Raw genomic sequence first — 57,671 nt, 5'->3', positions numbered from 1 at the left:
ACGAGGGCGACCGGATGACCGTGACCCCGCCGAAGGGCGGCACGATCACCACGAAGGTGGTCGACGCCAACGGTCGTACCACCGAGTTCACCCAGTACGCCGGCGCGGGGAAGACCCAGCCGCAGACGACGACGTACACGTACGGGAAGTTCGACCAGCCCACGGAGGTCACCGACCCGGCGGGCAACACCTGGGGCTACACCTACGACAACCGTGGCCAGAAGACCGAGGTCGACGACCCCGACAAGGGGACGACGAAGCTCACCTACGACGCCGTCGGACAGACGGTCACGAGCAAGGACGCCAGGAACATCACCCTGACGACCGTCTACGACAAGCTCGGCCGCAGGACCGAGGTCAAGAAGGACTCCGCCACCCTCGCCAAGTGGACCTACGACACCCTCGCCAAGGGACAGCTCACCAGCAGCACCCGCTACGAGGGCACCGCCGCGTACACCACGGCGAACGGCGGATTCGACGACCGCTACCAGCCGACGTCCACCAGCCTGACCGTGCCGACCGGCGTGACCGGGCTCGACGGCACCTACACCTGGTCGTACGGCTACAGCGCCGAGACCGGCGCGCTGCAGTGGACGCTCAACCCGGCCGTCGGTGACATCCCCTCCGAGCGGGTCGTCACCAACTACAACAGCGACGACCAGCCGTACCGGACCACCCGCGCCGGCGCCCTGCTCGTCGCCAACGTCCAGTACGACGTGTACGGGCGGCCCGTCGGCACCGAGTTCGGCGACGCGCTCGACAAGAAGGTCTTCCGGACCCAGGCGTACGACGAACACACCGGGCGCCTGATCGAGCGGACCACCGACCGGTTCCTCGCCCCCCGTCGGGTGGACCGGTCCCTGTACGCCTACGACCCGGCGGGCAACGTCACCGGCGTCACCAGCACCACCGGCCAGGACGCCACCGCGTCCACCGACCGCCAGTGCTTCACCAACGACCCCCTCGGCCGGCTGACCGAGGCGTGGACGGCGAAGACCGACTGCGCCGCTGCGCCCTCGGCGGCCACGGTCGGCGGTCCGGACGCGTACTGGCTCGCCTACGGCTACGACAAGGTGGGCAACCGCACCGAGCAGAGCGACAAGCTCGGCGGAGTGACGACCGGCTACACGCACCCGGCCGCCAAGGCGGACCGGCCCCACGCCGTCCAGAGCGCCACCGTCACCGGCGGCGTCGACAACGGCCGGGTCAGCAGCTTCCAGTACGACGACTCCGGCAACATGACCAACCGCACCGTCGGCACCAAGGTGCAGGACCTGCTGTGGGACGCCGAGGGACACCTGGCCACCCTCACCGAAGGCGGCAGGACCACCGGGTACGTGTACGACGCCGACGGCGACCGCATCGTCACCAGGAACGCGGACGGCAGCACCGTGCTGTCCCTGCCGAACGGCGACGAACTCAAGCGCGCGGAGAACGGCACCAAGACCGCGACCCGCTACTACAGCCACGGCGGTGAGACGGTCGCGGTCCGCACGGGGGCGAACGTCTCCTACCTGGTCGGCGACCACCAGGGCACGGCCATGACCGCCATCGACGCGGTCACCCTGGGCGTCACCCACCGCAAGCAGCTCCCCTTCGGCGAACTGCGCACGGCCCAGTCGGGCGCCTTCGGCACCCGGGGCTTCGTGGGCGGCACCAACGACCCGACGGGCCTGACACACCTGGGAGCCCGCGAGTACGACCAGACCACGGGCCGCTTCCTCTCGGTCGACCCGGTCATCGACTTCGACGACCCGGCCCAGATGAACGCCTACGCCTACGGCCACAACAACCCGCTGACCAAGTCCGACCCGGACGGCCTGCGCCCCATCGGCCCGACGGACAGCCCCATCAGCGACTCGTTCTGGGCCAACGACCGCGGCATGACCGCCGGCTACACCTACAAGAGCGGCCAGTGGATCTGGAAGCAGTCCCCGAAGAAGGACGCGGAATCCCAGCGCCGCTACAGGGCCTACCGGGCGAACCCGTCGCACTACATGATCGACGACAGCCACGCCCGCGCCCGCGCGGCGGAGTCGAAGGCCCAGATCAGAAAGGCAGCGGCCGCGGCGAAGGCCAAGGCTGACGCCGAGCGCCGTAAGAAGGACGGTATCTGGGGCAAGATCTCCAGTGGCGTGGGGAACTTTTGGAGAGACCACAAGGAAACGATCGTTCACCAGGCCATCAGCATCGGAGTCGGTTTCGGAGCGGGTCTAGCCGCTGCAGCGATCTGCGCCGGAACAGCCGGGATCGGATGTGTTCTCATCGCGGGAGCAGCGGTGGGTGCTCTTGCCGGAACCCCGGCGCACCTTATGGCTGACAAAGCCATGGGGCACGAGACAACCAGCGGCGAGGCAGCCGGGTACCTTGTCATGTCGGCAGGTGGCGGCGGGTTCCAAGGCGTTTTCCGCCAGTTGGCGGGGTCGGGACCCGCGACTCTGGTGAGCAAGCTGGCCTGGAGGGGTGCCAGCGCTGCCGGCCGAGCGGTCGCCAGCGGTGCCAGGGTAGCTGCGCCCGTTGTCGCCAGCGGAGCCAGGGCAGCGGGCGCCGCTTCGCTCAACGGTATGCAGGCAACCGGAAGGGCGCAGGTACGCGCGTGGGGAATGTGGAACTGAACCGAGAAGTCTCCCTGACCGTCTGGCGGTCGCCGGCGACAAGGGAAGCGACGTACGCCAGTGGAAGCACGCCGATGGGGCGGGTCGAATTGACCCGTCGCCCCGGAGATCGAGCGCGCCTCGAAGCTGCGGCGGAATCCCGAGAGGATTGGGTTCTGTCCCTCCGGGGCGAGCCGAGACTGAAGCTTTACGGGCTTGCCGCCCCCGGGCATCTGTCCCGGAAGCTGCTTGCGCGGGGCATCAGTGGAAGCCTGGATGACGAGACGTTCCACGTAACGGCTTCGTCGGCGATTACTCGATCCAATCGCTCCGTCCGGATCGTGGGGACGGCCGTCGATGTCACCTTCAGGCTCAGTGGTCTGAGCATTCACCTGATACAGGGAGACGAATGCCATGGTGTGAGGCGCGCGGGAGTATGGAACATCTCTAAGCCTACGGACGTGGCGGCACTTGGTACGTGCCTCTTCGAGTGGGTGGAGATGGACCACTTCCTCCGCACACCTGGACTTCGGCTGCTATAGCGACTGCCCAGACGAGCAGCCCCCCGCCAGCATCTGGCGGGGGGCTGCTCGTGATGCTCCTAGATGTCCCGGAAGATCTCGATCTGCGCGCCGATCGAGTTCAGCCGCTCCGCCAGGTCCTCGTAGCCGCGGTTGATCACGTACACGTTGCGGAGGACCGACGTGCCCTCCGCCGCCATCATCGCCAGGAGGACGACCACCGCCGGGCGCAGGGCCGGGGGGCACATCATCTCGGCGGCGCGCCAGCGGGTCGGGCCCTCCACGAGGACGCGGTGGGGGTCGAGGAGCTGGAGGCGGCCGCCGAGGCGGTTGAGGTCCGTGAGGTAGATCGCGCGGTTGTCGTAGACCCAGTCGTGGATCAGCGTCTTGCCCTGGGCCGTCGCCGCGATGGCCGCGAAGAAGGGGACGTTGTCGATGTTCAGGCCGGGGAACGGCATCGGGTGGATCTTGTCGATCGGCGCCTCCAGCTTGGAGGGGCGGACCGTGAGGTCGATCAGGCGCGTGCGGCCGTTGTCCGCCGCGTACTCGGCCGAGCGGTCGTGGTCGAGGCCCATCTCCTCCAGGACCGCGAGCTCGATCTCCATGAACTCGATCGGCACCCGGCGGATCGTCAGCTCCGACTCGGTGACGACGGCGGCGGCGAGCAGGCTCATCGCCTCGACCGGGTCCTCCGAGGGGGAGTAGTCGACGTCGACGTCGATCTGCGGCACTCCGTGCACGGTGAGGGTGGTGGTGCCGATGCCGTCGACGCGTACGCCCAGCGCCTCCAGGAAGAAGCACAGGTCCTGGACCATGTAGTTGGAGGAGGCGTTGCGGATGACCGTCACGCCGTCGTGGCGGGCGGCGGCGAGGAGCGCGTTCTCGGTGACGGTGTCCCCGCGCTCGGTCAGCACGATCGGGCGGTCGGGGGCGACCGAGCGCTCGACCTGGGCGTGGTAGATGCCCTCGGTGGCCGTGACGTCGAGGCCGAAGCGGCGCAGCGCGATCATGTGGGGCTCGATCGTGCGCGTACCGAGGTCGCAACCGCCGGCGTACGGCAGCTTGAAGCGGTCCATGCGGTGCAGCAGCGGCCCGAGGAACATGATGATGGAGCGGGTGCGGATCGCGGCCTCGGCGTCGATCGAGTCCATGTCCAGCTCGGCCGGCGGCACGATCTCCAGGTCGACGCCGTCGTTGATCCAGCGGGTGCGCACCCCGATGGAGTTGAGCACCTCCAGGAGCCGGAACACCTCCTCGATGCGGGCGACCCGGCGCAGCACCGTGCGGCCCTTGTTGAGGAGGGAGGCGCAGAGCAGCGCGACGCAGGCGTTCTTGCTCGTCTTGACGTCGATCGAGCCGGAGAGCCGGCGGCGGCCGACGACCCGGAGGTGCATCGGTCCCGCGTATCCCAGGGACACGATCTCGCTGTCGAGGGCTTCGCCGATCCGGGCGATCATCTCAAGGCTGATGTTCTGGTTGCCGCGCTCGATCCGGTTGACGGCGCTCTGGCTCGTGGCCAGTGCTTCGGCGAGCTGCGTCTGCGTCCAGCCGCGGTGCTGCCGGGCGTCACGGATGAGCTTGCCGATGCGTACGAGGTAGTCGTCTGCCATGGCGTCACGTTATCTCAGATATGAGATGACACTCGCCGTTGGGGTAGGCCATCAGGGTGAGAGGTCGTGTGCGGTCGGGTGATGCGGTTCGTACAGGGGGAGTTCGGTGCCGCTCGGCAGCCGGACGGCGGCCAGCAGCCCCCACCCCTGGTCGGTGATGGCGCGTGAGATCTCGGCGCCCCGGTCCTCCAGCTCCGTCAGGGTCCGGGTGAGGTCCTCGCACATGAGGTAGACCTCGTGTTTCGGCTCGTCCTGTGTCGGGTGCACCGCGACCTCGGCGGGCGGCAGCTTGAAGACGAGCCAGCCGCGCCCGGCGTCCACATAGGGAAAGCCGAAGACGTCCTTGAGGAAGGCCCGGTCGGCCTCCGCGTCCCGGGTGTAGAGGATCACGTGCGCGCCAGTGAACATGATCCGATCGTCGGCCCCCCTCCCGGCCCCGGCAATCCACCGGCGTCCGTACGGGTGCCCGCCCGCCCAGCCGTAGATCCAGGCCCAGGGGTCCGCTCCCCGCGTCCGCCCGCCCGGCCATGCGCCTCCCCGCGTCCGCCCGCCCAGCCGTACGCCTCCCCGCGTCCGCCCGCCCGGTCATACGCCCGAGGGTCCGCTCCCGCGTCCGCCCGCCCGGGGCCGGGTGCCCGCACCCCTCCCCGAGTCGCGCCTTTTGTCGTGCCTCGCGGCTTTTCCCGGGCGGCTCGGGGCATCCGGGCATGACCCGGCGGCGGGGATGCACTAGAGTTATCTCGACATCGAGATAACTGCTTACGGCGCACCGTGGCCGCCCACCCGGTAAGGGTTACCTAACTAAGCCTTACCTTAGCGGATCGGCGAGGAGTCGTGGCGGCAGCATGGCGGTAATACGCGCACATTGATGAAGGAGACTGTCGTGTCGGCGAACAGCTTCGACGCCCGCAGCACGCTGCGCGTGGGCGACGAGTCGTACGAGATCTTCAAGCTGGACAAGGTCGAGGGCTCCGCGCGCCTCCCTTACAGCCTGAAGGTTCTCCTGGAGAACCTGCTCCGCACCGAGGACGGCGCGAACATCACCGCCGACCACATCCGGGCCCTCGGCGGCTGGGACTCGCAGGCCCAGCCGAGCCAGGAGATCCAGTTCACGCCGGCGCGCGTGATCATGCAGGACTTCACCGGTGTCCCCTGTGTCGTCGACCTCGCCACCATGCGCGAGGCCGTCGCGGCGCTCGGCGGCGACCCGGCGAAGATCAACCCGCTCTCCCCGGCCGAGATGGTCATCGACCACTCCGTCATCGCCGACAAGTTCGGCACGAACTCCGCCTTCGCGGAGAACGTCGAGCTGGAGTACGGCCGCAACAAGGAGCGCTACCAGTTCCTGCGCTGGGGCCAGACCGCCTTCGACGACTTCAAGGTCGTCCCGCCGGGCACCGGCATCGTCCACCAGGTGAACATCGAGCACCTGGCCCGTACGGTCATGGTCCGCAACGGTCAGGCGTACCCCGACACCCTCGTCGGCACCGACTCGCACACCACCATGGTCAACGGCCTCGGTGTGCTGGGCTGGGGCGTCGGCGGCATCGAGGCCGAGGCCGCGATGCTCGGCCAGCCGGTCTCCATGCTCATCCCGCGCGTCGTCGGCTTCAAGCTGACCGGCGAGCTGCCGGCCGGCACCACCGCCACCGACCTGGTCCTCACGATCACCGAGATGCTGCGCAAGCACGGCGTCGTCGGCAAGTTCGTCGAGTTCTACGGCGAGGGCGTCGCCGCGACCTCCCTCGCGAACCGCGCCACCATCGGCAACATGTCGCCGGAGTTCGGCTCCACCGCCGCGGTCTTCCCGATCGACGGCGAGACCCTGAACTACCTCAAGCTGACCGGCCGCTCCGCGCAGCAGGTCGCGCTCGTCGAGGCGTACGCCAAGGAGCAGGGCCTCTGGCTCGACCCGGCCGCCGAGCCCGACTTCTCCGAGAAGCTGGAGCTCGACCTCTCCACGGTCGTCCCCTCCATCGCCGGCCCGAAGCGCCCGCAGGACCGCATCGTCCTCGCGAACGCCGCCGCGCAGTTCGCCCAGGACGTGCGCAACTACGTCTCCACCGCCGACGAGGCGGGCCAGGAGTCCTTCCCGGCCTCCGACTCCCCGGCCGTCGGCAACGGCGTCCCGTCGAACCCGGTCGAGGTGACCGCCCCCGACGGCTCCACCTACACGATCGACCACGGCGCCGTCACCGTCGCCGCGATCACCTCCTGCACCAACACGTCGAACCCGTACGTGATGGTCGCCGCCGCGCTCGTCGCGAAGAAGGCCGTCGAGAAGGGCCTGACCCGCAAGCCGTGGGTCAAGACCACCCTCGCCCCGGGCTCGAAGGTCGTCACCGACTACTTCGACAAGGCGGGTCTCACCCCGTACCTCGACAAGGTCGGCTTCAACCTCGTCGGCTACGGCTGCACCACCTGCATCGGCAACTCCGGCCCGCTGCCGGAGGAGGTCTCCAAGGCCGTCAACGAGCACGACCTCGCCGTCACCTCGGTGCTCTCGGGCAACCGCAACTTCGAGGGTCGCATCAACCCCGACGTCAAGATGAACTACCTGGCCTCCCCGCCGCTGGTCGTCGCGTACGCCCTCGCGGGTTCCATGAAGGTGGACATCACCAAGGACGCGCTCGGCGTCGACCAGGACGGCAAGCCCGTCTACCTGGCGGACGTGTGGCCGACCGAGGCCGAGGTCAACGACGTCGTGGCGAACGCCATCGGCGAGGACATGTTCAACAAGTCCTACCAGGACGTCTTCGCGGGCGACGCCCAGTGGCAGGCGCTGTCGATCCCGACCGGCAACACCTTCGAGTGGGACACCGAGTCCACCTACGTCCGCAAGCCCCCGTACTTCGAGGGCATGACGATGGAGACCACCCCGGTCACCGACATCGTCGGCGCCCGCGTCCTGGCCAAGCTGGGCGACTCGGTCACCACCGACCACATCTCCCCGGCCGGTGCGATCAAGGCCGACACCCCGGCCGGCAAGTACCTCACCGAGCACGGTGTGGAGCGTCGTGACTTCAACTCCTACGGCTCGCGCCGAGGCAACCACGAGGTCATGATCCGCGGCACCTTCGCCAACATCCGCCTGCGCAACCAGATCGCGCCGGGCACCGAGGGCGGCTTCACCCGCGACTTCACCGTCGAGGGCGCGCCGGTGTCGTTCATCTACGACGCCTCGCAGAACTACCAGGCCGCCGGCACCCCGCTGGTCATCCTGGGCGGCAAGGAGTACGGCTCCGGCTCGTCCCGCGACTGGGCCGCCAAGGGCACCGCGCTCCTCGGCGTCAAGGCCGTCATCACCGAGTCGTACGAGCGCATCCACCGCTCGAACCTCATCGGCATGGGCGTCCTCCCGCTCCAGTTCCCGGCCGGCCAGAACGCCGACTCGCTCGGCCTGACCGGCGAGGAGACCTTCTCCATCGCGGGTGTCACCGAGCTGAACGAGGGCACCACCCCGGCCACGGTGAAGGTCACCACCGACACCGGCGTCGAGTTCGACGCGGTCGTCCGCATCGACACCCCCGGCGAGGCGGACTACTACCGCAACGGCGGCATCATGCAGTACGTGCTCCGCAACCTGATCCGTGGCTGACCCGATCTGATCGGGTAGTACGGAAGCGGCACGGAAAGGGCCCCGCTCCTCGGAAGAGGAGCGGGGCCCTTTCGTTCGTCACACGTTCGGATCCGGAGGATCAGAACATCAGACGGAAGCCGTTCCAGCCGTTCGTGCCGATCTTGACCTTGGTGTGGAACGGCGAGGACGCGTTGCCGGTGCCCTTGTACAGCCACAGGGCGCCCGCACCGTCGCGGGCCACCAGGTCCGCGATGCCGTCGAAGTTCATGTCGCCGATGGACAGCAGCGAGTTGAAGCCGTTCCAGCCGCCGCCGACACGCGCACGGGCGGAGTAGGGCGCCTTGTAGTTGCCGGTGCCCTTGTAGAGCCACAGCACACCCGAACCGTCACGCGCGACGATGTCGGCCTTGCCGTCACCCGTCAGGTCACCCTTGCCGGTGATCTGGGTGTAGGCACCCCAGCCGCCACCGACCCGGACGCGCGGGGCGATGCCGCCGTTGTTGTAGCCGAGGTACAGCCACAGCACGCCGGCGTTGTCCCGGGCGAGCAGGTCGTCCGCAGCCGCGCCACCCGCGTTGGAGGGGGAGAAGACGCGGTTGTAGATGCCCCAGCCGCCGCCGAGGTCGCGCCCGTCCTGGCTCCAGGGGCCGTAGTACAGACGGTTGTTCTCGACGAACCAGACGCCGTTCGACTCGCCGTCGTTGTCGACGTCCGTCTGGGTGACGAACTTCTTGTACTGGAAGCCGTAGCCCGTCTTCTCGGAGGCCGTGAGGCCACCGTTGCCGGTGAGGCCGTAGCCGTAGATGTCACCGGCGCTGTTCACGCCGTACAGGGCGTTGACCGGGGTGACCGCGGCCGTCGCGGTCGCGCCGAGGGTGGTGGCGCGAGGCGCCGCCTGGGTGGTGCCGACGGCCTTGGCGGACGCGTCCGGCGTCTCCGCCGCGACCGCGGCCGTCGTGGTGCCCACGAGGGCCGCCGTTATCGCGGCCACGGTGATACGGGACAGGACGCCCGTGCGGTTCAGGCCAGAAGAGTTGGCCACAAAGTACTCCAGATGCGAGATGAAACAAGGCAGGTTCCGCCGTTCGTCGCTGCGTGAGGACGGAGACGGCGGACCTCTATGATCCCGGATCGTCCTTACAGGACCTTCACCGGGCGGGGGGTCTGTGACACAACTGTTTCGATCCCGGTCGTATGACCCTTTTGTCGTCCCGCGTCCGGGTCATACCGGCGAGTCCCCTTCGGCACCCCTCAGTACGGGTAGATCTGAGGTGGTGTCAAGGGTATTGACGGACGAGTGGTTGGACGAAACGCCGCAGATCCGGCGTGCTTATCCCGGAGGTCTCAACTCGGGAAAGATGGCCGTCAAAACCTGCTTTCGATCTTGCTCAGGCGAAGGGAAGTGGACTATACCTGTCGGCGTCCAGCCAGTCGTTTTCATCACGCGACGGCCCGACGCCTGCACGACCCGGCTGCAAATGACCGCGGTGGCGGGGCCCTTCGCCTGTGGCGAGCGAGTACGGGCGACCGGTACACCGCCTGAGTCCTGAATGAAGGCGAGGACTTGAGCATGGGATCCACCTCCGCACAGACCAATGAGGGCCTTGGCCGTCGCGACCTGATCAAGCGTTCTGCCGCTATCGGTCTGATCTCCGTACCGACGATGGGCTTCCTCTCCGCCTGTGCGAGCAGTGACAGCGGTGGCAACGGAAAGGTCGAGAAGGGCACGAAGTCCGATAAGAACCCGCTCGCGGTGAACGAGTCGGCACCGCTCGATTTCGTCCTCTTCGACGGCGGATTCGGACAGCAGTACGCCAAGGACGCGGTCAAGATCTACGAGACCAATTACCCCAAGGCGAAGGTCAAGTTCACCCCCACCCAGAAGATCACCACCACGCTGCAGCCGCGATTCAACGGCGGCAACCCGCCGGACCTCATCGACAACTCGGGCGCCGAGCAGATGGACATGGGTGTCCTCGTCGGCCAGAAGCAGCTCGCCGACCTCACCCCGCTCCTGGACGCGCCGTCCATCGACGACCCGGCCAAGAAGGTCCGCGACACCCTGCGGCCCGGCATCGTCGAGATGGGCCAGTTCGACGGCCAGCCGTGCTGGATCCTGAACTACGCCTACACGGTCTACGGCGTCTGGTACTCGCAGAAGCTCCTCGACTCGCTCGACGCGAAGTACCCCGAGACCTGGGACGAGATGCTGGCCGTCTGCGAGAAGGCCAAGAAGAAGGGCATCGCCGGCTGGACGTACGCGGGCAAGCACCCGTACTACGTGCCGTTCTCGCTCTACCCGATGATCGGCAAGGTCGGCGGCCGCGAGGTCCTGGACGCCATCGACAACCTGGAGCCGAAGGCCTGGGAGCACCCCGCGGTCAAGGCGTGTTTCGAGGCGTACTACGAGCTCGTCCGGAAGGGGTACATCCTCAAGGGCACCCCCGGCCTCGACCACATCCAGTCGCAGACCGCCTGGACCGAGGGCAAGGCGCTGTTCATCCCGAACGGCTCCTGGGTCGAGAACGAGGCCGCGAAGACCATGCCGGCCGACTTCGGCCTCGCGGTCTCCGGGCCGACCGGCCTCGACGCCTCGGACAAGATGCCGTTCGGCACGATCTGGGCCGCGGGCGGCGAGCCCTTCATCGTCCCGGCCAAGGCGGCGAACCCCGCGGGCGGCATGGAGCAGCTGCGCATCATGCTCAGCGAGGCCTCCTCCAAGAACTTCACCCAGTCGGTGAAGTCCCTGACGGCCCTCAACGGCGGCACCGACGGCATCGAGCTCTCCCCGGGCCTGAAGTCCGGCGTCGCGGCGCTGGAGAAGGCCGGACAGAACGTCGTCAACCCGCGCCTTCAGGACTGGTACGTCGCCCTCCAGAAGGAGAAGATCGGTGTCGCCGGTATCGGTGAGCTGATGGCTGGCCGCGCGACCCCGGCCGAGACGATCAAGAAGATCCAGAAGTACGCCGACGAGGCGGCCAAGGACTCCTCGATCAAGCACTACAAGCACCAGTGAGCAGTGCCGGGGCCCCTTCCCGCCGACCGGGAGCGGGCCCCGGGCCCTTCGCGCGTCACAGCAGCGACGCGCCTCCGCGGGAAGATCGGGGTCGGTAGGAATGCAACACGGCAAGTACCGTTTCATCGTGGGGTTCCTGGCGGCCCCCCTCGCGCTCTACGCGCTCTTCGTCATCTGGCCCTTCATCCAGTCCATCTACTACTCGTTCACGGACTGGACCGGACTCAGTCCCGAATTCGGGATGGTCGGATTCGACAACTACAGCAGAATGCTGGACGACGAGGTCTTCTGGAAGTCGGTCCAGCACAGCCTGACCTTCGCGGTGGTACTGCCACTGGTGACCGTGGGACTCGCGCTGTTCTTCGCCTTCATGCTCAATGTCGGCGGTCGGCGCCGTAAGGGCGCGGCCATCGCGGGTGTGCGCGGATCGTCTTTCTACAAGATTGTCTATTTCTTCCCGCAGGTGCTGTCGATCGCGATCGTGGCGCTGCTCTTCCAGTTCGCGTACAACCCGAACAGCGGAGCGATCAATTCCGTTTTGAAGGGGGTCGGTCTCGGCAGCGTCCAGCCCGACTGGCTCGGCGACCCGGACCTCGCCCTCATCTGTGTGATGGTGGTACTCGTCTGGTCCACCGTCGGATTCTTCGTCGTCCTCTTCTCGGCCGGCATGGCGTCCATTCCGAGGGACTTCTACGAGGCGGCGCTGCTCGACGGCGCGAACCGGTTCACCACGTTCTTCAAGATCACCCTGCCGCTGCTCTGGGACACCGTGCAGTCGGGCTGGATCTACATGGGCATCCTCGCGCTCGGCGCGGAGTCCTTCGCCGTCGTCCAGATCATGACCGTCGGCCCCAACGGCGGCGGGCCCGACTACTCGACCATCGTCCTTCCGCTGTACGTGTACCAGAAGGCGTTCCGGGACGGTCAGGCCGCCTACGCCACGACCATCGGTGTCGCGCTCCTCCTCGTCACGCTGGCCTTCGCGGCCGTCGTGATGAAGGTGGGCCGGCGCGAGCGGCTGGAGTTCTGATGAAGACGACCGACACTGCCACCGTCGAGACCCCCGGCTCGCCGGGCGGCCCCGGGCCCACGGTCACCAAGGCGACCATCGCCCCGTCCCGCAAGGAGCCGAAGAAGGAGGGCGCGACCCTCAACGTCTTCTCGCACGGCGTCCTGATCATCTGGGCGATCATGGTCGTCACGCCGCTGCTCTGGGCGGTCATGACCTCGTTCAAGACCGACCGGGCGATCTTCACCTCCCCGTGGTCGCTGCCCGACAAGCTGCACTTCGAGAACTGGTCGCGCGCCTGGACCGAGGCGCACATGAGCGACTACTTCCTGAACACGATCCTGGTGGTCGGCGGCTCGCTCTTCGGCACCCTGCTGTTCGGCTCGATGGCGGCCTACGTCCTGGCCCGCTTCGACTTCCCGGGCAACCGGTTCATCTACTTCCTCTTCATCGGAGGGATGAGCTTCCCGATCATCCTGGCGCTCGTGCCGCTGTTCTACGTCATGCAGAACATGGCCCTGCTCAACACGCTGCACGGCCTGATCCTCGTGTACATCGCGTACTCGCTGCCGTTCACCGTCTTCTTCCTCACCGCCTTCTTCCGCACCCTGCCGAGCTCGGTGGCGGAAGCGGCCTTCGTCGACGGCGCCTCGCACACCCGGACCTTCTTCCAGGTGATGCTGCCGATGGCGAAGCCGGGCCTCATCAGCGTCGGCATCTTCAACTTCCTCGGCCAGTGGAACCAGTACCTGCTGCCGACCGTGCTCAACACCGAGCCGGAGAAGAAGGTGCTCTCGCAGGGTCTCGTCCAGCTCGCCGTCAGCCAGGGCTACAAGGGCGACTGGTCGGGGCTCTTCGCCGGCCTCGTGATGGCGATGCTCCCGGTCCTCGCCGCGTACATCATCTTCCAGCGGCAGGTGGTGGCCGGTCTGACCGCCGGCGCCGTGAAGTGACCCCCGGGCCCGCCCGGCCCCTCCCGCATCCCCCGAAGGCCCCCGGCGCACCGCGCGCCGGGGGCCTTCCGCGGTCCCCGACCCCCGGCGCCGAAGGCCGTTCCGTGCCCTCCGGCGCCGGGTGCCGGGGCCCGGCGGCACCGTGTGACACCCACCTCCGCCTCTCAAGGTCTTGACGGGGAGCAAGCCGAAAGCGTCCCCTTAGAGTTCACATGTTGGAGAAAACGGTGGGAGTGAGTGAGTCGATGGAGACTCCGGGGTCGCAGACGTCTCTGCACAGGGCCAATCTCGAACGGGTCGTCCGGGCGGTGCGCATGGCCGGCTCGCTCACCCAGGCGGAGATCGCCCGGGCGACGGGCCTCTCCGCCGCGACGGTCTCCAACATCGTCCGGGAGCTGAAGGACGGCGGCACCGTCGACGTCACGCCCACCTCGGCGGGCGGCCGCAGGGCCCGCAGCGTCTCGCTCTCCGGTGACGCCGGGATCGTGATCGGCGTGGACTTCGGCCACACCCACCTCCGGGTCGCCGTCGGCAACCTCGCCCACCAGGTGCTCGCCGAGGAGGCCGAGCCGCTCGACGTGGACGCCTCCGCCGCCGAGGGCTTCGACCGGGCGGAACAGCTGGTCAAGCGGCTGATCCTGGCCACCGGGATCGGCCCGGACAAGGTGATCGGCGTCGGGCTGGGCGTCCCCGGCCCCATCGACGTCTCCTCCGGGACCCTCGGTTCGACCTCGATCCTGCCGGGCTGGAGCGGGATCAACCCGGCCGAGGAGCTCTCCGGCCGCCTCGGCGTCCCCGTGCACGTCGACAACGACGCCAACCTCGGCGCGCTCGGCGAGCTGGTCTGGGGGAGCGGGCGGGGCGTCAAGGACCTGGCGTACATCAAGGTGGCCAGCGGCGTCGGCGCCGGACTGGTCATCGACGGGCGGGTCTACCGGGGCCCCGGCGGCACCGCGGGCGAGATCGGGCACATCACGCTCGACGAGTCGGGCCCCGTCTGCCGCTGCGGCAACCGGGGCTGCCTGGAGACCTTCACCGCGGCCCGCTACGTCCTGCCGCTGCTCCAGCCGAGCCACGGGCCCGATCTGACCATGGAACGGGTCGTCCAGCTGGCCCGGGAGGGCGACCCCGGCTGCCGCCGGGTGATCGCCGACGTCGGCCGCCACATCGGCAGCGGAATCGCCAACCTCTGCAACCTCCTGAACCCCAGCCGGGTGGTGCTCGGCGGCGACCTCGCGGAGGCCGGTGAGCTGGTCCTGGCGCCCATCAGGGACTCCGTCTCGCGGTACGCGATCCCCAGTGCCGCCCGGCAGCTCTCGCTGGCCCAGGGGGCCCTGGGAGGCCGCGCGGAGGTGCTCGGCGCCCTCGCCCTGGTGCTGAGCGAGATGGGCGATTCGACCCTGTTGGAGAGTGCGCTGCCGACGGCCGCGCCCGCCTCCCGGCTTGCCTTCACTTAGATAACGAACACCACCGTTGTCATCTCGTTAAGAATTTACTTCTTGACGGCAACGTTGCGGCCGAGTTGACTTCGTGCCACCTCGGCCGCAACGTCGCGGCCTCGTCAGGGAGGCAACCCCAAATGAACGCAGTGACGCGTCGTGCCGTCATAGCCACGGCCGCGGTGTCGATGGCCCTCTCGCTCGCCGCCTGTGGCCAGGCCGGTGGCGACGACAGCGGAGACAAGGGCAGCTCGACCAAGATCGGCCTGCTCCTTCCGGAGAACAAGACCTCGCGCTACGAGGCCCTGGACAAGCCCCAGTTCGAGAAGGCCGTCAAGGCCGCCTGCGGCGACTGCGAGGTCGTGTACAACAACGCGGTCTCCGACGTCGTCAAGCAGAAGCAGCAGTTCGACCAGCTGATCGCCGACGGCATCAAGGTCATCGCCCTCGACCCGGTCGACGCCACCAAGGCCGAGGCCTGGGTCAAGGACGCCAAGGCCAAGGGCGTCAAGGTCGTCGCGTACGACCGTGCCGTCGCCGGCGCCGACGCCTACGTCAGCCACGACAACAACAAGGTCGGCGAGCTCCAGGGCCAGGCCCTCCTCGCCGCCCTCGGCGGCAAGGCCGCCACCGCCAACGTCGTGATGATCAACGGCGACGAGAAGGACCCGAACGCCGGGCTGTTCAAGAAGGGCGCGCACACCGCCCTCGACGGCAAGGTCGGCAAGATCGCCTACGAGGCCTCCGGCGAGTGGGACCCGAAGGTCGCGGGCGAGAAGATGTCCGCCGCGATCTCCTCGGTCGGCAAGGACAAGATCAACGCGGTCTACTCCGCCAACGACGGCATGGCCGGCGGCATCATCACCTCCCTCGAGAACGCCGGCATCAAGAACATCCCGGTGGGCGGCCAGGACGCCGAGGTCGCGGGCATCCAGCGGATCATCGCCGGTACGCAGACCTTCACCATCTACAAGTCGCCGCTGCAGCTGGCCCCCGAGGCCGCCAAGTTCGCGGTGAACCTGCTCCAGGGCAAGGAGCTCGGCGCCCAGGGCGCGACCGACGGCGTGCCGTCGACGCTCTTCCCGCCGGTCGTGGTCGACAAGACCAACATCCAGACCACGGTGGTCAAGGACGGCATCTACAAGGCCGCCGACCTCTGCACCTCGGACCTCGCCGCCAAGTGCACCGAGCTGGGCGTCAAGTAACCCCGACCGCACCACCCCGGGCCCCCTGAGGGGGCCCGGACCACGGATCCCGCCACCGGCCCGCGCGTACAGAGGGTGAACCCCGTACGGCCGCCCGGGGTGGCAGCCCAGGAGGGCGACCACCCCCCTACGACCGCCCGCCGCCCGGATCCGTCCCCTTGCCCGTCCGGCCCCCGGCCGACCCAGACCCCGCTGTCGGTCCGGGGGCCGGACGAGCTCAGCCCCCCTCGAACTTTGGCGCTGCCCGGCGGCGCGACATGCCGCCGCCCGCGGGCGGCGAAGGAGTTGGTTCACGTGTCCCAGACGCCCGTGCTGGCGTTGCGCGGGATCTTCAAGCGATTCGGAGCGGTCCAGGTCCTCTCCGGTGTCGATCTCGAAGTCCACGCAGGAGAGGTCGTCGCGCTCGTCGGCGACAACGGAGCGGGAAAGTCCACGCTCGTCAAGACGATCGCCGGTGTGCACCCCATCGACGAGGGCGTCATCGAGTGGGAGGGCGAGCAGGTCGAGATCCAGCGCCCGCACGACTCCCAGAACCTCGGTGTCGCGACCGTCTACCAGGACCTCGCGCTCTGCGACAACCTCGACGTCGTCGCCAACCTGTTCCTCGGCCGCGAGATCAAGAAGGGCGGCGTCCTCGACGAGGTCGCCATGGAGAAGCGGGCCAAGGACCTGCTCTCCACCCTCTCCATCCGCATCCCGAGCGTCCGCATCCCCGTCGCCGCCCTCTCCGGCGGCCAGCGGCAGGTCGTCGCCATCGCGCGCGCCCTGGTCGGCGACCCCAAGATCGTGATCCTCGACGAGCCGACCGCCGCCCTCGGCGTCGAGCAGACCGCCCAGGTCCTCGACCTGGTCGAGCGGCTGCGCGAGCAGGGCCTCGGCGTCATCCTCATCAGCCACAACATGGCCGACGTGAAGGCCGTCGCCGACACCGTGGCCGTGCTCCGCCTGGGCCGCAACAACGGCACCTTCCCGGTCGCCACCACCACGCACGAAGAGATCATCGCCGCGATCACCGGTGCCACGGACAACGCCGTGACCCGCCGCCAGGCCCGCAACGCGGAGGTAGCGAAGTGAGCAACACCCCTCCCACCGCGAGCGACGAGGCAGCGGTGCCCGAGCCGCGCACCCCGGACGCGACCGCGGACGAGCAGGCCCCGGTGACCGAGACCCCGGCCGCCGCCGCGATCCCCGCCGTCGACCCCCGCCTCCTCGTGCGCGAGCAGGGCTTCAAGGGGTACGTCGAGGAGTTCAAGCGCAAGATCCGCTCCGGTGAGATCGGCTCGCTGCCCGTCGTGGTCGGCCTGATCGTCATCGGCATCGTCTTCCAGGCCCTCACCGGCAACTTCATCACCTCGTACAACCTCGACCAGATCACGCTGTACGCGGTCGGCCCCGGCATCATGGCCGTCGGCATCGTCTTCGTGCTGCTGCTCGGCGAGATCGACCTCGCCGTCGGCTCCGTCGCCGGTCTGGCCGGCGCGGTCTGGGGCGTCCTCGGCACCGACATGCCCGACGGCCTCGCCATCATCCTCGGCATCCTGTCCGGCACCCTGCTCGGAGCCTTCCACGGTCTGGTCTTCGCCAAGATCGGCGTGCCCGCCTTCGTGGTCACCCTCGCCGGCTTCCTCGGCTGGGCCGGTCTGCAGACCTGGGTGATGGGGGACAAGTCCACCATCCCGACGCCGATCGGCAGCTTCGTCGGCGACCTCACCAAGTACTACTTCTCCGACGTCGCGGCCGCCTACGGCCTCGCCGTGGCCGTCGTCGCCGCCTTCTACCTGGCCCAGCTGCGCGACGCGCGCCGCCGCAGGTCGGCCGAGCTGCCGCACCGCCCGCAGAGCGAGATCGTCCTGCGCACCGCCGTCCTCGCGGTCCTGGTCCTCGTCGCCGCCTACGGCTTCAACCAGGAGCAGGGCCTGCCGCTCTCCCTGGTGATCTTCCTGGTGATCCTGCTGGTCACCGACTTCGTGCTGCGCCGCACCACCTACGGCCGCCAGGTCTTCGCCGTCGGCGGTGGCATCGAGGCCGCCCGCCGCGCCGGCATCAACGTCTCGTGGATCCGGATCTCGGTCTTCATGATCTCCGGCACCATGGGCGCGATCGGCGGTCTGTTCCTCGCCTCCGCGACCGGCGGCGCCGACCGCTCCCTCGGCGGCGGCAACCAGCTCATGATGTGCATCGCCGCCGCGGTCATCGGCGGTACGTCCCTGTTCGGCGGACGCGGCAAGGTCTGGTCGGCGCTCCTGGGCATCCTGGTCATCCAGTCGATCGTCCAGGGCCTCAACCAGATGAACCTGTCCTCGAACGCGATCCAGTACATGATCACCGGAGCCGTCCTGCTCATCGCCGTGATCATCGACTCGGTCTCCCGCAAGACGCAGAAGACGGCAGGACGCGCCTAGGGCCCGTCCGCCCCTTCACACCGGGTCCGGGTCCCGGGGTCGGACAGGCCCCAGGGACCCCGCCCCGCGCGCGTAACGCTCGCCACACCGCCCGGCGCCGTGAAACCGGCGCCGGGCACTGCTGCGTCCGGAGCAGTGCGCGAGCCCGTACGGAGCCGTACAGATCATCGGCTTGTAGGCCGTGAGGGTGACGCCTCACCCCCCGGCCCGATGCCCACGATCCAAGACGGAACATTAGACTCGACAAATCGGCAAGCTCGACCAGCTCAAAGCAAGGAGGCACGGGTGGCTCTGCTGACCCGTATCAGGGGACCGCGAGATCTGGACCGGCTCTCCCCGGAACAGCTGGATCAGCTGGCCGACGAGATCAGGACGTTCCTCGTGGACGCCGTCTCCAAGACCGGCGGGCACCTCGGGCCCAACCTCGGCGTGGTCGAACTGACCATCGCCCTGCACCGCGTGTTCGACTCCCCGAAGGACCGGGTCCTCTGGGACACCGGCCACCAGAGCTACGTCCACAAGCTGCTCACGGGCCGCCAGGACTTCTCGAAGCTCAAGATGAAGGGCGGCCTCTCCGGCTACCCCTCGCAGGCCGAGTCCGAGCACGACGTCATCGAGAACTCGCACGCCTCCACGGTCCTCGGCTGGGCCGACGGCCTCGCCAAGGCCAACGAGGTCCTGAAGAAGGACGACCACGTCGTCGCCGTCATCGGCGACGGGGCGCTCACCGGCGGCATGGCCTGGGAGGCGCTGAACAACATCGCCGCCGCCAAGGACCGCCCGCTCGTCATCGTCGTCAACGACAACGAGCGCTCCTACGCGCCGACCATCGGCGGCCTCGCCAACCACCTGGCGACCCTGCGCACCACCGACGGCTACGAGCGCTTCCTCGCCCGCGGCAAGGACATCCTGGAGCGCACCCCCGTCGTCGGGAAGCCGCTCTACGAGACCCTGCACGGCGCCAAGAAGGGCCTCAAGGACTTCATCGCCCCGCAGGGCATGTTCGAGGACCTCGGCCTCAAGTACGTCGGCCCCATCGACGGCCACGACATCGAGGCCCTGGAGTCCGCCCTGACGCGCGCCAAGCGCTTCGGCGGCCCCGTGATCGTCCACTGCCTCACGGAGAAGGGCCGCGGCTACCAGCCGGCCCTCCAGGACGAGGCCGACCGCTTCCACGCCGTCGGCAAGATCCACCCCGACACCGGCCTGCCCATCGCCTCCTCGGGCGCCGACTGGACGGGCGTCTTCGCCCAGGAGATGGTCGAGCTCGGCAAGGAGCGCGAGGACATCGTCGCGATCACCGCGGCCATGCTCCAGCCCGTCGGCCTCGACAAGTTCGCCAAGGCCTTCCCGGAGCGCGTCTTCGACGTCGGCATCGCCGAGCAGCACGCCGCCGTCTCCGCGGCCGGCCTCGCCACCGGCGGCCTCCACCCGGTCTTCGCCGTCTACGCGACCTTCCTCAACCGCGCCTTCGACCAGGTCCTGATGGACGTGGCGCTGCACAAGTGCGGCGTCACCTTCGTCCTGGACCGCGCCGGTGTCACCGGCACCGACGGCGCCTCCCACAACGGCATGTGGGACATGTCGATCCTCCAGGTCGTGCCCGGCCTGCGGCTCGCCGCCCCGCGCGACGCCGACCAGGTCCGCGCCCAGCTGCGCGAGGCCGTCGAGGTCACCGACGCCCCCACCGTGGTCCGCTTCTCCAAGGGCGCCGTCGGCCCCGCCGTACCGGCCCTGCGCCGCGTCGGCGGCATGGACGTGCTCCGCGAGCCCGGCTCGGACCGGCCCGACGTCCTCCTGGTCTCCGTGGGCGCCCTGGCGCCCATGTGCCTGGAGATCGCCGACCTGCTCGACCGGCAGGGCATCTCCACCACCGTCGTCGACCCCCGCTGGGTCAAGCCCGTCGACGAGGCCCTGGCCCCGCTCGCCGAGCGCCACCGGGTCGTCGTCACCGTCGAGGACAACAGCCGCGTCGGCGGTGTCGGCTCCGCCGTCGCCCAGGCGCTCCGCGACGCGGGCGTGGACGTGCCGCTGCGCGACTTCGGCATCCCGCCGCGCTTCCTCGACCACGCCTCGCGCGCCGAGGTACTGGCCGAGATCGGCCTGACCGCCCCGGACATCGCCCGCCAGGTCACCGGCCTGGTCTCGCGTCTGGACGGTCGTTTCGAGAGCAGCGCGCAGGCCGTGGAGCCCGCCCGCGACTGACCCCGCCCCCCGCGGCGCCGGTGACCGTGCGTCACCTTTGGGCCGGTCGGCTCACCCTCCCGGGTGCCGACCGGCCCTTTCGCGTGCATTCTGACTCTGTGTGGGCAGGCGTATCACAGCCGCCCGACCGCGGTGGCTGAGAGCGACCGAGGGTTCAGGCACGGCGCGGAGGTACCAAGGTGAGTACGGACCAGCAGCCACGGGCGAACTCCGGAGTGTTCCGGACCAAGTCGGTCGAGCAGTCGATCCGGGACACGGAGGAACCGGAGCACGCACTCCGGAAGTCCCTGTCCGCCTGGGATCTGACGGTGTTCGGCGTCGGCGTCATCATCGGCACCGGCATCTTCGTCCTCACGGGCAAGGTCGCCAAGGAGAACGCGGGCCCGGCGACGGCCCTGGCCTTCATCGCGGCCGGCATCGTCTGCGCCCTCGCCGCCCTCTGCTACGCCGAGTTCGCCTCGACGGTGCCGGTGGCGGGATCGGCGTACACCTTCGCGTACGCCTCCATCGGCGAGCTGCCCGCCTGGATCATCGGCTGGGACCTCGTCCTGGAGTTCGCGCTCGGTACGGCGGTGGTCGCGGTCGGCTGGTCCGGCTACGTCCGCTCGCTCCTGGACAACGCCGACTGGCATCTACCAGCGGCGCTGGAAGGCCCGGACGCGGCCGGGGGCACCTTCGACATCCTGGCCTTCCTGCTCGTCCTCGTGCTCACCGTGGTCCTCGTCCTGGGCATGAAGCTCTCCGCCCGGATCACCGCCGTCGTCGTGGCGATCAAGGTGACCGTGGTGATGATCGTGATCATCGCCGGTCTGTTCTTCATCGTCGGCGACAACTACAAGCCCTTCATCCCGCCGGCCGTCACCCCCGAGGGCGGCGGCTCCAACTGGGACTCCCCGCTCGTCCAGCTGCTCTTCGGGTACGAGCCGACCAACTTCGGCGTCATGGGCATCTTCACCGCCGCCTCGGTCGTCTTCTTCGCCTTCATCGGCTTCGACGTGGTGGCCACCGCCGCCGAGGAGACCAAGCTGCCGCAGCGGGACATGCCCCGGGGCATCCTCGGCTCGCTCCTCATCTGCACCGTGCTCTACGTGGCCGTGGCGCTCGTCGTCACCGGCATGCAGCACTACTCGGAGCTCTCCGTGAGCGCCCCGCTCGCCGACGCCTTCAAAGCCGCCGGCCATCCCTTCTACGCCGGCGTGATCAGCTTCGGCGCCGCCGTCGGCCTCACCACGGTCTGTCTGATCCTGCTCCTCGGCCAGACCCGCGTCTTCTTCGCGATGAGCCGCGACGGCCTGCTGCCGCGCTTCTTCTCGGTCACGCACCCGAAGTTCAAGACCCCGTACCGCCCGACGATCCTGCTCGGCGTGGTCATCGCCGTCGTCGCCGGCTTCACCAGCATCAACGAACTCGCGACCCTGGTGAACATCGGCACGCTCTTCGCCTTCATCGTGGTGGCCGTCGGCGTCATGGTGCTCCGCCGCACCCGCCCCGACCTGCCGCGCGCCTTCCGCACCCCCTGGGTGCCGGTGCTGCCGATCCTCTCCATCGCGGCCTCGTTCTGGCTGATGCTCAACCTGCCGGGGGAGACCTGGTTCCGGTTCGCCGTGTGGATGGCGATCGGCATCGTCGTGTACTTCCTGTACGGGCGCGGTCACAGCCGGCTCGGGCGGCAGGGCCAGGAGGCACGGTACTGAGCGGGTGATCCCGCAGGCGCGGAAGGGAGCGTTCGGGAGGGCGGCTACAGTCGGCTCGTACCCGAACTCCTTCCGACGACCGGAGTGCTGGATCCCCCCATGGCGAATCGATCCCAGGCCCCCGCCGACCGTTCTCACGGCTCCTCCACCGCCCCTCTGCTCCAGGGCGCCTGGCTGACCAGAGGGGAGGAGGGACGGTTCAGCGCCTACCTGCCCCGGGACGGAGAGGTGGTGCGCTGGACCGAGGAGCCCGACGGCGGCTGGAGCGGCCCCGTCTCGCTCGGCGGCGACGGTCTGACGCCCTTCCTCGCGATCGGCCAGGGCGCCGACCGCTACGTCCACCTCGTCGGTCTGCGGCCCACGACCGGCGGCGAGGGACACGTCGAGCTGGTGCACAGCGTCCAGTTCCAGACGGGCCGCCCCGCGGTCGCCTGGCGCCCCATCGGGCACTCCAACGGCAAGGGGCCGTGGACCGGCAACCCGGCCGTCGCGGTGGACGCCCAGGGCCGCGCGTACGCCTTCGTACGGAACGGGGGCGGCGGCCTGAGCGTGCGGGCCCAGAAGGACGCCGGCGGCTGGCACCCCTGGTGGGACCTGCACGGCTGGGGCACCGACCCCTCCCCGGTCGCCGTCTGCAACGGCGAGGGGCGCGTGGAGCTCCTCACGGCCACCGACAAGGGCCTGCTGCGCTACGTGCAGGAGGAGTCGGGCGGCCGCCCGGTCCGCAAGGACGTCCTGCCCGCCGAGGTCACCTTCGGCACCCTCGCGGCGGTCACCGGCCCGTCCGGGCACGTGACGCTGTTCTACGTCGACAAGGCGGGACAGGTACGGGCCTGGTCGCCCGGGCGCGACCTGGAGCCGACCCCGCTCGGCAAGGCGATCGGCACCGGACGGCTCGCCGCCACCCGCTGTCTCATCGACGGCCACGACTGCACGGTCCTGGCCCAGCAGTCCGCCGACGGCCGGCTCGCCCTCGCCGCCTACCCGAGCGAGCAGGAGGCGGAGGGCATCGAGTGGTCGGAGACCGGTGAGCCGCAGGGCGGCCTCGACACCGTCCTCACCCGCGGGCTCGACGGGCGCCTGGTCGCGGCCTCCCTGGTCGGCGGGGCCCGGCTGATCACCACCCGCCAGAAGGCGTCCGCCGACGGCCTGCTCCTGGAGGGCTGGCGCTCCATAGGGTGACCCGCGCGCCCCTGGAACGACGGAACGGCCCCGGCACCTGGAGAAGGTGCCGGGGCCGTTCGCGTACGCCCCGGGGCGCGAGGCCGGGTGTTACGCCGGGACGCTCGCCACGCCCTGCGCCAGGAAACGCTTGCCGTTGACGCGCTCGGAGACGCCCTCACGGTCCAGGTACGGCGTGATGCCGCCCAGGTGGAAGGGCCAGCCCGCGCCCGTGATCAGGCAGAGGTCGATGTCCTGCGCCTCGGCGACGACACCCTCCTCCAGCATCAGGCCGATCTCCTGCGCCACCGCGTCCAGGACGCGGTCGCGGACCTGCTCCTCGGTCAGGACGGAGTCGCCCTGGACGAGGAGGGCGGCGACCTCCGGGTCGAGCTCCGGCTTGAAGCCGTTCTCGGCGTTGTAGACGTAGAAGCCGCGCTTGCCGGCCTCGACGACCGCCTTCAGGTTGGGGGAGACGGTGAAGCGGTCCGGGAAGGAACGGTTCAGGGTCTCGGAGACGTGCAGACCGATCGCCGGGCCGACGAGCTCCAGGAGCACCAGCGGCGACATAGGCAGACCGAGCGGCTCGATGGCCTTCTCGGCCGTCTCGACCGAGGTGCCCTCGTCGATGACGTTCTGGATCTCGCCCATGAAGCGGGTCAGGATGCGGTTCACGACGAACGCCGGGGCGTCCTTGGTGAGGACCGCGGTCTTCTTCAGCTTCTTGGCGACACCGAACGCGGTGGCCAGCGAGGCGTCGTCCGTCTTCTCGCCGCGGACGATCTCCAGGAGCGGGAGGATCGCGACCGGGTTGAAGAAGTGGAAGCCGACCACGCGCTCCGGGTGCTGGAGCTTGGAGGCCATCTCCGAGACGGAGAGCGAGGAGGTGTTGGTGGCGAGGATCGCGTGCGCCGGGGCGACCGCCTCGACCTCCGCGAACACCTTCTGCTTGACCGACATCTCCTCGAACACGGCCTCGATGATGAAGTCCGCGTCGGCGAAGCCCACGGCCTTGTCCAGGACGCCGGAGACCAGGCCCTTGAGGCGGTTGGCCTTGTCCTGGTTGATGCGGCCCTTGCCGAGCAGCTTCTCGATCTCGCCGTGGACGTAGCCCACGCCCTTGTCGACGCGCTCCTGGTCGATGTCGGTCAGGACGACCGGCACCTCCAGGCGGCGCAGGAAGAGCAGGGCCAGCTGGGAGGCCATCAGACCGGCGCCGACGACACCGACCTTGGTGACCGGGCGGGCCAGCGACTTGTCCGGGGCGCCGGCGGGGCGCTTGCCGCGCTTCTGCACCAGGTTGAAGGCGTAGATGCCGGAGCGCAGCTCGCCGCCCATGATCAGGTCCGCGAGGGCCTGGTCCTCGGCGTCGAAGCCCTTCTGCAGGTCCCCGTCCTTGGCGGCCTCGATGATGTCGAGGGCGCGGTAGGCGGCCGGGGCGGCGCCGTGCACCTTGGAGTCGGCGACGAGGCGGCCCTTGGCGACGGCCTGGTCCCAGCCCTCGCCGCGGTCGATCTCGGGACGCTCGACGGTCACGGAGCCGTTGAGGACGGAGGCCGTCCAGATCAGCGACTGCTCCAGGAAGTCGGCGCCCTCGAACAGCGCGTCGGCGATGCCGAGCTCGAAGACCTGCACGCCCTTGAGCTGGCGGTTCTGGTTCAGCGAGTTCTCGATGATGACCGAGACGGCCTTCTCCGCGCCGATCAGGTTCGGCAGGATGGCGCAGCCGCCCCAGCCGGGCACCAGACCGAGGAAGACCTCGGGGAGCGAGAAGGCCGGCAGGGCCTTCGACACGGTGCGGTAGGTGCAGTGCAGACCGACCTCGACGCCGCCGCCCATGGCCGCGCCGTTGTAGTACGCGAAGGTCGGGACGGCGAGCGCGGACAGACGCTTGAAGACGTCGTGGCCGCCCTTGCCGATGGCGAGCGCCTCGTCGTGCTTCTTCAGGAGCTCGACGCCCTTGAGGTCGGCGCCGACGGCGAAGATGAACGGCTTGCCGGTGAGGCCGACGCCGACGATCTCACCGTTCGCGGCCTCGGCCTCGACCTGGTCGATCGCCGTGTTCAGGTTGGCGAGCGACTGCGGGCCGAAGGTGGTCGGCTTGGTGTGGTCGAAGCCGTTGTCCAGCGTGATCAGGGCGAACCGGCCCGCACCCGCGGGCAGTTCGAAGTGCCGTACGTGGGCGCTGGTGACGACCTCGTCCGGGAAGAGCTCGGCGGCGCCCTTCAGAAGCTCGGCGGTGGTGCTCACTTGCCCTCCCAGTGGGGGTTTTCCCAGATGACCGTCGCGCCCATGCCGAAGCCGACGCACATGGTGTTGAGGCCGTAGCGGACCTGCGGGTTCTCCTCGAACTGGCGGGCCAGCTGCGTCATCAGACGGACGCCGGAGGAGGCGAGCGGGTGGCCGTAGGCGATGGCGCCGCCGTACTGGTTGACGCGGGCGTCGTCGTCGGCGATGCCGTAGTGCTCGAGGAACGCGAGGACCTGGACCGCGAAGGCCTCGTTGATCTCGAAGAGGCCGATGTCCTCGATGGACAGACCGGCCTGGGCGAGGGCCTTCTCGGTGGCCGGGATCGGGCCGTAGCCCATGACCTCGGGCTCGACACCGGCGAAGGAGTACGAGACGAGACGCATCTTGACCGGGAGGTCGTTCTCGCGCGCGAAGTCCTCGGAGGCGATGATCGAGGCGGTGGCGCCGTCGTTGAGACCGGCCGCGTTGCCCGCGGTCACGTTGCCGTGGACGCGGAACGGCGTCTTCAGGTTGGCCAGCGACTCCAGGGTGGTGCCCGGGCGCATCGGCTCGTCGGCGGTGACCAGGCCCCAGCCGGTCTCGCCGGCCTCGGCGTTGGTGCGGCGCACCGAGATCGGGACCAGGTCCGCCTGGATCTTGCCGTCGGCGTACGCCTTGGCGGCCTTCTCCTGCGAGCGCACGGCGTACTCGTCGGCGCGCTGCTTGGTGATGCTCGGGTAGCGGTCGTGCAGGTTCTCGGCGGTCATGCCCATGAAGAGGGCGGACTCGTCGACGAGCTTCTCCGACACGAAACGCGGGTTCGGGTCGACGCCCTCACCCATGGGGTGGCGGCCCATGTGCTCGACGCCACCGGCGATGACGGCGTCGTAGGCGCCGAAGGCGATCGAACCGGCGACCGAGGTGACGGCGGTCAGCGCGCCGGCGCACATGCGGTCGATGGAGTAGCCCGGCACCGACTGCGGCAGCCCGGCGAGGATGCCCGCCGTACGGCCGAGGGTCAGACCCTGGTCACCGATCTGCGTGGTCGCGGCGATGGCGACCTCGTCGATCTTCGCGGGGTCCAGGCCGGGGTTGCGGCGCAGCAGCTCCCGGATGGCCTTGACGACGAGGTCGTCGGCGCGGGTCTCGTGGTAGATGCCCTTCGGGCCCGCCTTGCCGAACGGGGTGCGGACGCCGTCGACGAAGACGACGTCCCTGACGGTACGAGGCACGATGGCTCTCCTCCAGGGTGCGGGATGGCACTGCTGCCGCACACGCCTAAGCGTGCGCTTGCTCCGTCCATGCTACTTGTGGGTAACCAGGCTGCCCAGCCCCTGGGGCGCAAGCGGCGAAGGTCACACCCGGAACTCTGCCGGATACGACCCCGATCGACCCGGATGCGCTCCGGACATGACCGGGCCCCCGGCACATCACGTCGTGTCGGGGGCCTCGGAAGGGTCGCTCGGGGGTCACGCGGTGGCGGTCAGCGCCTCCACCAGCAGCGGGGTCACGAGACCGACCTGCCAGGGGCGGGCGCCGTGGCCCGTCAGGGCGGCGGCGACGCCGTCCGCGTCCGCCGGGGACGGCGGCTCCCAGCAGACCCGGCGCACGGTGTCCGGGGTGATCAGGTTCTCCTGCGGCAGGTTCAGCTCCTCGGCCAGCTCCGAGACCGCCGCGCGCGCCGCCGAGAGGCGGGCCGCCGCGACCGGGTCCTTGTCCGCCCACGCGCGCGGCGGGGGAGGGCCGGCGACCTGCTGGCCCGGCTGGGGCAGCTCGCTCTCCGGCAGGGCCCTGGCCCGGTCCACCGCCGCCTGCCACTGCTCCAGCTGGCGGCGGCCCATCCGGTGCCCGAAGCCGGGCAGCGCGGTGAGCGCGGTCAGGTTCACCGGCACCGCGAGCGAGGCCTCCACGATCGCCGCGTCGCTCAGCACCTTGCCGGGGGAGACGTCCCGCCGCTGGGCGACCGCGTCACGGGCCGTCCACAGCTCCCGTACGACCGCCATCTGGCGACGGCGCCGCACCTTGTGCATGCCGGAGGTGCGCCGCCACGGGTCCTTGCGCGGCGGGGCGGGCGGGGCGGAGGCGATCGCGTCGAACTCCTGGTGCGCCCACTCCAGCTTGCCCTGCCGGTCCAGCTCCTTCTCCAGGGCGTCCCGCAGGTCGACGAGGAGCTCCACGTCGAGGGCCGCGTACCGCAGCCAGGGCTCGGGCAGCGGCCGGGTGGACCAGTCGACGGCGGAGTGGCCCTTCTCCAGGGCGTAGCCGAGGACGGACTCGACCATCGCGCCGAGGCCGACGCGCGGGAAGCCCGCGAGGCGGCCGGCCAGCTCGGTGTCGAACAGCGAGGTCGGCAGCATGCCTATGTCACGCAGGCACGGGAGGTCCTGGGTCGCGGCGTGCAGGATCCACTCGGTCCCGGCGAGCGCGTCGCCGAGTCCCGAGAGGTCGGGGCAGCCCACCGGGTCGATCAGCGCGGTGCCCGCGCCCTCACGACGGAGCTGTACGAGGTAGGCGCGCTGTCCGTAGCGGTAGCCGGAGGCGCGCTCGGCGTCCACGGCGACGGGGCCGCTGCCCGCAGCGAAGGCGGCGATCACCTCGGCGAGGGCGTCCTCGGTCTCGACGACGGGCGGAATCCCCTCGCGGGGCTCCAGCAACGGGATCGGAAGCCCATTCGCAGGGACATCGTCGTCCGGGGGGCCGCCCCCGGTGGTGCGCAGTGCTGTGTCTGCTGCGGTCTCTTGGGCGTCGGTCACCTGTCAAGGGTATCGGTGAACGGCAAGCGCCTGTCGACGGAACGTTCCGTCGACAGGCGCAGGCTTCTCGTCGAGCGATCCGTCAGTGGATGATCCCCGTCCGCAGGGCCACCGCGACCATGCCGGCGCGGTCGCCGGTGCCCAGCTTGCGGGCGATCCGGGCGAGGTGGCTCTTCACGGTCAGGGCCGAGAGGCCCATGGAGACGCCGATCGCCTTGTTCGACTGGCCCTCCGCGACGAGCCGGAGCACCTCGACCTCACGGCCGGAGAGCTCGCGGTAGCCGCCCGGGTGGCTCGGGGCACCCGGGGGGCGGCGGTGGCCGAGTCGGGAGGCCGCGGCGCCGATGGGGGCGGCGCCGGGGCGGGTCGGGTGACCGATGTTGGTACGGGTTCCGGTGACTACATAGCCCTTCACGCCGCCCGCCAGGGCGTTGCGCACGGCGCCGATGTCATCGGCGGCCGAGAGGGCGAGGCCGTTGGGCCAGCCCGCGGCGCGGGTCTCGGACAGCAGGGTCAGGCCGCTGCCGTCGGGCAGGTGGACGTCGGCAACGCAGATGTCGCGCGGGTTGCCGACGCGGGGACGTGCCTCCGCGATGGACGAAGCCTCGATCACGTCACGTACTCCGAGGGCCCACAGGTGGCGGGTCACGGTGGAACGGACGCGCGGGTCGGCCACGACGACCATGGCCGTCGGCTTGTTCGGGCGGTAGGCGACCAGGCTTGCGGGCTGCTCGAGGAGAACGGACACCAGGCCTCCTGGGGGGAAGGATGCGGGACGGGGCCGGCTCGGGGAAGAAGCCGGGGGCGAACCCGTGCTGTGAAGGGGTCACTGAATCCTTCGGCAGCTGGGCGGCCCGCCTTTAGGGAAAGATCACGATTTGGTGAGTAACAATCAGGACAATTCGGACGCGTGATCGATCATCCTACGAGCGGGCCCCGCTCCGTCACCCCCACGAGGGAGTGCCCGACCCCCCTGCGGACACGCCCCGGGAGTGGCTTGATCTCGCCCCCCGGCTGTGCCGTCGGCCCCTCAGGCCTGCTGCGGACCCCGTCGCTGGGGCAACGAGACGACCCCCGCGCCCGACACCGTCCCCGTCGCCCCGGCCGCCGGATCGGCGGGCGCGGGCGGCAGTCCCGCGATCTGGCAGAGGAGGTCGCACCAGGCCGCCAGGTGCGCCCCCGTGTCCGGCACCCCGCCCAGCGCCTCGCGCGGCGTCCAGGACGCCCGGATCTCGATCTGCGTCGCCGGCCTGCGGTCCGCGAGGCCGCCGAAGTAGTGCGAGCCCGCCATCGTGACGGTCCCGCTCGCCTCCCCGTACGCCAGGCCCCGGGCCTCCATCGCCCCGGTCAGCCAGGACCAGCACACCTCCGGCAGCAGCGGATCAGCCGCCATCTCCGGCTCCAGCTCCGCCCGGACCAGGGTCACCAGGCGGAACGTGCCCTTCCAGGCCTCGTGGCCGTCCGGATCGTGCAGCAGCACCAGGCGTCCGTCCGCCAGGTCCTCCTCGCCGTCCACGACGGCCGCCTCCACCGCGTACGCGTACGGGGCGAGGCGCTGCGGGGGCCTCGTCGGGTCGATCTCGATCTCGGGTCGCAACCGCGCCGCGCGCAACGCCTCCACCGCCCGCCGGAACACGGGGGGTACCGGGTTCGCCTCCGTACTGTCCGCCGTTTCGTCCGTCCCTCGATCGCCGTCGGAATGATCGGAAAAATGTCCCTGAGCCGCAGCCATGCGGGGAAGAGTAGGCGGAACGGGGCCTCCGTGCAGGGAGGGACACCCTGCCCGGACGAGCGGCTTCCCGCCACATGCGAAGATTCTGGGCGTGAGTGCCAACGACAGCCCGCAGGGCCAGCAGACGAAGCAGCAGTCGCGGACGCACGACTCCGCGTTCCTCAAGGCATGCCGGCGTGAGCCCGTGCCGCACACCCCCGTCTGGTTCATGCGTCAGGCCGGGCGCTCGCTCCCCGAGTACCTCAAGGTGCGCGAGGGCATCCCCATGCTCGAATCGTGCATGCGGCCCGAGCTCGTCACCGAGATCACGCTCCAGCCGGTCCGCCGCCACAAGGTCGACGCCGCCATCTACTTCAGCGACATCGTCGTCCCCCTCAAGGCCATCGGCCTCGACCTCGACATCAAGCCCGGCGTCGGCCCGGTCGTCGCGGACCCGATCCGCACCCGCGCCGACCTGGCCCGGCTGCGCGACCTGACCCCCGAGGACGTCCACTACGTCACCGAGGCCATCGGCATGCTCACCGACGAGCTGGGCGACACCCCGCTCATCGGTTTCGCGGGCGCGCCTTTCACCCTCGCGAGCTACCTCGTGGAGGGCGGCCCGTCGCGCAACCACGAGCACACCAAGGCGCTCATGTACGGCGACCCGCAGCTCTGGGCCGACCTGCTCGACCGCCTCGCCGAGATCACCTCGGCCTTCCTCAAGGTCCAGATCGAGGCCGGCGCCTCCGCCGTCCAGCTCTTCGACTCCTGGGTCGGCGCCCTCGCCCCGGCCGACTACCGCCGCTCGGTGATGCCCGCCTCCGTGAAGGTGTTCGACGCGGTCGCCGGATACGGCGTCCCGCGCATCCACTTCGGTGTCGGTACGGGCGAGCTGCTCGGCCTCATGGGCGAGGCCGGCGCGGACGTCGTCGGCGTCGACTGGCGCGTCCCGCTCGACGAGGCCGCCCGCCGGGTCGGCCCCGGCAAGGCGCTCCAGGGCAACCTGGACCCGGCCGTGCTCTTCGCCACGCCGGAGGTCGTCGAGGCCAAGGCGGACGAGGTCCTGGCCGCCGCGAAGGGCCTGGAGGGACACGTCTTCAACCTGGGCCACGGCGTCATGCCGTCGATGGACCCGGACGCCCTGACCCGTCTCGTCGAGTACGTCCACACCAGGACGGCCGTCTGACGGTCACCCCCGCCCGGCCGACGCCTCCGCCCCACCGGGCGGAGGCGTCGCCGTCTCAGCCCGCCGCGCGGACCGCCGCCGTCGCCTTGCGGGCCGCGACCAGGACCGGGTCCCACACCGGCGAGAACGGCGGCGCGTACCCCAGGTCCAGGGCCGTCATCGCCTCCACCGTCATCCCCGCCGTCAGCGCCACGGCCGCGATGTCCACCCGCTTCCCTGCGCCCTCCCGGCCCACGATCTGCACCCCGAGCAGCCGCCCGGTACGCCGCTCGGCCAGCATCTTCACCGTCATCGGCGCGGCCCCCGGGTAGTACCCCGCGCGGCTCGTCGACTCCACGGTCACCGTCACGTACCGCAGGCCCACCTCCCTGGCGTCCTTCTCCCGCAGGCCCGTCCGCGCGAGCTCCAGGTCGCACACCTTCGACACCGCCGTGCCCACCACCCCCGGGAACGTCGCGTAGCCGCCGCCGACGTTCGACCCGATGACCTGGCCGTGCTTGTTCGCGTGGGTGCCGAGCGGCACGTGCCGCTCGCGGCCCGAGACCAGGTCCAGGACCTCCACGCAGTCGCCGCCCGCCCAGATGTTCGCGTGGCCCCGGACCCGCATCGCCAGATCGGTGAGCAGCCCGCCGTACGTGCCGAGGGGCAGCCCCGCCGCCCGCGCGAGCGAGGTCTCCGGCACCACCCCCATGCCGAGGACCACCACGTCCGCCGGATACTCCGCCTCGTCCGTCGCCACGGCCCGGACCCGGCCGTCCTCGCCCGTCAGGATCTTCGTGACCTCCGCGGAGGCGACCGTCCTGATGCCCAGGCCGTCCATCGCCCGGTGCACGAGCCGGCCCATGTCCGGGTCCAGGGTCGCCATCGGCTGCTCGCCCCGGTGCAGGACCGTCACCTCGTAGCCCCGGTTCAGCAGCGCCTCGGCCATCTCGACGCCGATGTAGCCCGCGCCGACGACGACGGCCCGCCGCCCGGCCGACCCCTCCAGCGAGTCGAGCAGCGCCTGCCCGTCGTCCAGGGTCTGCACCCCGTGCACCCCCGGCGCGTCGATCCCCGGCAGCTCCGGGCGCTTCGGCCGGGCCCCCGTCGCGATCACCAGCTTGTCGAAGCCCGTCCAGGCCTCCGTACCCGCCTCCAGGTCCCGCGAGAGGACCCGCTGGCCGGGCACGTCGAGCGCGGTCACCTCCGTCCGCATCCGCAGATCGATGGCGCGCTCGCGGTGTTCCTCCGGGGAGCGCGCGATCAGCTCGTCACGGGTGGCGACGTCACCGCCGACCCAGTACGGGATGCCGCAGGCCGAGTACGAGGAGAAGTGACCGCGCTCGAACGCGACGATCTCCAACTCCCCGGGCCCCTTGAGCCTGCGTGCCTGCGACGCGGCGGACATCCCCGCCGCGTCACCACCGATGACCACCAGTCGTTCGCTCATGGGGACAGCCTATTTTCGGCGTTCACTCACCGGGCGACTCCGGGGGTACGGGTGCCCCGGCGGCGTTCCTGCGGGGAGCGGGGACGGCCGGCGCCGGCTCCGGCGCGGGCGCCCGCGGCGTCCGGCGCGGGCGGACGACGTAGCGCCACACGGCGAACGCGATCAGCGCGACCGCGAGCCACGGGGCGAGCGCGGCCAGGACGATCCCGATCCACGCGAGCGCGCCCACCAGCGCGTTCCACCCGCCGCTCAGGGCGTCACCGAAGCCGGGACGACCCTCCTCCGCCTCCTCGGCCCGCGGCTCCGCCTTCTCCGTCAGGTCGAGGGCGATCGTCGCGAGCGACGTCCTGTCCTTCAGCGAGGACTGCTGGGCGAGCAGCGACTCCAGGTCCGCCTGGCGCCGGCTCAGCTCGCCCTCCAGGGTCACCACGTCGGCCAGCCGCTCCGCCCGCTGCATCAGCGCCCGCACCCGCGCCACGCTCGCGCGCTGCGTGGCGATCCGGCTCTCCACGTCCACCACCTGCTCGGTGACGTCCTTCGCGTCGGCCTTGCGGGCCAGCAGCTTCCCCGTGCCCGCGAGCTCGCCGAGGACGGAGTCGTACCGCTCCTGCGGCACCCGCAGCACGATGTGGGAGGTGACGTACGTGTCGTCGCCCCGTTCCGTCGTCTCGTTCTCGACGTGCCCGCCCGCGCCCGCCGCCACCCGGCGCGCGGTGGCCAGCGCCTTCGCCACGTCGCCGACCTCCACGGAGAGGGACGCGGTCCGGATGACGTGCTGCGGGGCGGGGGCCTTCGTCGAGGTCTCCGCCGGGGCCTTCTCGGCGCCCGCGCCCGCCGAACCGTCGGCGGCGGCCCCCCGCGCCGCGTCCCCGGGCGCCTCGGCGCTCAGGTCCTGCTTGGAGCTCGTGCCCATCTCGTCGCCGGAACCGCAGCCGGTCAGGACCAGCGCCGCCGTCAGCAGCGCCGCGGCCGCCGCCCCCCGCCCTCTCGCCGTCGTTCGTGCGCTCCGCATCGGGTCCCCCCAGGGTGTGGTGGTGAGTGGTGCCCACTCGATGCCCCTACGACGCGGGGCCCCGGGAACCGGATCCCCTCCGGCGGTAGCGATGCGGTCACGGTCCGGCATCGGAACGGCGGCGGGCGGCGGCGACGGCCTCGGGACGGGAGCCCGTGGGCGATTTGAGAGAGTGGTCCCATGAACGCGGACACCACGGGACCCCATGTCGTCGTCGCCGGAGGCGGTATCGCCGGACTCGCGGCCGCCCACCGGCTGGCCGTCGCCGGCCACCGGGTGACCCTCCTCGAAGCGGGGCCACGACTCGGCGGCAAGCTCCTCGCCGGGGAGATCGCGGGCGCGCCGGTGGACCTCGGTGCCGAGTCGCTGCTCGCCCGGCGCCCCGAGGCGGTCGCCCTCGCCCGGGCCGTCGGCCTCGGCGACCGGCTGCAGGCCCCCGCCACCACCACCGCGTCCGTCTGGTCCCGGGGCGAGCTGATCCCCATGCCCAAGGGACACGTCATGGGCGTCCCCGGCGACGCCCGCGCCGTCGAGGGCCTCCTCTCCGAGGAGGGCGTGCGCCGCATCGGCCTCGACGCCGAGCTGGCCCCGACGGAGATCGGCGACGACATCGCCATCGGCGCGTACGTCGCCGCCCGCATGGGGCACGAGGTCGTCGACCGGCTCGTCGAACCCCTCCTCGGCGGGGTGTACGCCGGTGACGCCTACCGCATCTCGATGAGGGCCGCCGTCCCCGCCCTCTTCGAGGCCGCCCGCACCCGGCCCACGCTCACCGCCGCCGTCCGCGCCGTCCAGCGGGCCGGGGCCACCGCCCCCGCCGACGCCGCGGGCGCCGCCACCGGCCTCGGCGGCTCCGTCTTCCTCGGGATCCGGGGCGGCGTCGGCACCCTGCCCGCCGCCGTCGCCGACGCGATCCGCGCGGCGGGCGGCGAGATCCTCACGAACGCCCCCGTGACCGCGCTGCGCCGCTCCGGGGCCACGGGCTGGCAGGTCGTGAGCGGCGACCGGGTCCTCACCGCTGACGCCGTCGTCCTCGCCACCCCCGCCGGGCCCGCCGCGGCGCTCCTCGCCGCGCACGCGCCCGCCGCAGCCACCGAACTCGACGCGATCGACTACGCCTCCATGGCCCTGGTCACCCTCGCCTTCCGCCGCTCCGACCTGCCCGCCCTCGCGGGCTCGGGCTTCCTCGTGCCGCCCGTCGACGGCCACACGATCAAGGCGTCCACGTTCTCCTCGCAGAAGTGGCGGTGGGTCACCGACGGAGCCCCCGACCTGTTCGTGCTGCGCACCTCCGTGGGCCGCCACGGCGAGGAGGACCAGGTCCAGCGGGAGGACGCCGACCTGGTCGACGCCTCCCTGAAGGACCTGGCCGCCGCCACCGGGCTCGCCGCCCGCCCCGTCGCGACCACGGTCACCCGCTGGACCGGCGGCCTGCCCCAGTACCCCGTCGGCCATCTCGACCGCGTCGCCCGGGTCCGCCGGGCCGTCGCCGCGCTTCCCGGGCTGCGGGTCGCGGGCGCCGCGTACGACGGTGTCGGCGTCCCCGCCTGCGTCGCCTCGGCCCACCGCGCCGCCGACGAGATCATCGCCACGTCGAAAAGGACCCACCCCGGTGCGGGGCACTCCCTGTGACGGGCGAGAATAGGCGTATGAGTGCGCCCGAAAAGATCCCGAACGCCGGTAAGAAGGCGAAGGACCTCAACGAGGTCATCCGCTACACCCTGTGGTCCGTCTTCAAGCTGCGCGACGTTCTCCCCGAGGACCGAGGCGGTTACGCCGACGAGGTCCAGGAGCTGTTCGACCAGCTCGCGGCCAAGGACATCACGGTCCGCGGCACGTACGACCTGTCCGGTCTGCGCGCCGACGCCGACGTGATGATCTGGTGGCACGCCGAGACGAGCGACGAGCTCCAGGAGGCGTACAACCTCTTCCGCCGCACCCGCCTGGGCCGCGCCCTGGAGCCGGTCTGGTCGAACATGGCGCTGCACCGCCCCGCCGAGTTCAACAAGTCGCACATCCCGGCCTTCCTGGCCGACGAGAACCCCCGCGACTACGTCTCGGTCTACCCCTTCGTGCGCTCCTACGACTGGTACCTGCTGCCGGACGAGGACCGCCGCCGGATGCTCGCCGACCACGGCAAGATGGCCCGCGGCTACCCGGACGTCCGCGCCAACACGGTCGCCTCCTTCTCGCTCGGCGACTACGAGTGGCTCCTCGCCTTCGAGGCCGACGAGCTGCACCGCATCGTGGACCTCATGCGTCACCTGCGCGCCTCCGAGGCGCGGATGCACGTCCGCGAAGAGGTCCCGTTCTACACCGGCCGCCGCAAGAGCGTCGGCGACCTGGTGGCGGGACTGGCCTGACGGCCGTACGAAACCTGGTGGCGGCCCTGCTCCCGGCCGGGTGCGCCACCCCTCGACCCGGAAGATCAGACGGCGGGCGGAACATTGCCCGCAGGTCCAGCGACACCGGGTCCGGCACCGGGTGCGGCGCGCGTCTCGCGCGCCGCACCGGCGTCATTTCCGGGCCCTCGCGGCCCGCTCCCAGGCCCGCGCCGCCGCTCGCTCCTCAGCCCCGGCGGCCCCGGGTCCGGGTTCCGTGCCCCGCCAGGGCCGCGCGCAGCTCCGGCTCCAGGACCGCGGGTCCCCGCGTCGCGAGAGCGGTCAGGGGGTCGGCGGGCGAGAGCCCCGCGAGCACCCGCTGACCGGCGGGGGAGGCCCAGCGGGTGTACGGGTACACCTCGATCCGCCCGATCAGCAGGCAGAGCCCCGAAGCGAGCAGCGGAAGCGTGAAGCAGGCCAGGACCGGAGTCCGTTCCCCGGCGGGCACCAGAAGCGCCGACGCCGCCCCGAGGGCGAGGCTCAGCAGGAAGCCCGCCCGGACCGCCCGCAGCCCGGCGGCGACCTCCCGGCGGCCCGACTCGGACACGGCGAGCCCCCGGTCGACGAGCCGCTCCGCGAGCCGGCGTACGGAGTCGGTGGCGGCGACCACCGGCCGGACGGCGGGGATCGGCGACTGCCCACCCGGACCGATCGCGCCGAGCACGGCCCGCTCCACCTCGTCCCCCGCGCGACCGGTGGCGTCGACGACCGTCGCCCAGCCGGTGTGCGCGAGCAGCAGCCGCCGCTCGCGGTGCATCGACACGAGGGTCAGATCGGTGACCCGCAGCGGCCCGCCCGCGAGATAGGCCGCCTCGCCGACGGTGAGCTCCGGAGGGGATCCGGCGAGCGCGCCGGCGCGACCGGGCCGGGCGGTGGCGAGCGTCGCCCGGCAGAGCCGCGCGCAGCCGACACCGGCCACGACGCAGGCCACGAGCAGCAGCGGAACCCACACCATGTCCGAGTTCTACGGCAGACCCGCCGCGCCCGCCACCGGAAAACGGTGATCAGCCGCTGGAGCTGGAGCACGAACTCCCGCTGGAACTGGAGCTGGAGCACGAGCTGGAGCTGGAACTCCCACACGAACTCCCGCCCCCGCCGCCACAGCTGGAACCCCCTCCGGAGCAGGAACCACCACCGGAGCACGAGCTGCCGCCCCCGCCCCCTCCACAGAAACCGCTTCCCGCGCACCACACGGCGGCGACGCCGAAGTCGTCACCCGTGTCCGAGTGGGTGCGGTGGTGCGCCGAGGGACGCCGACCGCCGCCTCCGCGACGCCGGACGGGCCGGTGGACCCGTGCCGCGGCGAGGAGTTGCTCCCGCAGCACGGGGTCCGGCAGGGCCCGCAGCCCGTGCAGGGCGACGAGGACGCCCGCGTCGGCGAGATGGCCGTGCTCCCGGCCGAACGTGGAGAGGGCGCGCCGCCCGCCGGAGGTGACCCGCACGGCGGAGAGCGATCCGCAGAGGATGGCGGTGACCCCGGCGGCGAACAGGACGGGCAGCACCGTGACGAAGAACGGGACGGACACCTCCGGTTCGGGGGCGACGTCGGTGGCGAAGTCGTCCGCTCCGGCGGCGAATTCCACGACCGTGAGGAAGATGGACACCAGGAAGAGGGCGAAGGCGGTGAAGCCGAGCGCGACGCACAGGCGGAGCGTGCGGCGCCGGGTCGCCGGGGCGACGAGGAGTCCGCGCGCCGCGAGCCCGTCGCCGATCTCCTGCACCGCCGGGTGCCGCATCACGGCGAGCCGCAGATGGTGCAGGGCCCCGTGCGGGGCGGCGGCGTGCGCCTGGAGCACGGCGCGCTCCACCGGGTCGTACGCGGTGGGGCGGACGACGGCCACGATGCCGGGGCCGCCGACCGCCAGCCGGCCGTCCGCCTGGAGGGCGGCGAGGGCGGTGTCGACGACGCGGGCGGGGCCGCCGTTGAGGAAGGCGGCCTCGTACCGGTCGTGGACGGGTCCGCCGGGCCCGCGACGGGTCCGGACGACCCGGATCACGAGCAGCGTGATGCCGGTGACGCCGGCGAGGTAGTAGAGCGTGGTCAGGATGTTCACGGGCACCTCATCTCCGTACCAGTGCGTGACGGGCGGCTCGTACGAGCCGGGTGGCGCGGCCCGGCGGCCGACTGCCGGAACGGTCCTGCCACCACTCGGTCAGCCGGCGCCGTGCGTCCGGGTCCTCCGGCCGCCCTGCGACCAGCAGACGCTCGGCGAAGTCGAGCGCGTCCCGGCGGTAGCCGCCGGTCATCGGCCGGGACCGGGCGTAGGCGAGGAACGCCGGCCGGAACCCCGCGCCGAGGATCTCCGGCAGTTCCGGCGCGACCTTCGCGACCACCCCGGCCCGCTTGGCCGCCAGCGCCCGGGCCTGCACCCCGAGCCGCCGGCTGTCGAACCCCTCGGGCACGGGGGTCCCGGCGACCAGTGCGGACAGCAGGGCGGCCTGTGCCACGGCGACCCGCTGCCGGGCACCGGGACGCGCGGCGGACTCCCGCACGGGCTCGGCGCCGTCCCGCGCCGCCCCGGGACCGGAGTCCCGCCCCGCCCCGGGACCGGGCGCCGTGGCCGCCGTCACCGGGGCGCTCGGCATCGGCCCGCCCGAGACACGGGCCCCGGCCCCGATGAGCAGCGGCTGCGCCGGCGCGGCCGTGGCCCCACCGCGCCCCGCCCCGCCCCCGTGACCGGCGCCCCGACCGCGTACCGCCGACGCCCCCGTCACCGTCGCCCGTATCGCGCTCAGCTCGTCCCCCAGCTCCCGCGCGGAGGGGAAGTCGTCGTCCCGCTCCAGCAGCACGCCGGGCGGCGACACCCGCGACGCGAGGTCCGCCAGCACGTCGAGCACCACCTCCGGCACGGGATGCGCGTGGGTGTCGTGCCAGACGCCGTCCCGCTCCACACCTCCCGCCACGTGCACGTACGCGATCGCCTCCACCGGCAGCTCCGAGAGCGCCCGCGCGGGGTCCTCGCCGCGGTTGACGCGGTTGGTGTGCAGGTTGGCGACGTCGATGAGGAGCCGTACCCCCGTACGCTCCACCAGCTCCGCCAGGAACCGTCCCTCCGACATCTCCTCGCCGGGCCAGGCGACGAGGGCGGCGATGTTCTCCAGGGCGAGCGGCACGGGCAGCGCGTCCTGCGCGATCCGTACGTTCTCGCAGAGCACGTCGAGCGCGTCCCGGGTCCGCGGTACCGGAAGCAGATGGCCCGCTTCGAGCTGCGGCGTCGCCGTGAGCGACCCCCCGGCCCGTACGAACGCGATGTGCTCCGTGACCAGCGGCGCCCCGAGCGCCAGCGCCTTCTCGCCGAGCGCGGCGAGCCGTGCCGGGTCGGGCCGGTCCGCGCCCCCGAGCCCCAGCGAGACGCCGTGCGGGACGACCGTGACGCCGCGCTCGCGCAGCCGGGTCAATGAGTCGGGCAGATGACCGACGCAGATGTTCTCCGCGACGACCTCCACCCAGTCGACGCCGGACAGGCCCTCCACCGCGTCAGCGATCTCGGGACGCCAGCCGATGCCGATGCCGAGTTCCGTCATGTCCCCCTCCTTCGGTCCTCAGTCACCCACGTGATGGCCCCGGGGGGAACGTTCGAACCCCAGGAGGGGGACGTTCAGAGCTTCATTTGAGGTTCGTCGCCCCTCGGGCCGCACCGGGGAACGCGGACACCACCGTGCACGAGCCCGGGGCGATCTCCGTGAAGCCCGCGTCCCGCACCACCGGCAGTCCGCTCGTCGTCAGGGCCGGCCACTCCTCGGCCGGGGCGGTCCGCACGGCGAGCGGGAAGCCGGCCTCGCGCCAGGACTTCCGGTCCGCGTCCGTCATCGCCCACCACAGCAGCTGCGCGCCGTGCCCGGCCTGCGCCATCGCCTTGCCCGCCGACATGTCGAGCTCCGGGCTGAACCACAGCACCGCCGCCCCGTCCGGCACGGGACCGGGGTCGGCCGGGTCGTCGAGGTCGGTGCCCGAGACCTGGAGCCGGGCCAGGTCCTTGGGCCAGCCGTCGAGCGGGACGGGCGGGAAGACCCGTACCTCCGCCTCCCGGCCGGCGACCGTGATCCCCGGGAGCGCGTCAGCCCGCCGCCACTCCGCGCCGCGCGCCCGCCGCACCACCTTGCGGATCCTGGCGTCCTGCCAGTCCTCCATGGCCCGCGCCCACTCGCCCTCGCCGAGGGAGCGGTCGTCGGTGAGGATCTCCAGGACGGCGCGCGCCGCGGTCTCCAGGGCGTCGGTACGGGCCGGCGGCGCGTCCCGTTCGATCCGCACGACCAACGGCAGGACGAACTGGGGCTTCTCGTCGCGGAGATCGGTCTCGGGGGTCTCGTTGCTGCTCACCCGGCAAGTCTGCCACTCCCGTTCCGGGCGCCTGTTTGTGGGAACACATGCTTCCGGGTCAGGATGCCCTGCATGAAGAGTGATCTTTTCAGCAGCGAACACCTCGCCGAGACGGCCGCCTTCCCGGGCATGATCCTCCAGAACGCCAAGTCGGTGAAGTACACCGTCAACGGCGAGATGCACGCCCGTCAGGGGTCGATGATCGCCTTCCGCGGCGACCTCCAGTTCGAGCGCAAGGGCCAGGGCATCGGCGGCCTGCTCAAGCGAGCCGTCACCGGTGAGGGCCTGGCCCTGATGGCGGTGCGCGGCCAGGGCGAGGCCTGGTTCGCGCACGAGGCGCAGAACTGCTTCATCGTCGAGATCGAGCAGGGCGACGCGTTCTCGGTCAACGGCCGCAACGTGCTCTGCTTCGACGCCACCCTCCACTACGAGATCAAGACCGTGAAGGGCGCCGGCATGACCGGCGGCGGCCTCTTCAACTCCGTCTTCACCGGCTACGGCAAGGTCGCCCTCATCTGTGAGGGCAGCCCGATCGTCATCCCGGTCACCCCGCAGGCCCCGGTCCACGTCGACACCGACGCCGTCGTCGGCTGGACCGAGCAGCTGCGCACCTCGCTGCACCGCTCGCAGTCGGTCGGCTCGATGATCCGCGGCGGCTCGGGCGAGGCGGTGCAGCTGAAGCTGGAGGGCCAGGGCTTCGTCGTCGTCCGTCCCAGCGAGCTGACCCCGCAGAAGAACTCGTCCAGTTGAGGCTGGAGCGGGTCGGGCGCCGGCACGGCCTCCGGGGGCCGTGGGTCCTCCGGGAGGTCGGCCTCGACCTGCCCGCCGGGACCCTCGTCCGGGTCGTCGGCACGAACGGCACCGGGAAGTCGACCCTGCTCCGGCTCGTCGCCGGCGTCGACGCGCCCACCGAGGGCCGCGTCACCGGCCGGCCGCCCCGCACCGCGTACGTCCCCGAACGCTTCCCGGTCGCCCTGCCCTTCACGGCCGTCGACCACCTCGTCCACCTCGGCCGGATCCAGGGCCTCGGCCGGGCGGCGGCGCGGACCGCGGCGGGGGAGTGGCTGGAGCGCTTCGGAGCGCACGAGCACGCCCGTACGGACATGGCGGAGCTCTCCAAGGGCACCAGCCAGAAGGTCGCCGTGGCCCAGGCCCTCCTCGCGGCCCCGTCCCTGCTCGTCCTCGACGAGGCCTGGACGGGCCTCGACACGGGGGCGCGCGCGGAACTGGACGCGGCCGTCCGCGAGCGCGTCGCGGCGGGCGGCACCGTCGTCTTCGTCGACCACGACCCACGACGGCTGACGGGCGAGCCGACCGCGGTGTACGAGGTGGCGGCGGGCCGGGTGGGACGGGTGGGGACGCCCGCCGGCGCGCTCCCCGGTCCGGCGTCCGGTCCGCTCCCCGGTCCGGCGTCGGGTCCGCTCTCCGGTCCGGTCCCCGGTCCGGCCTCCGACGCGGATTCCGGTGCGGGGCGCGGGCCCGGCCCATGGGTCCGGATCACCGTCTCCGGCGAGGGCGCCCCGCCGCTCCCGGTCCGGCTCCCCGGCGACCCCGTCCGCGCGCCCGGTGCCGACGGCACCACCGTCCTCACCGTGGACGCGGCGCACTCCGACGCCCTCCTGCGGACGCTCCTCGCCGCCTCCTGGCACATCCACCACCTCTGCTCGGAAGGCGTACGGGTATGACGGCGCTCCTGCGCTACCGGACGGGCCTGCTCCTGCGCTCGCAGCGCTGGCTCGCGCCGCTCCTCCTGTACGCGGCCTTCCTCGGCGTCGGCGTGAACGTGGGCGAGCCCGTGCTCGGCGCGCTCGGCCTCACCGCCGCCGCCCTCCTCCCCGTGACCGCCTGGACCGTACGGATCTGCCTGACCCAGGAGCCGCCCGCCGCCCGGAACGTGGTCGCGGCCGCCGCCGGCCGGGAGCGCGCCCATCTCGCCGCGCTCGTCACGGGGGCCGCCCTGCCGACGCTCGTCGGCGCGGTCGCCGTCCTCGCGGTGACGGCGACCGGCGACCGTCGCGGCGTCACCGCGCTCGCCGCCACGACCACCGGTCTGCTCGCCGCCCTCGCCTGCTCCCTGACCGGCGCCGCCGTCGGGGCACTGACCGCCCGCCCGTTCGTCCGGGCCCCCGGCTGGTCACTCGCGGCCCTCGTCCTCGGTTCGCTGCTCGCCCTGGTGACCACCGGCTCCCCGGCGAAGCACGCGATGACGGCCCTGATCACCGGTGCGCGCACGGCGACCGCCGACCCGCCGTGGCTCGCCTGCGCGGGCGCCCTGCTGCTCGCGGCCGCGGCGGCGGCCCTCGCCTGCCGGGCCACGGCGCGCCTGGAGTGAGTAGGCTCGAAGACATGAACGAGTCCACGTCGTACTGCGCCCCCGAGCCCGGTCCGAAGCCCGAGACGGCGACCGAGGGGCCGTTCGCCGCGTGCGTGCTGTGCCAGGAGCCGACCGAGTACCCGGAGTCCACGAAGGGCATCACCCTGTGCCCGGTCTGCGAGTGGCAGGAGGCCCAGCGCACGGCCTGCTCCGGCTGAGGACCCCGGGGCCGGGGGTTCCGGGGCCGGGGGAGGTTCCGGCCGCGCCCGCCCGGACCCGTCAGCGGCTCATCAGTTCCGAGACCTTCACGAAGCGGTAGCCGCGGGCCCGGAGTTCCGGGACGATCCGGCGGATCGCCCGCTCGGTGACCGGGGCCGCGCTGCGCGTGCAGTGCATGACGACCAGGGAGCCGGGCTTCACGCCGTCGAGGACCTGCTCGGCCACCGCGTCCGCGTCCTTCGCGAAGGCGTCGCCGCTGACCACGTCCCACTGGACCGCCGTCACCCCCGCCGGGGCGAGGGCGCGCAGGGCCGCGTCGTCGTAGCAGCCGCCGGGGAAGCGGAAGTACGGGACGACGTTGAGGGCGCCGGCGTCCCGGAAGGCGTCGAAGGCGCGCTGGACGTCGGCCGCCATGTCCGGCCCGGGGACGGTCGGGAGGCCGTAGCAGGGGGACGCGAAGGCGTAGTGGCTGTAGGAGTGGTTGGCGATCTCGAAGCGCGGGTCGCCGCCGATGGACCTGGCCTGGTCCGGGTACTCCTCCGCCCAGCGGCCGGTCATGAACACGGTCGCGTCCACCTTGAGCCGGCGCAGGGTCGCGATGAGCTCCGGGTTGTCGAAACGCTCTCCCCGCGCGGCCCGGGGCCCCTGATCGGCCGTCATGTCGGCGTCGAAGGTGAGGGCGACGACCTTCTCGGCGGCCTTCGGCGTGCCCGTCGCCCGGCGGGTGTACACGGGGGTGAGGCCGCCGGGGCCCGGTGCCATGGTGGGCGGGGTGGCCGGGACGCGCGCGGGCCTGGGGCCGGCGGCGGGTGCGCTCGCCCGGGGCGAGGGGGCGGCCTGGGAGGCGCTCGCCTCGGCCGTCCGGGGAGCGGGGGTCTCGGCGGCGCCTCCGCCACAGCCGACCAGGGAGGCGCCCAAGAGACCGAGCGTCGCCAACTTTCGTACAGAAGTGTTCACGATCGGAAGTTAACCGATCAAAGTGCTTATCACCCGCAACGCGACACGCGGTGAACGGCTCACGCGGCGGGGCCTCCGACGGCGCGACCCCGGAAGGCGCCCGGCCGCACGCGAGCGCGCGCGACCGGGCCGGAGCACGGCTCAGCTCAGCACCACGGGCCCGTCACCGCGAAGGTCGTCCCGGGGGTGTAGCAGTTCACGTACATCGTCTGCCGGTCGGGCGAGAAGGTGACGCCCGCGAACTCGCCCCACTCCGGGGCGTCGGGCGACCCGATGTTCTGGGCCCCGCGCGCCACCGCGTACACCTCGCCCCGCTCGCTCACCCCGAAGACGTGCTGCGCCCCGTCGCCGTCCTCGCTGACCATCAGACCCCCGCCGGGTGCCAGGCAGATGTTGTCCGGCGACTCGCCGGGGAGCCGGATGTCCGTGCTCGGACCGAAGACGACGACGAGGGTGAGCCGGCGCCGGTGCGGCTCGTACTTCCAGACCTGGCCGAAGTGCGTCGCGCCGGAGCCGTCCGCCACGCGCGCGAACGAGGACACGAAGTACACCGCCCGCCCGCCCCAGTAGCAGCCCTCCAGCTTCTGGGCGTGCGTGATGCCCCGGGGCCCGAAGTCCTGGTGCCTGATCGGGGTCCCGGTTGCCTGCGGATCCGGTACGGGGACCCATTCGACGCGCTCGAAGCGGGCGCCGGTCTCCTGGACCACGGAGAGGTCGGGCACCCCCGGCACCCGCATGGCCTCCAGGGCGCCGCCCGCGCGCAGCGAGCCGGTGCCGCCGAGCGGCTTGTGGGGGAGGAAGCGGTAGAAGAGCCCGAAGGGCCGCTCGAAGGCGTCCTCCGTCTCGTACACGATGCCGCTCGCCGGGTCGACCGCGATCGCCTCGTGCTGGAAGCGGCCCATCGCGGTGAGCGGGACGGCTCCGGTGCGGTGCGGGTCGGCGCCGTCGACCTCGAAGATGAAGCCGTGGTCCTTGGTGTAGCCGTTCGTGCCGGCCCTGTCCTCGGTCTCCTCGCAGGTGAGCCAGGTGCGCCAGGGGGTGGGGCCGCCCGCGCAGTTGACGGCGGTTCCGGCGATGGCGACCCGTTCGCCGAGGACGTTGTTCCGGCCGTCGAGTTCGAGCGCCGTACAGCCGCCCTTGGCGGCCGGGTCGTACGTCAGGCCGGGGACGGTCGGGACGCCGATCTTCCCGGTGACCCGGTTCTCGTGGTTGCGGACGAGGTGCACCCGGCCGCGGCGGCCGGCGAAGGCGCCCATGCCGTCGGGGTTGCTGGGGACGGGACCCTCGCCGGAGCGGAGCGGTTCGCCCTGCCGGGAGAGGACCTTGTAGCGGAAGCCGGCCGGCAGGTCGAGCAGGCCGTCCGGGTCGGGGACGAGGGGGCCGTATCCGGCCCGGCCCGTGTGGCCGCCGGGTGCGGCGCTCGCGCTGCCGGCGAAGAGCTCGGAGAGCGCGCCGGTGAAGGCGATCCCGGCGGCGGAGGCGCCGGTGCGGGAGAGGATCTGACGTCGAGTCGCGGACATGAGGCAACAACTCCTGTTGGCGGACAGGCAGGTGTGACGCGTGACCCGCATGTGTGTACCACGCAACGTGGTGACACGTGAACCATGCGGGCCACAACAGCCTCGTGTTGCTTGGAGTCTGACGTGAGGTCAGATCCGTCCGGAGGTCAGACCAGCTCGGCCGTGAGCGTGATCGTCGTGCCCGTGAGCGCCTGGCTGACCGGGCAGTTCTTCTTCGCGTCCGCGGCGGCGGCCTCGAACTGCTCCGCGTCCAGGCCCGGGACCTCGCCGCGCACGGTGAGGTGGATGCCGGTGATGCCCTCGCCCGGCTGGAAGGTCACGTCGGCCTTCGTCTCCAGACGGGTGGGCGGGGTGCCCGCGCCGGCCAGACCGTGGGAGAGCGCCATCGAGAAGCAGGAGGAGTGCGCGGCGGCGATGAGCTCCTCGGGGCTGGTCTTCCCGTTCGGCTCCTCCGAGCGGGCCGGCCAGGAGACGTCGTACGAGCCGAGACCGGAGGAGTCGAGGGTGACGACGCCGGAGCCCTTGAGGAGGTCGCCCTGCCAGACGGTGTGGGCGTGACGCACGGTGGCCATGGTGGATCCCTTTCGATCGGGTATGGCCTCCAACCTACTGCGCCACAAGCCCCTTGGCGTCGCGGGCGAGCGCGGTGAGCCGGGAGATCGCCCGGAAGTACTTCTTGCGGTAGCCGCCGTTCAGCATCTCGTCGCTGAACAGTCGGTCGAAGGGGAGACCGGAGGCGAGGACGGGTATCTCGCGGTCGTAGAGCCGGTCGGCCAGGACGACGAGCCGGAGCGCCGTCGACTGGTCGGGGACGGGCCGCACGTCGGTGAGGCAGACGGCGGAGAGGTCGTCGGTGAGCGCGCCGTACCGGCTGGGGTGAACCCTGGCCAGGTGTTCGAGCAGATGCGGGAAGTCGTCGAGCGAGGCGCCCGGCGTGGCGTACGCGGTCTCCGTGACGGTCTGGTCGGAGTGGGGGGCCGGGGCCTCGGGCAGGCCGCGGTGGCGGTAGTCCTCGCCGTCGATGCGCAGCGGGCGGAAGTGGGCGGAGAGGCCCTGGATCTCGCGCAGGAAGTCGGCGGCGGCGAAGCGGCCCTCGCCGAGCTTGCCGGGGAGCGTGTTGGAGGTGGCGGCGAGCGCCACGCCCGATTCGACGAGCTTGCCGAGCAGGCTGGAGACGAGGACGGTGTCGCCCGGGTCGTCGAGCTCGAACTCGTCGATGCAGAGGAGACGGTGGTCGCCGAGGGTCTTCACCGTCTGCTGGAAGCCGAGCGCGCCGACCAGGTTGGTCAGCTCCACGAAGGTGCCGAAGGCCTTCAGCGCCGGCTCGGCGGGGGTCGCGTGCCACAGGGAGGCCAGCAGGTGGGTCTTGCCGACGCCGTACCCGCCGTCCAGGTAGACCCCGCGCGGCCCGGTGGGGGCGGCGGGCTTCCGCGCGAACCAGCGGCGCCTGCCCGAGCCGGAGGCGTGCGCTCCGCCCAGGCCGGCCGCGAAGGAGCTCAGCGCCTTGACGGCCTCCGTCTGGCTGGGCTGGTTCGGGTCCGGGAGGTAGGTGTCGAAGCGCACGGAGTCGAAGCGCGGCGGCGGGACCATCTCCGCGACGAGCCGGTCGGCGGGGACGTGGGGCTCTCGGGAGCAGAGCGAGAGCGGGGCCGCGGAGGCGGAGGCGGCTTCGGTGAGGGCACGGGTCGACACAGTTCCCCACTGTAAGCGCCATGTCAGACTGCCAGGATGCGACGCCTGCTTCCTGTGACGGACATGACAGCCCCCGAGACCGCCGCCGGGGACGCCGGTGCCGATGGGGTCGGTGGGGCTGCTGGGATCGGAGGGGCCGGTACCGGCGGGACCCCCGCGGTCGGCACCGCCGCCCCGGTCTCCGCCGACGCCTCCGGTGCGGTCGGCGCCGCGGCCCCGGTCGCCGCCTCCGGTCGCGAGTGGTCCCTCGACGAGCTGGCCGACGCCTACGCGTACCCCGGGCCGCCCGCCGGGGAGGGCGCGTGGCTGCGGGCCAACATGGTCTCCTCGCTCGACGGGGCCGGCCAGCACGGCGGGCGCTCGCAGCCGCTCTCCTCCGACGCGGACATGCGGATCTTCGGCACCCTGCGGGGCCTGGCCGACGTGGTCGTGGTCGGTGCGGAAACGGTACGCCTGGAGGGTTACCGCCCCGCACGCGCGCGCGAGGCCTTCGCCGCCCGCCGGGCCGCCGCCGGACAGGGCCCGGCCCCCGTGATCGCCGTGGTCAGCGCCTCCCTGAAGCTGGACTTCTCGCTGCCCCTCTTCACCGAGCCGCTGGTGCCGACGCTGGTCCTCACCGGCGCCGCCGCGCCCGCCGACCGGGTGCGGGCCGCGCGCGAGGCGGGCGCCGAGGTGCTGGTGGCGGGGGACGGCGCCGGGGTGGATCCGGCCCGGGCGGTGGCGGTGCTCGCGGAGCGCGGGCTCCGGCGCCAGCTGACCGAGGGCGGGCCCCGGCTGCTCGGCCAGTTCGTGGCGGCGGGGGTCCTCGACGAGCTGTGTCTGACGATCTCCCCGACCATGACGGCGGGCGGCGCCCAGCGGATCGCCGGGGGTCCTTCGGTGGCCGTCCCGACACGCTTCGCCGTGGCGTCGGTGCTGGAGCAGGACGGCTTCCTCTTCACCCGCTACCGTCGGATCTGACAATCGGCGGAATTTGTCGTTCCGCTTACCGTCCGCTGGGCACACTTACTGTCGCAGACCCCGTGCGGGCACGGGGAAGGATGGTTTCCGCAGAAGGGCTCCTGAGGTGTTCACAAGCGTTCTGATGATCGAGAAGCCCCTGACGTCCGTCGACGTGGAATTCGTCACCACCCTGCACGGCGACGAGGGCGTGTCCTTCATCGTTCTGATGCAGCCCCGTGGTGACCAGGCCGATGTACTGCTGCGTGCCATCGACGACGTCGCCATGGGCGAACTGAAGGAAGCCGCCCGTGAGGGCGACGAACCGGAGGGCAAGGAGGCCCGGATCCCCGCCGAGCAGGCCCTGGAGTACTCGCTCCAGGCCCTGAGAAACGCCGGCTGCGAGGCGGTCGGACAGGTCGTCGAGGACCACCCGCTCAACAAGATGAAGGCGGTGGTCGACGAGTCGGAGGCGGACGAGGTGATCGTGCTCACCGCCCCGCACTACGTGGAGGAGTTCTTCCACCGGGACTGGGCCTCCCGGGCCCGCCACAAGGTGGGCGTCCCGGTGCTCAAGCTCTTCGCCCACAGCGAGCAGGACGGCGCCTAGCGGTCGCGTCCGGGCCGCGCCCCGTGCAGGGGGCGCGGCCCGGACCACGACGCCCCGCCGACGAGGGACCGCCCCCGCGGCGGCACCGCCCGGCCCCCCGCGGGGCCGCCGGGCCCACCCGGCCGGAGCCACTAGGCTGGGGACTTCCACGCACGACGCACCCCGGGGAGAGATCCACATGGCACCCGCCATTCCCGCCGCCATGGAACGGCCGCACTTCATCGGCATCGGCGGTGCCGGAATGTCGGGCATCGCGAAGATCCTCGCCCAGCGCGGCGCCAAGGTCGCCGGCAGCGACGCCAAGGAGTCGGCGACCGCCGAGTCCCTGCGCGCCCTGGGCGCCACCGTGCACATCGGCCACGCCGCCGAGCACCTCGCCGACGACGCCTCCGCCGTCGTCGTCTCCAGCGCCATCCGCGCCGACAACCCCGAGCTGGCCCGCGCCGCCGAGCTGGGCATCCCGGTCGTCCACCGCTCCGACGCGCTCGCCTCCCTCATGGACGGCCTGCGCGCGATCGCGGTCGCCGGTACGCACGGCAAGACGACGACCACCTCCATGCTGGCCGTCGCCCTCACCGAGCTCGGTCTCGACCCCTCGTACGCCATCGGGGGCGACCTCGCGGGCCCCGGCACCAACGCCCTGCACGGCGACGGCGCGATCTTCGTCGCCGAGGCCGACGAGAGCGACCGCAGCTTCCAGAAGTACGACCCCGAGGTCGCGATCGTCCTCAACGTCGAGCTGGACCACCACGCGAACTACGCCTCCATGGACGAGATCTACGAGTCCTTCGAGGCCTTCACCGCCAAGATCCGCCCCGGCGGCACCCTGGTCGTCGGCGAGCACGCGGGCGCCCGTGAGCTGGCCCGCCGGGTCGCCGACCGCGACGGCCTGCACGTCGTCACCGTCGGTGAGACCGAGGACTCGGACGCCCACATCCTGAAGATCGTCCCGAACGGGATGAAGAGCGAGGTGACGGTCGCCCTCGACGGCGTCGAGCACACCTTCACCGTCTCCGTCCCCGGCCGTCACTACGCCCACAACGCCGCCGCGGCCCTCGCCGCCGGCGCGCGCGTCGGCATCGACCCGGCCGAGCTGGCCCAGGCCCTCACCGCCTACACCGGCGTCGGCCGCCGCCTGCAGCTCAAGGGCGAGGCCCGGGGCGTCCAGGTCATCGACTCGTACGCGCACCACCCCACCGAGATGACCGCCGACCTGGAGGCCATGCGCGGCGCGGCCGGCGCCTCCCGGCTCCTCGTCGTCTTCCAGCCCCACCTCTTCTCCCGCACCCAGGAACTGGGCAAGGAGATGGGCGACGCGCTGGCCCTCGCCGACGCGTCCGTCGTCCTCGACATCTACCCGGCCCGCGAGGACCCGATCCCGGGCATCACCAGCGAGCTGATCATCGCCGCCGCGCGCCGCGCCGGCGCCGACGTGACGCCCGTGCACGACAAGAACACGGTGCCGGAGGTCGTGGCGGGAATGGCGGGCCCCGGCGATCTCGTTCTGACGATGGGCGCGGGAGACGTCACGGACCTCGGTCCGCGGATCCTCGACCACCTGTCGAAGTAGCGGTCGCAACAGCAGAGGGAGCGAGCTCATGGCGTACGACGTCGAGAAGCCGGACGAGCAGTGGCGTGCGGAGCTGACCCCGGCGGAGTACCAGGTGCTGCGCCAGGCGGGCACCGAGCCCGCCTTCCGCGGTGAGTACACGGACACCACCACCACCGGCGTGTACTCCTGCCGGGCCTGTGGCGCGGAGCTGTTCACGTCGAACGAGAAGTTCGAGTCGCACTGCGGCTGGCCGTCCTTCTTCGACCCGAAGGACAGCGAGGCCGTCGAGCTGATCGCCGACCGCTCGCACGGCATGGTCCGCACCGAGGTCCGCTGCTCCCGCTGCGGCTCGCACCTGGGCCACGTCTTCGAGGGCGAGGGCTACCCGACCCCGACGGACCAGCGGTACTGCATCAACTCGATCTCGCTGCGGCTGGAGCCGCGCGAGGGCTGACGCCCGAACCGTCCTCGTCCCGCGCGGGGGGACCGCGCGGGACGTCGGCGTCCCCCGGGGCCGTCGTGGACGCCGTACGGCGATGGCGAGGCCCCGACGGACCGTCACCCTCCCCCTGTGGTAGGACTGTTGCGGATTGCAAACAGGTGCCAACGGGGGGACGGGGACGTGGCGGTAACGGTGCCGGGGTGGGCGGACACGCTGCTCGATCTGATCGGGGTCGCGTGGCCGAACGTCGACGAGGACGCGTACCGCGACATGGCGGACGCGCTCCGTGAGTTCGCGGAGGACCTGGAGGACGACGGCCAACTCGCGAACAACCACTTCGAGCGGCTGCTGTCCTCGGGGCAGGGTGAGTCGCTGGACGCGCTCAACGAGCACTGGGCGAAGGTCAAGAGCAAACACATCAAGGACATCGCCGGTGCGGCCCGCACGATCGCGGGAGGCCTGGACACCGCCGCGGGCGCGATCGAGGGCATGAAGCTCGCGGCTCTCGTCCAGCTCGGCTACCTCGCCGCCGAGGCGGGCATCGCGATCTCCCTCATCCCGGTGACCGGGGGCCTGTCGGCGCTGATCGGCGCGGCGGCGATGCGGGCCACGCAGGAGGTGATCAAGCGGCTGATCAAGGAGTGCGTGGAGGAGGCCGTCGGGTACGTCGTGGCGGCGATGACCGAGCCCGCCGTGGCGGCCCTGGAGGGCATGGCGGCCGATCTCGTCGTACAGCTCGGCGCGGTGGCGATCGGGCTCCAGGACGGCGTGGACCTCGACCAGACGAAGGACGCGGGCAAGGACGGCTTCAAGGACGGCGTGCAGTCGGGCAAGGAGGCCATGAACCTGGCCTCCGCCGGCGGCGGAGGCGGTGGCGGGGGCAAGGCGCCGGGCGGCGGGTTGAAGAACCTGCACATCGAGCACTCCGAGCACACCCACGCCTCCACCCAGCTCAACGGCGTCAGTGTCGCCATCCACGGCAAGACGGCCGGCAAACTCACGAAGGCGAAGACCGCACACGGCCGGGCCCGGGGCCGTGACTCGATCGCGGACGCGATCGACCCGGTCGCCGACAAGGCCCTGGAGGCCCTCACCAAGGCCGCCAAGTCCATGGGCGACCATGTCGGCCAGACGCTGCCCAAGGTCGTCAAGCAGATCTCCGTCGACCACAAGAACACCGACCACGACCTCCGTGACCGCTTCGCCCGTCAGCGCAAGGGCGACCACGACGACAACGGCGGCAAGGGCGGCGGCGGTGGTGGCGGCGGCGGAGGCGGCGGTGGTGGTGGCGGCAACGGAGGGAACGGCGGCTCCGGCGACGACCCCAACGGCCGGCGCATCAGCCCGTCCCCGCCGTGGCACGGCAGTTCCGCCGGCACCATGCGGCACCACCGGACGGACCCGCTCGACGTCCGCCACCTCACGCCGGAGCAGCAGCGGGCGGCGCTCGTCCAGGAGGCCCACGACCTCGCGAACCAGGCGCGCAAGGCCGACCCGGACAACGAGGACGACCCCAAGCACAAGATCGACCTGGCCAAGACGCACTTCCCGCCCGGCACGAACCTCCTGGACGGCTCGTGCGCCGGGGGCCTGCTGCACGACGGAGTCGTCACCGGCCACACCAGCGCCACCAAGGGAGCCGGACAGAAGCTGCCCGACCTGCATCCCGCCATGCAGTCGATCTACGATCAGGTCGACCAGCAGATCAGAGCGGGTGGCGACTACCCTGGCGCGGGCCACGGCAAGTGCGCGGAGGCGCATCTCGTCTCGGACCGGCTCCGGCAGCTGGACCCCACCGGCACGGGGATCAGCTCGGTCGACGGCGTGCGCGACGCCATGCGGGGCGCGCAGGTCTACAGCGTGCAGATCGGCCACCAGGTCAAGCCGCACCCGCTGGGGCACGGTGAGTACAAGCCGCCGTGCCGGTCCTGCAGCATCGCCATGGACATGGCCGGGATCACCGCCATCACCGGATGAGGAGCACGGAGCACACATGCCGCACATGAACACCCCGGAGGACGTCGACGCCTGGTTCCGGGAGTACGGATGGTTCCCGGGACGTGACGTGTCGGAGACCGTACCGGCGATGGTCGACGAGATCACCGGGCAGTACCGGGACGGAGGGTTCCCGGTGGAGCCCTTCGAGGCCGCGACGGCCTTCCTCGCCGAGCACGGAGGGCTGCGCCTCACCATCGACGCCAAGCGGGAGGACTACCTCTACTTCACGCCGTACCTCGGCTACCGGTCCGTTCCGTCGGATGTCGCCGAGCTGAGCCGCGACCTCGGTGTCCGGCTCTTCCCGGTCGGGCTCGACGGCTCGGAGGGATCGCCCGTCCTCATGGACGAACGGGGCCGGTTCTTCTTCATGCACCACACCGGCAACTACTACATGGGCGCCGACAAGTACGAGGCCATGATCGCCCTCGCCCACGCCCCCATGCAGGACGCGGAGGACTACTTTGTCTGACCTGATTCCGGGCACGGCGGCCTCCCTGCTCATCCGGGGCACCATCGTCAGCCACACCAACCTCGCCGGTGACGGCGAGCCGCATCTCCACCCGGCCGTCGGGGAGTTCTTCGACGGGCTCCCGCCCGCCCTGCGCGAGCCGTTCATCGGCTACTGCGCCGAGTCCGCCCTCGTCTCCGACGAGCTCTTCGGCCTCGACCGGCAGCGGGGCGACGGCGGCACGGTCACGTTGGACGAGGCGGCACCGCACTTCGAGGGCGCCGCGCTCGTCGCCCGCAAGATCCGCCCGCACGGCGATCCCGAGCACGGTACCGAGGCCGAGGTCTGCCGTTCGTGTTCCGCGCTGCTCGACCGGCTGGGGATCGACGTTCTCCACGACGAGGCGTGAGGACCGACGGTGGGTGACGTACGGAGCGCCGGCCCGGCGAGCGGAGCCGTGCCGAGCACCGACATGCCGGCCGAGGCCGGCTGGCACGCGGGGCGGGACGCCGGGGACGCCGCCCTGCCGGCGATCCTCATGACGGTGACGGTCGGTGGGGGAAGCGTCTTTCCCGCCGCCGAGGGGGCCCTCCGCGAATTCCACGGCCTCCGGATCCGTGCCGCCCCGCACGGCGGGCGGGAAGTCGCCGCCACCGGCTGCGTCGTCGACCCACGGGAGGCCCGCTTCGCGAGCCCGCAGCTGGACCGGCTCGGCGGTGAGCTGGGACTCCGGCTCTTCCCCTTCGGCCGCACGGACGCGGACGCGGCGCTCGCCGTCGACGAGGAGGGCCGGCTGCTGGCGCTCGGCACCGGAGGAGCCTGGTTCCTCGGCGCGACCGTACGCGAGGGCCTGGCCGTCCTGACCGAGGGCGTCGCGCCGGTACGGCTCCGCCCGCCCCGGTGGCGCTTCCCGCTGCCGGGCCTCCCCGCCGACCTCGCCGGGGCCGTGCGGGCCGCGCTCGTGGCCGTCTACGTGCTGCACAGCTCGGGCGTCTTCGGCGCCCGCGCGGTGCGCCTGCGGGCCACCACCTTCCGGGGGATCGGAGTCGTGGCGGTGGACGAGGAGTTCCGGCTGCGGCGGGGCGCCCTGGAGGAGAACGCGGAACCGCTCACCGAGGCGATGAGCGCCCGGCTCGACGCGGCCGGGGTCCGCGCGGGCGGCTGCGAGCTGACCCTGACGGTGACCGCTCCGCCCGGGACCGACGGGCCGTCGGCCACGGTGGAGTGCGGGGTGACGGTGGGCGGCGACCGGACCCACGGTCCCGCGCTGACCCTCTCGGCGGGCCTGTCGACGTCCTTCGGCCCGGCGGCGAAGGCCCTGGGCGCCTGCGCCGACGCCCTCGCCGACTGGTCGGCGTCGACCGCGGGTACACCGGTCTCCTGAGGCGCCCGGGGACGGCGGGCCGACGGTCAGTGGACCGAGAACCCGCCGTCCACGAAGAGGGACTGGCCCGTGACGTACGCGGAGGACGTGCTCGCGAGGAAGACGGCCGCGCCCGCGAAGTCCTCCGCGAGACCGTTGCGGCCGACCATGGTGCGGGCGGCCAGCGCGGCGACCTTCTCGGGGTCGGAGGAGAGCCGCCGGTTGAGGGCGGTCATGACGAAGCCGGGGACCAGGGTGTTGGCCGTGACGCCGTACGGGGACCAGGCCTCGGCCTGCGAACGGGCCAGCGACTCCAGGGCGCCCTTGGACACTCCGTACGCCCCGCTCTGCACGAACGCCCGGTGCGCCTGCTGCGAGGTGATGTGGATGATCCGCCCGAAGCCGCGCTCGGCCATGCCGGGTCCGAAGCGCTGACCGAGCAGGAACGGGGCTTCCAGGTTCACGGTCATCGTCGTGTCCCAGACCTCCTCGGCGAGTTCGCCGAAGGGCGGACGGAGGTTGATCCCCGCCGAGTTCACCAGGATGTCCGGTTCCCCGAACACCTCGGCCGCCGCCTCCGCCCCTGCCTTGATCCCCTCGCGGGTGCTCAGGTCGGCGCTCACCCAGGCCGCCCGGCAGCCGTCGGCCGTCAGCTCGTCCACGGTCGCGACGAGTTCGGCCTCCTTGCGGGCCACGACCACGACCCTCGCCCCGGAGCGGGCCAGGGCACCGGCGATGGCCCGGCCGATTCCGGAACTGCCGCCCGTCACCAGGGCGGTGCGCCCGTCGAGGGAGAAGAGGCCGGAGAGATAGCCGGCGGGGGTCGTGCTCATGGGTCGTGCTCCTCGTGTCGTGCGGTGCTCAGGCCAGCCGGGTCAGGAACGCGGTCCAGACGGCGGGGGAGAGGGCGAGCTGCGGGCCCGTGACGTTCTTCGAGTCGCGGACGTGGACGGTGGTGGGGCAGGAGGCGACCTCGACGCAGTCGCCGTCTCCGCCGCTGCTGTAGCTGGACTTGTGCCAGGACAGGGCGACTTCCACGCAGTTGTCGCCACTGCTGCCGCTGTAGCTGCTCTTGAACCAGGCCAGGTCTGTACTGCTCATGGCGCTCCTCGCATCTCCTGCAACAGGCTCACGGAGTCCTCTGCGGAGAGAGCCTGTGCTCGCATCCTGGCATACCGCTTCTGGAGGATGCTGACCACTTTGGCGTCGGAGATGAGGAGGCCGTTCTCCTGACCCTCGCTGTAGGCGTACCACCTGTTCTCAGGGGTCTCCAGGAGGCACAGGGGCCCGTCGAGCCCCGCGTGGTGCCCGCGAGCCTGCTGCATGATCTGGATATCGATGTTGCGCCGGGCGCAGATGTCGAGGATGTGGTTGATCTGCTCGCGCATGACCTCCGGGCCGCCCGTCTGACGGCGTAGCACGTGCTCCTCGATGATGAAGCTGTAGATCGTGTGAGGGCGGTCGGTCAGCAACTTCTTCCGCTCGGCTCGGGCGACGAGTTTCGCGTCGATCTCGTCGTCGCCCAGCGCCGGGATCCGCTGCTCGAACAGCGTCCTCGCGTACGCCGGCGTCTGGAGCAGCCCCGGCACAAGCCGGTTCTCGTACGTGTAGAGCGTCACCGCCTTGCCCTCCAGGCTCGCCCACTGGCGGAACCACTTCGCGAGCCCGGGCTTGCGGACCAGGTGCTTCGCCGCGCCCCGGATGACACCGAACGCGTCGAGCAGTTCCTCCGACCGCTCCACGAAGTCGGCGGACGGTAAACGCCGTCCCTGCTCGATCGAGGCCACCGTCGGTACCGAGTACCCGACGCGCGGCGCGAAGGCCTCCTGCGTCAGCCGGGCCCGCTTCCGGAAGGCCTTGACCACCTCCCCGAAGGCCTTCAGGCTGTCCGACGTCTCCGGTTCGCCGCCGCTCTGTCCCTCGTCCGGTACTTCGTCCGTCACCCCGGCCACCTCTCGCACCCGTGCACACGCACTGAACGCGACCATGCTCACGGGCAGTTACCGATACTGTCCAGAGTGTGAACCCGTACGCTGTCGGAGCGTACGGGTTCCTGACCTGGCGACAGTCTCCGGAGCGGCGCCACATTGGCCCCATGACCTCCCCCGTGACCCACGAAGAGACCGTCACCGTACGTGTGTTCACCCAGCGCTTCAGCTCGACCCCGCGCGGCGCCCGGCTCGCACGCCGTCTCGCCCTCCATCAGCTCGACCGCTGGCTGCTGCCGTACGGCTCCGAGGCCTCCGATGCCGCCGGGCTCCTCGTGGCGGAACTCGCCGCCAACGCCGTCACCCACGGCCGGGTGCCCGGGCGCGACTTCGAGCTGACGCTCACGTACGCGCCCGGGCTGCGGCTGCGGATCGACGTCTCCGACACCCGGGGTGAACGGCGACCGACCGCCGCGACCCCGGGCCCCCTCGACGAGGGGGGCAGGGGCCTGCTCCTGGTCGACGCGGTGGCGACACGGTGGGCCGTGCTCGACCGCGTACCGGTCGGGAAGACCGTACGGGCCGAACTGGACCTCGGGGCCGCGTCGTCGTCGACGACGGCGGGCGGCCGGGCCCCGGCCGGTCTGCCGACTCCGCCCGTCGACGCCGCGGGACCGCCCGTCCTACCATGATCGCCCGCAGCAGACGACCGAGGGGAGCCAGGGGATGGCGGTCACGTCGCAGCAGGCAAGGAGGACTCTGAGTCCGCGCGCGAGCTTCTGGTTCGCGCTGATCGTCACGTTGCTCCTGGCGGCCCTCTCGGGTCTCGTGATGCACCCGGCGGCCCGGCACCTCCAGTCATTGGAGAACGGACTGCCGGCGCGGGCGACGCTGGAGTCGATCCCCTCGTGCATGACGGGCGGCTGCCGGATCAGCTTCGAGGCGGAGGGCCGGACCGTGGTGACGAAACTGCCGTTCGGGAGCAGCAGCAGGATCAAGGTCGGCGACCGCATCGACATCCGGTACCGGGCCGAGGACCCCCGGGTGGTCGCCCGTGCCGGGGACGTCGGCGGCGGTGGCCCGGCGCTGTTCGCCGTGCTGTCGGGGGCCTCGGCGGTGCTGTTCGCGCTGGCCACGGTCTGGTCGGCCTTCCTCCTGTGGCGACAGCGACGGCAGCGCGCAGCGTGAGTGCCCGGGTGTCCGGGCATCTCGGTGTCCGGGCTGCGGAGGACCGCAGGCCGGGCAACGCCGACGGGTAGCCGGCGGGGGGGCGCG

General features: G+C 71.6%; 49 protein-coding genes and 1 pseudogene (1 of these 50 running past the window's edge). 29 read left to right on the top strand and 21 right to left on the bottom strand.

Annotation, left to right across the window (positions count from 1 at the left end; translation table 11 throughout):
* Nucleotides 1-2,615 carry the end of an RHS repeat domain-containing protein gene (locus ABT129_RS10335; protein ID WP_351899100.1) on the top strand. 3,493 nt of this gene lie to the left of the window's left edge, so 2,615 of the gene's 6,108 nt are visible here — the last part of the coding sequence; its start codon lies beyond the left edge, outside the window; its stop codon occupies nt 2,613-2,615.
* Nucleotides 2,616-3,195: 580 nt separating this feature from the next.
* Here the strand turns inward: ABT129_RS10335 and ABT129_RS10330 are convergent.
* Nucleotides 3,196-4,725, bottom strand: a complete 1,530-nt coding sequence (locus ABT129_RS10330; RefSeq protein WP_351899098.1) for a helix-turn-helix domain-containing protein — start codon at nt 4,723-4,725, stop codon at nt 3,196-3,198.
* A 51-nt stretch (nt 4,726-4,776) separates the two neighbouring features.
* Nucleotides 4,777-5,133, bottom strand: a complete 357-nt coding sequence (locus tag ABT129_RS10325) for a VOC family protein (protein WP_351899096.1) — start codon at nt 5,131-5,133, stop codon at nt 4,777-4,779.
* Between the two features lie 475 nt (nt 5,134-5,608).
* Between ABT129_RS10325 and acnA the strand changes: the two genes are divergently transcribed.
* Nucleotides 5,609-8,323 (top strand): aconitate hydratase AcnA, encoded by a 2,715-nt coding sequence (gene acnA, locus ABT129_RS10320; protein ID WP_351899093.1) that lies wholly within the window; start codon nt 5,609-5,611, stop codon nt 8,321-8,323.
* A gap of 100 nt (nt 8,324-8,423) precedes the next feature.
* Here the strand turns inward: acnA and ABT129_RS10315 are convergent, their stop codons facing one another.
* Nucleotides 8,424-9,347, bottom strand: a complete 924-nt coding sequence (locus ABT129_RS10315; RefSeq protein WP_351899091.1) for an FG-GAP repeat domain-containing protein — start codon at nt 9,345-9,347, stop codon at nt 8,424-8,426.
* A gap of 528 nt (nt 9,348-9,875) precedes the next feature.
* Between ABT129_RS10315 and ngcE the strand changes: the two genes are divergently transcribed.
* From ngcE to ABT129_RS10265, 10 genes are all read left to right on the top strand, one after another.
* The gene (gene ngcE, locus ABT129_RS10310) at nt 9,876-11,321 is read left to right on the top strand and encodes an N-acetylglucosamine/diacetylchitobiose ABC transporter substrate-binding protein (RefSeq protein WP_351899089.1); all 1,446 of its coding nucleotides are present in this window, start codon (nt 9,876-9,878) and stop codon (nt 11,319-11,321) included.
* 100 nt (nt 11,322-11,421) lie between these two features.
* Nucleotides 11,422-12,351, top strand: coding sequence for a carbohydrate ABC transporter permease (locus tag ABT129_RS10305; RefSeq protein ID WP_141295077.1), 930 nt, complete (start codon nt 11,422-11,424; stop codon nt 12,349-12,351).
* Entirely contained in the window at nt 12,351-13,283 is a 933-nt protein-coding gene (locus ABT129_RS10300; RefSeq protein WP_351899086.1) for a carbohydrate ABC transporter permease, read from the top strand. Before ABT129_RS10305 ends, ABT129_RS10300 begins: the two co-directional genes overlap by 1 nt.
* 245 nt (nt 13,284-13,528) lie before the next feature.
* Nucleotides 13,529-14,740, top strand: a complete 1,212-nt coding sequence (locus tag ABT129_RS10295) for an ROK family transcriptional regulator (RefSeq protein ID WP_229313060.1) — start codon at nt 13,529-13,531, stop codon at nt 14,738-14,740.
* A gap of 122 nt (nt 14,741-14,862) precedes the next feature.
* Complete coding sequence (locus ABT129_RS10290; protein ID WP_351899083.1) at nt 14,863-15,927, top strand: sugar ABC transporter substrate-binding protein; 1,065 nt, start codon at nt 14,863-14,865, stop codon at nt 15,925-15,927.
* A gap of 285 nt (nt 15,928-16,212) precedes the next feature.
* Complete coding sequence (locus tag ABT129_RS10285) at nt 16,213-17,001, top strand: ATP-binding cassette domain-containing protein (protein ID WP_167348157.1); 789 nt, start codon at nt 16,213-16,215, stop codon at nt 16,999-17,001.
* Nucleotides 16,998-18,329 carry a sugar ABC transporter permease gene (locus ABT129_RS10280; RefSeq protein WP_502981707.1) on the top strand — a complete coding sequence of 444 codons (1,332 nt, stop codon included), beginning with the start codon at nt 16,998-17,000 and terminating at the stop codon, nt 18,327-18,329. The genes ABT129_RS10285 and ABT129_RS10280 overlap by 4 nt, the downstream gene beginning before the upstream one ends.
* Nucleotides 18,330-18,614: 285 nt before the next feature.
* A complete protein-coding gene (gene dxs / locus ABT129_RS10275) occupies nt 18,615-20,534 on the top strand; it encodes a 1-deoxy-D-xylulose-5-phosphate synthase (RefSeq protein ID WP_351899081.1) in 1,920 nt (639 codons plus the stop codon).
* Between the two features lie 215 nt (nt 20,535-20,749).
* Nucleotides 20,750-22,228 carry an amino acid permease gene (locus tag ABT129_RS10270; RefSeq protein ID WP_351899348.1) on the top strand — a complete coding sequence of 493 codons (1,479 nt, stop codon included), beginning with the start codon at nt 20,750-20,752 and terminating at the stop codon, nt 22,226-22,228.
* 99 nt (nt 22,229-22,327) lie between these two features.
* Nucleotides 22,328-23,410 (top strand): PLL family lectin, encoded by a 1,083-nt coding sequence (locus ABT129_RS10265; protein ID WP_351899078.1) that lies wholly within the window; start codon nt 22,328-22,330, stop codon nt 23,408-23,410.
* Nucleotides 23,411-23,500: 90 nt separating this feature from the next.
* On the opposite strand, the gene ABT129_RS10260 is transcribed toward ABT129_RS10265, so the two are convergent.
* The 5 genes from ABT129_RS10260 to ABT129_RS10240 all read right to left on the bottom strand — a co-directional run bounded on the left by ABT129_RS10260 (nt 23,501) and on the right by ABT129_RS10240 (nt 30,103).
* Complete coding sequence (locus ABT129_RS10260) at nt 23,501-25,639, bottom strand: 3-hydroxyacyl-CoA dehydrogenase NAD-binding domain-containing protein (RefSeq protein WP_351899076.1); 2,139 nt, start codon at nt 25,637-25,639, stop codon at nt 23,501-23,503.
* The gene (locus tag ABT129_RS10255; RefSeq protein WP_351899074.1) at nt 25,636-26,850 is read right to left on the bottom strand and encodes a thiolase family protein; all 1,215 of its coding nucleotides are present in this window, start codon (nt 26,848-26,850) and stop codon (nt 25,636-25,638) included. Before ABT129_RS10255 ends, ABT129_RS10260 begins: the two co-directional genes overlap by 4 nt.
* Nucleotides 26,851-27,087: 237 nt before the next feature.
* Nucleotides 27,088-28,371, bottom strand: coding sequence for an HRDC domain-containing protein (locus ABT129_RS10250; protein ID WP_351899071.1), 1,284 nt, complete (start codon nt 28,369-28,371; stop codon nt 27,088-27,090).
* An 82-nt stretch (nt 28,372-28,453) separates the two neighbouring features.
* A complete protein-coding gene (locus ABT129_RS10245) occupies nt 28,454-29,119 on the bottom strand; it encodes a LuxR C-terminal-related transcriptional regulator (protein WP_250917434.1) in 666 nt (221 codons plus the stop codon).
* 282 nt (nt 29,120-29,401) lie between these two features.
* Nucleotides 29,402-30,103, bottom strand: a complete 702-nt coding sequence (locus ABT129_RS10240) for a DUF3000 domain-containing protein (protein WP_351899069.1) — start codon at nt 30,101-30,103, stop codon at nt 29,402-29,404.
* Nucleotides 30,104-30,194: 91 nt separating this feature from the next.
* Here ABT129_RS10240 and hemE point away from each other — a divergent pair, with 91 nt between their 5' ends.
* Nucleotides 30,195-31,271 carry a uroporphyrinogen decarboxylase gene (gene hemE / locus ABT129_RS10235; RefSeq protein ID WP_351899066.1) on the top strand — a complete coding sequence of 359 codons (1,077 nt, stop codon included), beginning with the start codon at nt 30,195-30,197 and terminating at the stop codon, nt 31,269-31,271.
* Between the two features lie 55 nt (nt 31,272-31,326).
* On the opposite strand, the gene ABT129_RS10230 is transcribed toward hemE, so the two are convergent.
* Complete coding sequence (locus ABT129_RS10230) at nt 31,327-32,700, bottom strand: FAD-dependent oxidoreductase (protein ID WP_351899064.1); 1,374 nt, start codon at nt 32,698-32,700, stop codon at nt 31,327-31,329.
* Between the two features lie 22 nt (nt 32,701-32,722).
* Nucleotides 32,723-33,712, bottom strand: a complete 990-nt coding sequence (locus ABT129_RS10225) for a DUF4349 domain-containing protein (protein ID WP_351899062.1) — start codon at nt 33,710-33,712, stop codon at nt 32,723-32,725.
* Between the two features lie 180 nt (nt 33,713-33,892).
* On the opposite strand from ABT129_RS10225, the gene hemG reads away from it, so the two are divergent.
* Both hemG and hemQ read left to right on the top strand, forming a co-directional pair.
* Nucleotides 33,893-35,344: a protoporphyrinogen oxidase gene (gene hemG / locus ABT129_RS10220; protein ID WP_351899059.1), complete on the top strand. Its 1,452-nt coding sequence runs from the start codon at nt 33,893-33,895 to the stop codon at nt 35,342-35,344.
* Nucleotides 35,345-35,361: 17 nt separating this feature from the next.
* A complete protein-coding gene (gene hemQ / locus ABT129_RS10215) occupies nt 35,362-36,075 on the top strand; it encodes a hydrogen peroxide-dependent heme synthase (RefSeq protein ID WP_351899057.1) in 714 nt (237 codons plus the stop codon).
* Nucleotides 36,076-36,280: 205 nt separating this feature from the next.
* Here hemQ and ABT129_RS10210 read toward each other — a convergent pair whose 3' ends face one another.
* From ABT129_RS10210 to ABT129_RS10195, 4 genes are all read right to left on the bottom strand, one after another.
* Entirely contained in the window at nt 36,281-37,048 is a 768-nt protein-coding gene (locus tag ABT129_RS10210) for a TIGR04222 domain-containing membrane protein (RefSeq protein WP_351899055.1), read from the bottom strand.
* Nucleotides 37,049-37,097: 49 nt separating this feature from the next.
* Nucleotides 37,098-38,147 (bottom strand): TIGR04222 domain-containing membrane protein, encoded by a 1,050-nt coding sequence (locus ABT129_RS10205; RefSeq protein ID WP_351899053.1) that lies wholly within the window; start codon nt 38,145-38,147, stop codon nt 37,098-37,100.
* Between the two features lie 7 nt (nt 38,148-38,154).
* Entirely contained in the window at nt 38,155-39,618 is a 1,464-nt protein-coding gene (locus tag ABT129_RS10200; protein ID WP_351899051.1) for a multinuclear nonheme iron-dependent oxidase, read from the bottom strand.
* 82 nt (nt 39,619-39,700) lie between these two features.
* Nucleotides 39,701-40,414, bottom strand: coding sequence for a peptidyl-tRNA hydrolase (locus tag ABT129_RS10195; RefSeq protein ID WP_351899048.1), 714 nt, complete (start codon nt 40,412-40,414; stop codon nt 39,701-39,703).
* A gap of 72 nt (nt 40,415-40,486) precedes the next feature.
* Between ABT129_RS10195 and ABT129_RS10190 the strand changes: the two genes are divergently transcribed.
* Genes ABT129_RS10190 through ABT129_RS10175 form a run of 4 tightly spaced genes read left to right on the top strand, consistent with a single transcriptional unit; the run spans nt 40,487 to nt 42,946 of the window.
* A complete protein-coding gene (locus ABT129_RS10190) occupies nt 40,487-41,164 on the top strand; it encodes an AIM24 family protein (RefSeq protein WP_351899046.1) in 678 nt (225 codons plus the stop codon).
* Nucleotides 41,161-42,099, top strand: coding sequence for an ABC transporter ATP-binding protein (locus ABT129_RS10185; RefSeq protein ID WP_351899043.1), 939 nt, complete (start codon nt 41,161-41,163; stop codon nt 42,097-42,099). The genes ABT129_RS10190 and ABT129_RS10185 overlap by 4 nt, the downstream gene beginning before the upstream one ends.
* On the top strand, nt 42,096-42,746 hold the full coding sequence (locus ABT129_RS10180; protein WP_351899041.1) for an ABC transporter: 651 nt from the start codon (nt 42,096-42,098) through the stop codon (nt 42,744-42,746). The genes ABT129_RS10185 and ABT129_RS10180 overlap by 4 nt, the downstream gene beginning before the upstream one ends.
* A gap of 14 nt (nt 42,747-42,760) precedes the next feature.
* Nucleotides 42,761-42,946 carry a hypothetical protein gene (locus ABT129_RS10175; RefSeq protein ID WP_351899038.1) on the top strand — a complete coding sequence of 62 codons (186 nt, stop codon included), beginning with the start codon at nt 42,761-42,763 and terminating at the stop codon, nt 42,944-42,946.
* Nucleotides 42,947-43,007: 61 nt separating this feature from the next.
* Here the strand turns inward: ABT129_RS10175 and ABT129_RS10170 are convergent, their stop codons facing one another.
* From ABT129_RS10170 to zapE, 4 genes are all read right to left on the bottom strand, one after another.
* The gene (locus tag ABT129_RS10170) at nt 43,008-43,904 is read right to left on the bottom strand and encodes a polysaccharide deacetylase family protein (RefSeq protein ID WP_351899036.1); all 897 of its coding nucleotides are present in this window, start codon (nt 43,902-43,904) and stop codon (nt 43,008-43,010) included.
* Nucleotides 43,905-44,050: 146 nt separating this feature from the next.
* Entirely contained in the window at nt 44,051-45,424 is a 1,374-nt protein-coding gene (locus tag ABT129_RS10165; protein WP_351899034.1) for an alkaline phosphatase PhoX, read from the bottom strand.
* A gap of 146 nt (nt 45,425-45,570) precedes the next feature.
* A complete protein-coding gene (locus ABT129_RS10160) occupies nt 45,571-45,996 on the bottom strand; it encodes an OsmC family protein (RefSeq protein WP_351899031.1) in 426 nt (141 codons plus the stop codon).
* Between the two features lie 34 nt (nt 45,997-46,030).
* Nucleotides 46,031-47,116, bottom strand: a complete 1,086-nt coding sequence (zapE, locus tag ABT129_RS10155; RefSeq protein WP_351899029.1) for a cell division protein ZapE — start codon at nt 47,114-47,116, stop codon at nt 46,031-46,033.
* A 36-nt stretch (nt 47,117-47,152) separates the two neighbouring features.
* On the opposite strand from zapE, the gene ABT129_RS10150 reads away from it, so the two are divergent.
* From ABT129_RS10150 to ABT129_RS10115, 8 genes and pseudogenes are all read left to right on the top strand, one after another.
* Nucleotides 47,153-48,076, top strand: a complete 924-nt coding sequence (locus ABT129_RS10150; protein ID WP_502981706.1) for a pyrimidine reductase family protein — start codon at nt 47,153-47,155, stop codon at nt 48,074-48,076.
* 106 nt (nt 48,077-48,182) lie between these two features.
* The gene (locus tag ABT129_RS10145; protein WP_351899024.1) at nt 48,183-48,665 is read left to right on the top strand and encodes an indole-3-glycerol phosphate synthase; all 483 of its coding nucleotides are present in this window, start codon (nt 48,183-48,185) and stop codon (nt 48,663-48,665) included.
* A 178-nt stretch (nt 48,666-48,843) separates the two neighbouring features.
* On the top strand, nt 48,844-50,235 hold the full coding sequence (gene murC, locus ABT129_RS10140; RefSeq protein WP_351899022.1) for a UDP-N-acetylmuramate--L-alanine ligase: 1,392 nt from the start codon (nt 48,844-48,846) through the stop codon (nt 50,233-50,235).
* Between the two features lie 28 nt (nt 50,236-50,263).
* A complete protein-coding gene (gene msrB / locus ABT129_RS10135; protein WP_351899019.1) occupies nt 50,264-50,671 on the top strand; it encodes a peptide-methionine (R)-S-oxide reductase MsrB in 408 nt (135 codons plus the stop codon).
* A gap of 168 nt (nt 50,672-50,839) precedes the next feature.
* Nucleotides 50,840-52,585: pseudogene (locus ABT129_RS10130) on the top strand (YwqJ-related putative deaminase); the annotation flags it as partial.
* 67 nt (nt 52,586-52,652) lie between these two features.
* Nucleotides 52,653-53,126 (top strand): SUKH-3 domain-containing protein, encoded by a 474-nt coding sequence (locus ABT129_RS10125; RefSeq protein ID WP_351899018.1) that lies wholly within the window; start codon nt 52,653-52,655, stop codon nt 53,124-53,126.
* Nucleotides 53,119-53,514 carry a YwqJ-related putative deaminase gene (locus ABT129_RS10120; protein ID WP_351899016.1) on the top strand — a complete coding sequence of 132 codons (396 nt, stop codon included), beginning with the start codon at nt 53,119-53,121 and terminating at the stop codon, nt 53,512-53,514. Before ABT129_RS10125 ends, ABT129_RS10120 begins: the two co-directional genes overlap by 8 nt.
* A gap of 9 nt (nt 53,515-53,523) precedes the next feature.
* Complete coding sequence (locus ABT129_RS10115; RefSeq protein WP_351899013.1) at nt 53,524-54,489, top strand: SUKH-3 domain-containing protein; 966 nt, start codon at nt 53,524-53,526, stop codon at nt 54,487-54,489.
* 26 nt (nt 54,490-54,515) lie between these two features.
* Here the strand turns inward: ABT129_RS10115 and ABT129_RS10110 are convergent, their stop codons facing one another.
* The 3 genes from ABT129_RS10110 to ABT129_RS10100 are packed head-to-tail and all read right to left on the bottom strand — an operon-like array spanning nt 54,516 to nt 56,411.
* Nucleotides 54,516-55,301, bottom strand: coding sequence for an SDR family NAD(P)-dependent oxidoreductase (locus ABT129_RS10110; protein WP_351899010.1), 786 nt, complete (start codon nt 55,299-55,301; stop codon nt 54,516-54,518).
* 28 nt (nt 55,302-55,329) lie between these two features.
* Nucleotides 55,330-55,569: a DUF397 domain-containing protein gene (locus tag ABT129_RS10105; RefSeq protein WP_351899007.1), complete on the bottom strand. Its 240-nt coding sequence runs from the start codon at nt 55,567-55,569 to the stop codon at nt 55,330-55,332.
* Entirely contained in the window at nt 55,566-56,411 is an 846-nt protein-coding gene (locus ABT129_RS10100; protein WP_351899005.1) for a helix-turn-helix domain-containing protein, read from the bottom strand. The genes ABT129_RS10105 and ABT129_RS10100 overlap by 4 nt, the downstream gene beginning before the upstream one ends.
* A gap of 152 nt (nt 56,412-56,563) precedes the next feature.
* Here ABT129_RS10100 and ABT129_RS10095 point away from each other — a divergent pair, with 152 nt between their 5' ends.
* Both ABT129_RS10095 and ABT129_RS10090 read left to right on the top strand, forming a co-directional pair.
* A complete protein-coding gene (locus ABT129_RS10095) occupies nt 56,564-57,088 on the top strand; it encodes an ATP-binding protein (protein WP_351899003.1) in 525 nt (174 codons plus the stop codon).
* Between the two features lie 34 nt (nt 57,089-57,122).
* Nucleotides 57,123-57,584 carry a DUF3592 domain-containing protein gene (locus tag ABT129_RS10090; RefSeq protein WP_351899001.1) on the top strand — a complete coding sequence of 154 codons (462 nt, stop codon included), beginning with the start codon at nt 57,123-57,125 and terminating at the stop codon, nt 57,582-57,584.
* Nucleotides 57,585-57,671 lie beyond the last annotated feature (87 nt).

It is taken from the genome of Streptomyces sp. NPDC002057, from assembly GCF_040296665.1.
Lineage (GTDB): Bacteria > Actinomycetota > Actinomycetes > Streptomycetales > Streptomycetaceae > Streptomyces.
Note: the sequence above shows the minus strand (reverse complement) of the source record. Positions and strands in the feature narration are given on the sequence as shown.

Coding starts and splice junctions, on each gene's coding strand:
- ABT129_RS10330 (WP_351899098.1), bottom strand. CDS start 4,725: ATGGCAGACGACTACCTCGTACGCATCGGCAAGCTCATCCGTGACGCC.
- ABT129_RS10325 (WP_351899096.1), bottom strand. CDS start 5,133: ATGTTCACTGGCGCGCACGTGATCCTCTACACCCGGGACGCGGAGGCC.
- ngcE (WP_351899089.1), top strand. CDS start 9,876: ATGGGATCCACCTCCGCACAGACCAATGAGGGCCTTGGCCGTCGCGAC.
- ABT129_RS10305 (WP_141295077.1), top strand. CDS start 11,422: ATGCAACACGGCAAGTACCGTTTCATCGTGGGGTTCCTGGCGGCCCCC.
- ABT129_RS10300 (WP_351899086.1), top strand. CDS start 12,351: ATGAAGACGACCGACACTGCCACCGTCGAGACCCCCGGCTCGCCGGGC.
- ABT129_RS10295 (WP_229313060.1), top strand. CDS start 13,529: ATGGAGACTCCGGGGTCGCAGACGTCTCTGCACAGGGCCAATCTCGAA.
- ABT129_RS10290 (WP_351899083.1), top strand. CDS start 14,863: ATGAACGCAGTGACGCGTCGTGCCGTCATAGCCACGGCCGCGGTGTCG.
- ABT129_RS10265 (WP_351899078.1), top strand. CDS start 22,328: ATGGCGAATCGATCCCAGGCCCCCGCCGACCGTTCTCACGGCTCCTCC.
- ABT129_RS10240 (WP_351899069.1), bottom strand. CDS start 30,103: ATGGCTGCGGCTCAGGGACATTTTTCCGATCATTCCGACGGCGATCGA.
- ABT129_RS10230 (WP_351899064.1), bottom strand. CDS start 32,700: ATGAGCGAACGACTGGTGGTCATCGGTGGTGACGCGGCGGGGATGTCC.
- ABT129_RS10225 (WP_351899062.1), bottom strand. CDS start 33,712: ATGCGGAGCGCACGAACGACGGCGAGAGGGCGGGGGGCGGCGGCCGCG.
- hemG (WP_351899059.1), top strand. CDS start 33,893: ATGAACGCGGACACCACGGGACCCCATGTCGTCGTCGCCGGAGGCGGT.
- hemQ (WP_351899057.1), top strand. CDS start 35,362: ATGAGTGCGCCCGAAAAGATCCCGAACGCCGGTAAGAAGGCGAAGGAC.
- ABT129_RS10210 (WP_351899055.1), bottom strand. CDS start 37,048: ATGGTGTGGGTTCCGCTGCTGCTCGTGGCCTGCGTCGTGGCCGGTGTC.
- ABT129_RS10200 (WP_351899051.1), bottom strand. CDS start 39,618: ATGACGGAACTCGGCATCGGCATCGGCTGGCGTCCCGAGATCGCTGAC.
- ABT129_RS10190 (WP_351899046.1), top strand. CDS start 40,487: ATGAAGAGTGATCTTTTCAGCAGCGAACACCTCGCCGAGACGGCCGCC.
- ABT129_RS10180 (WP_351899041.1), top strand. CDS start 42,096: ATGACGGCGCTCCTGCGCTACCGGACGGGCCTGCTCCTGCGCTCGCAG.
- ABT129_RS10175 (WP_351899038.1), top strand. CDS start 42,761: ATGAACGAGTCCACGTCGTACTGCGCCCCCGAGCCCGGTCCGAAGCCC.
- ABT129_RS10165 (WP_351899034.1), bottom strand. CDS start 45,424: ATGTCCGCGACTCGACGTCAGATCCTCTCCCGCACCGGCGCCTCCGCC.
- ABT129_RS10160 (WP_351899031.1), bottom strand. CDS start 45,996: ATGGCCACCGTGCGTCACGCCCACACCGTCTGGCAGGGCGACCTCCTC.
- ABT129_RS10150 (WP_502981706.1), top strand. CDS start 47,153: ATGCGACGCCTGCTTCCTGTGACGGACATGACAGCCCCCGAGACCGCC.
- murC (WP_351899022.1), top strand. CDS start 48,844: ATGGCACCCGCCATTCCCGCCGCCATGGAACGGCCGCACTTCATCGGC.
- msrB (WP_351899019.1), top strand. CDS start 50,264: ATGGCGTACGACGTCGAGAAGCCGGACGAGCAGTGGCGTGCGGAGCTG.
- ABT129_RS10125 (WP_351899018.1), top strand. CDS start 52,653: ATGCCGCACATGAACACCCCGGAGGACGTCGACGCCTGGTTCCGGGAG.
- ABT129_RS10110 (WP_351899010.1), bottom strand. CDS start 55,301: ATGAGCACGACCCCCGCCGGCTATCTCTCCGGCCTCTTCTCCCTCGAC.
- ABT129_RS10105 (WP_351899007.1), bottom strand. CDS start 55,569: ATGAGCAGTACAGACCTGGCCTGGTTCAAGAGCAGCTACAGCGGCAGC.
- ABT129_RS10095 (WP_351899003.1), top strand. CDS start 56,564: ATGACCTCCCCCGTGACCCACGAAGAGACCGTCACCGTACGTGTGTTC.
- ABT129_RS10090 (WP_351899001.1), top strand. CDS start 57,123: ATGGCGGTCACGTCGCAGCAGGCAAGGAGGACTCTGAGTCCGCGCGCG.